The organism is Rhodoferax ferrireducens (genome assembly GCF_003347515.1).
Taxonomy (GTDB): domain Bacteria; phylum Pseudomonadota; class Gammaproteobacteria; order Burkholderiales; family Burkholderiaceae_C; genus Rhodoferax.
The window spans coordinates 111895-168071 of the sequence record NZ_QEII01000312.1 but is presented as its reverse complement, the minus strand read 5'-3'; the positions used below and the strand labels follow the sequence as shown (position 1 = coordinate 168071).

The following is a 56177-nucleotide window of genomic DNA, read 5'->3' as shown; positions in this document are numbered from 1 at the left end:
TCAGGCTCGTCGGTGGCGACCACTTTCGCCATCGGCACCATCCTGATTCCGGCCCTGATCAAGCACGGCTACCCGACCACTTGGGCGGCCGCGCTGCAGGCCACCAGTGCCGAACTCGGCGTCATCATTCCGCCCTCCATTCCGATGATTTTGTATGGCGTGAGTGCGGAAGTTTCGGTCGGTGAATTGTTCATCGCCGGCTTCGGTCCCGGCATTTTGATCGGACTGGCGCTGATGGCCTTCGTCTGGGTTTTCTGCCGCATCAAGGGCTGGGGCAAGAACGACGGCGACGGCCGCCTGTCGGTGGGCAAGGCCACCTGGAAAGCAGGCTGGGCGTTGCTGATGCCGGTGATTATTCTGGGCGGCATCTACGGTGGTGTGTTCACCCCGACCGAAGCCTCCGCCGTGGCGGTGTTTTATGCGCTGATCGTGGGTATCGTGGTGTACCGCGAGATCAAGCTGCCGGACCTCTACACCATCCTGCGCAAGTCGGTGCTGTCCTCGGCGGTGATCATGTTCATCATCGCCAACGCCGGGCTGTTTGCCTTCCTGATCACGCGTGCCGGTGTGCCGGATGCGATCGGCCACTGGTTGCAGGATGTGCTCAAGTCGCCCGCCTACTTCCTGCTCGGCGTGAATGCGGCGCTGTTCGTGATCGGCATGTTCATCGAGACCAGCGCCGCCATCATCGTGCTGGCGCCGATACTGGCGCCGGTGGCGATGCACTTCGGTATTGACCCGGTGCACTTCGGCATGATCATGGTGGTGAACCTGGCGCTGGGCATGATCACGCCGCCGTTCGGGGTGAATCTGTTTGCCGCTTGCACCGTGGCGCGTATCTCGCTGGACCGCATGATCAAGGACCTGATCCCCTTCGTGCTGGTGATCCTGGCCTGCCTGATGGTCATCACCTATGTGCCGAGTCTGTCACTGGGGCTGCGCGATCTGGTTTATGCGAAGTAAAGTTGTGGGCTAAATTCAAGGCCTCTCATGACAACTCCGTTCAAACCCATCACACCCGGCGCCTACCTTTCGGATCAGGTGGCGGATGTGCTGGCCGCCGAGATCCGGGCCGGCCGCTTGGCCGTGGGCGCCAAGCTGCCGACCGAGGCCGCGCTGGTCGATCAGTTCTCGGTGAGTCGCACGGTGGTGCGCGAAGCCGTCTCGCGGCTCAAGTCGCTGGGCCTGGTCGATTCACGCCAGGGCAGCGGCGTGTATGTCAAGGAACAGGGCTTTTCGCCGCTCAACTTTGATGCCAAGTCAGCGGTCTCGAAACAGGCGGTGATCCAGATGGTGGAGGTGCGCCGTGCATTGGAGGCCGAGGTCGCCGGCCTGGCCGCACAAAGGCGCACCCAGGCCGATCTCAAGCGCATCCGCAAGTCCATCACCTTGCTGGACAAGGCGGTGCAAGCCGGCGGCGACGGCGTGGACGAAGACGTGCAATACCACCGCGCCATTGCGGATGCGGCACGCAACCCCTTTCTCATCGGCACGCTGGACTACCTGGGCCAGTTCCTGCGCGGCGCCACCCGCGTCACGCGCGCCAATGAAGCGCGCCGCGCCGACTTTGCGCGCCAGGTGCGCGACGAGCATGAAATGATTGTGCGTGCGATTGAAGCGGGTGATGCCGCTGCCGCGCGCCAGGCCGCCGCGCAGCACATGGACAATGCCATCCTGCGCATCGAGCAGGCCGACCCCGCCTTCTGGCAGCAGGCGGGCGTGCAATTGGCACGGCCCCTGGTCACCGGGCTGCCGCCACGGCACTGACGGCGATGGCCGTTTTCAGCCTGATCCTGCGTGCGGTGCCGGGTCATTCCCAGTGTCAAATTCATGTTGAAGTTGTATGATAACCATATAAAATTAACGCTCGAAGAACGCGGCGACAGGAGAAGATGCGAAGCCATTTCCGAGCGAATGGTGCAGAATTGAACAGCCAGAAAGGAAGCAAAGTATGAGTTCAAACGTAGGCGTGATTGGTCTGGGGGCCATGGGCAGTGGCATGGCGCGTTCGCTGCGCCGCCATGGCAGTCAGGTGCATGTTTTTGACGTACGCAGCGAGGTCGCACAGGCCTTTGCGGCGGACGGTGGTGTGGCCTGCGCCTCGCCCGCCGAACTGGCGGCGCAGTGCAGCGTGATCGTGTCGGTGGTGGTCAATGCCGCGCAGACCGACAGCGTGCTGTTTGGCGAAGGCGGCTGCGCTTCGGCGATGGCGCCGGGCAGCGTCTTCGTGATGTGCTCCACCGTGGACCCCAACTGGTCGATCGCGCTGGAAGCCAGGCTGGCGGCGCTGGGCATTCTGTACCTCGACGCGCCCATCTCCGGCGGTGCCGCCAAGGCGGCCAGCGGCGAGATGACCATGATGACCTCCGGCACCCCCGCGGCCTATGCCGCGGTCGGGCCGCTGCTGGATGCGATGGCGGCCAAGGTCTACCGGCTGGGCGACCAGGCCGGCGCCGGCAGCAAAGTCAAGATCATCAACCAGTTGCTGGCCGGCGTGCACATCGCCGCGGCGGCCGAGGCCATGGCACTGGGCCTGCGCGAGGGCGTGGACCCGGCCGCGCTGTACGAGGTGATCACCCACAGCGCCGGCAACAGCTGGATGTTCGAGAACCGCATGGCCCATGTGTTGGCGGCGGACTACACGCCACTCTCGGCCGTCGATATTTTTGTCAAGGACCTGGGCCTGGTGCTGGACGTGGCGCGCGCCAGCAAGTTCCCGCTGCCGCTGTCCAGCACGGCGCATCAGATGTTTATGCAGGCCTCCACGGCAGGTTTTGCCCGCGAAGACGACAGCGCCGTGATCAAGATATTCCCCGGCATTGAATTGCCCAAGAAGTCATGAGCAGCGCAGCCATTGAGCCGGCAAGCGTGGGTGCCATGTTTTTGGGTTGCATTGCCGACGACTTCACCGGCGCCACCGATCTGGCCAACAACCTGGTGCGCGCCGGCATGCGCGTGGTGCAGGCCATGGGCGTGCCCACGCAGCCGCTGGACACCGATGCCGACGCCGTGGTGGTGGCGCTCAAGTCGCGCACCTTGCCGGTGAATGAGGCCATTGCCCAGTCGCTGGCCGCGCTGCGCTGGTTGCAGGCGCAGGGCGCGCAGCAGATCTACTTCAAATACTGCTCGACCTTTGACAGCACGGCGCAAGGCAATATCGGCCCGGTGACGGAGGCGCTGATGGACGCGCTGGCCGAGGTGCCGGGCAGCGACTTCACGATCGCGACACCCGCCTTCCCGGACAACCAGCGCACCGTGTTCAAGGGCCATTTGTTCGTCGGCGACGTGTTGCTCAACGAGAGCGGCATGCAAAACCACCCGCTCACGCCCATGAGCGACGCCAACCTGGTGCGCGTGCTGCAGGCGCAGTGCCGCCGAAAAGTGGGCCTGATCGATTACCAGGTCGTGGCGCAGGGCGAGGCGGCGATTCGCGCGCGCATCGGGCAGCTGCGCGCCCAGGGCGTGGGCCTGGCTATCGTGGACGCGATTTCCAACGACGATCTGCTGCGCCTGGGCCCGGCGCTCAAAGGCATGCCGCTGCTGACCGCCGGTTCGGGCGTGGCGATCGGCTTGCCCGCCAATTTCGGGATCGCGCCCTCCAGCACCGCCAGCGCCCTGCCTGCCGCTACCGGCTTGCAGGCGGTAGTGTCGGGCAGCTGCTCACTGGCGACGAATCGGCAGGTGCAGGCTTTCATCCAGGCGGGCGGTCCGGCACTGCGGCTGGACCCGGTGCAAATCGCCGCCCAAGAGGCGGCTGGCGTGGATGGGGTGGCCGAGGTTCTGGCCTGGGCCGAACCCTTGCTGCGCCAGGGACCGGTGCTGGTCTATTCGTCCGCCGACACGACGGCCGTCAAGTCGGTGCAGGGGCAGCTGGGAGTGGACGCGGCCGGTGCGCTGGTGGAGCGCACGCTGGCGGCGATCGCGCGCGGTCTGGTGACGCTTGGCGTGCGCCAACTGGTGGTGGCCGGTGGCGAGACCTCGGGCGCCTGCGTGCAGGCCCTGGCCATCACGCAAATGAAGATCGGTCCGCAAATCGACCCCGGTGTGCCCTGGTGCCACGCTCACACCGAGGCGGCGTCCGGTGAGGGCCTGCACCTGACGCTGAAGTCCGGCAATTTCGGCAGCGACGATTTCTTCACCAAAGCCTTCGCGAGGCTGGCATGACCGAACACGAAGCGCGCGAAGAAATCTGCCGCGTCGGGCGCAGCCTGTTCGAGCGCGGCTATGTGCACGCCAGCGCCGGCAATATCAGCGTGCGGCTGGACGAGTCGCAAGGCGGCGGCTTCCTGATCACGCCGACCGATGCCTGCCTGGGCTTTCTCGACCCCGCCCGGCTGGCCCGGCTGGATACGCAGGCGCAGCAGCTGAGTGGTGATGTTGCTAGTAAAACAATAGCGCTTCACGCACATATCTACGGGGCTGCAGCCCAATTTGATCAAAATACCCGGTGTGTGATCCACACCCACAGCACACACTGCGTGGCGCTGAGCTGGCAGCCCCTCGCTCAGGAAGGGCGGGGCACGCGTCAACCGTGGCGGGAACTGCTACCCGCCCTGACGCCGTACTTTGTGATGAAGGTCGGTCACGTGCCGGTGATGCCCTACCACCGCCCCGGCGCGCCCGAGGCGGCGCAGCAGGTGGCGCAGGCGATTGCCCACTATGGCCAGAAGGGCACGCCGATCCGCGCCGTGATGCTGGCGCGCCTGGGTCCCAATGTCTGGCACGACTCGCCCGCCGCCGCCATGGCCACGCTGGAAGAACTCGAAGAAACCGCCCGGCTGCTGAGTTTGAGCGCCATGGCGCCCGAGCCGCTGACCGAAATCCAAATCGACGAACTGCGCCGAACCTTTGGCGCCCGCTGGTAACACCCTATGCCCAAATTTGCCGCCAACCTCTCCATGCTCTACCCCGAGCTTGATTTTCTGGACCGTTTCGAGGCCGCCGCCCGGGATGGCTTCAAGGCGGTCGAGTACCTGTTCCCCTATGCCTTTGCGAGTCGCGACATTGCGGCGCGCCTCAAGGCCAACGGTTTGCAGCAAGTGCTGTTCAACGCCCCGCCCGGCAACTGGGACGGCGGCGAGCGCGGCCTGGCCTGCCTGCCCGGACGCGAAGCCGAGTTCCGCGCCGGCATGGGCCAGGCGCTCGACTATGCCGCCGCTCTGGACTGCCCACGCATCCATGTGATGGCCGGGCTGCTGCCCGCTGGCACTGAGCGCGAGACTTTGTACCCGACCTACCTCAGCAACCTGCGCTGGGCCGCAGCCGAGGCTGCCAAGCAGGGCGTGGAGGTACTGATCGAACCGATCAACACACGCGACATTCCGCGCTTTTTCCTGAACCGCCAGGACCACGCGCATGAGGTGGTCGCCGACGTGGGCGCCGCCAACCTCAAGGTGCAGATGGACCTGTACCACTGCCAGATCGTCGAAGGCGACTTGGCCATGAAACTGCGCCACTACCTGCCGACGGGGAATGTCGGCCACATCCAGATCGCCGGTGTGCCGCAACGGCACGAACCCGACTTGGGCGAGCTGAACTCCCCCTACCTGTTCGCTGTGCTGGACGAGCTGGGCTATGAGGGGTGGATCGGTTGCGAGTACCGGCCGCAAGCCGGGGCCCAAGCGGGCGGCACTTCAGCGGGACTGGGCTGGCTCCAACCCTACTTGTGAGAGACCCCCCGCAGCGCAGTGATCAGCCGCGCCGGCTCAGCAGCGCGGCGTCGCGCGCGCAATGATGGCTGCGGTGTCAATGCCGCGCGGCAGCGTGCCATAGTGGTGGTGGCCCCGCTGCTCCAGGCGCGACCGACAGAAGGCGTCGCTGATGGCGGCCGGGGCGTGGCAAACCAGCAGGGACGCCTGCAAGGCCAGCGCCATGCGGTCCACCAAATCACGCGCCCGGTACTCCAGATCCCACAGATCCTGCAGATCCGTCGCCAGATCGGCCACAAACGTGTCCAGTGCTGCATGGGCGCTTTCGGCCTTGGCCACTTCCGCAAAAAAGGCGTCCAGCACCGCCGGGGTTTTTGACAGGGCGCGCAGCACGTCCAGGCACTGCACATTGCCGCTGCCTTCCCAAATCGCGTTGACCGGTGCTTCCCGGTACAGGCGCGGCATCATGCTGTCTTCCATCACGCCGCTGCCGCCGATGCATTCCATGGCTTCATAGGCGTGGTTCGGCGTGCGCTTGCAAATCCAGTATTTGCCGACCGCCGTGACCAGGCGCACCAGCAGGTCTTCATGCTCGTCGGCACGGTGGTCCAGGGCGCGCGCGATGCGCAGGCTCAGGGTCAGGGCGGCTTCGCTTTCCAGTGCCAGATCGGCCAGCACGTTTTGCATCAGCGGCTGCTGGTTCAGCACCTGACCGAAGGCCGAGCGGTTGGCGCAGTGGTGCAGCGCCTGCGACGCCGCCATGCGCATGCCGGCGCTGGAGCCCACCATGCAGTCGAAGCGCGTCATGCTCACCATTTCAATGATGTTGCGCACGCCGCGCCCCTCTTCGCCCACCATCCACGCCAGCGCGCCGCGCAGCTCGGTCTCGCTGGAGGCATTGGACGCGTTGCCCATTTTTTTCTTGAGCCGCAGCAGCTGCATCGGGTTCTTCGTGCCGTCCGGCCGCCAGCGTGGCAGCAGAAAGCAGGAGAGGCCGCCGGGTGCCTGCGCCAGCACCAGGAAGGCATCGCACATGGGCGCCGACACGAAATACTTGTGCCCCACCAGTTCATAGGCCTGGCCCGGTCCGCCGGTGCCGAGGGCATACGCGCGGGTACTGTTGCTGCGCACATCCGAGCCGCCCTGTTTCTCGGTCATCGCCATGCCAATGGTCAGGCCCTGCTTTTGCGCTGCCGGCACGTTGCGCGGGTCGTACACGCGCGCCGTGACCTGGGGCTCCCAGATTTGGGCCAGCTCGGGCTGCAGGCGCAGCGTCGGCACGGCGGCAAAGGTCATGGTGATGGGGCAACCGTGGCCCGCTTCCACCTGGGTGTGTAGATAGGTCTTGGCGGCGCGGGCCACATGCGCGCCGGGGCCGGGCACGGTCCAGGGCGAGGCATGCAGGCCGTGCTCGATGCTGGTGGTCATCAGCTGGTGGTAGGCCGGATGGAACTTCACCAGGTCGATGCGGTGGCCGAAGCGATCGTGCGTCTCCAGCTCGGGGGGGAACTTGTTGGCCAGCTGGCCCAGTTCCAGGTAGGCCGCCGAGCCCGTCAGTTGCCCGAATTCAGTGAGCTCGCGCTCGGCCCACTGGCCGCCTTCGCGCTGCACCGCCTCGCGCAAGGCGGCGTCTTCGGTGTACATGTTGTAGTCGCACAGTTCGCGCGAGACATTGCTGACTTCATGCGTCTCGGCGAGGTAGCGGGCGTCGTGCGCCTTGGCAGTGTCGGTGTCGGTGTTCATGCTGCGCCTCCAGTTCAGCGCAAGCATGAATCGACGCGGGAGCCCTGTCAACGGCTACCGGCAAATCCCCCTTCAACTCCGCGCTGGATTTACCACTCCACCAGGCTCAGGCCGATGCTCAGGCCGGTGCGGCGGCGGTTGTAGTCCACCAGTGAATCGCCGTAGCCGGTGAACAGCTGGGTGTGAAAGCGCAGGCCGCTGCGGCTGCCGGGAATGCCGCCGTCGCCCACTTTGGTGAGCCACTCCAGCCGCATCGAGCCGCCCACATCCGCTTGCAGGGAGTGGCGCAAGGTCATCGCCACCGTGTTGTCCTTGTTGATGTCCCAGGTGCCGACCAATTCCGCGCGGCCGACTAGGTCGCTGATTTCGGGATTGTCGTCATCGCCTTCATTCAGGCGTTGCCATACCTTGCCCTGCAGCCTGAAGTTCTGTCCATTTTCCATGCCGGCCATCAGCACGGCGCGGTTCCAGCTGCGCGACAGCGGCAAAGGCTGGCCGTTGGATTGATGCACCAGACTCACCCCGCTGTACCGCAAACGCCAGCCGCCCAACAGTTGGGCATCGGTGGGGTAGATGTAGGTGACTTCGGGCTCATGGTCGGTGCTGCGAAACGGCCGCGAGAGCTCGCCGTTGAACAGTTGCCAGTAGGACTGCTGGGTATAGCCAAACCAGAGGGAGTCGCGCAGCAGGGATTGCGGGCCGTCCAGCAGCCCGGTCAGTAGTCCCTGGGCCATTTTGGTACGCACCGACAGCTGGATGCGGACTTCGCTGGTGCTGTAGGGCAGGGCGGTGGCCGCCGTGTGATCTGCCGTGGACGAGGACGGCTTGAGATTCACGCTGTCCGAGCCTATCCAGGACAGGCTGATGGGCCGGTAGCCGCGAATGCTGAAGGTGCCGCAGTCGGTGCCGGCTTCGAGCTCCCAATAGCGGGACAGGTCCGTGAACTGGGGGTTGCGGCAGTCGTGCACGGCTGGTGCCGTCATGGTGATCAGCACCGGGGCCACCGCCGGTGCTGGCACGCTGGCCGACAGCGGCGTGGTGCTGGCGGAGGCAGAATTGGCGCTGGCAGATACCGGTTTGTCCGCCGGGCCAGAGGCATCGGGGCTCGCTTGCTGCGCGGCCCAGCGGTCAAAACAGCCCAGCCGCGCCTCGCGGTCGCCCGTCAGATGGGCGCACTGTTGCCAGGCGGTTTCTGGCGCCTGCGGGGGCGTACTGACCCCCTGGGCCTGTGCGCGGCCGGCGTACAGCAGGGGCGCCAGGGCCGAGCCCAGGCTTATTGCCAGCCCGGCAGCTTGCGTAAGACGAAGGGGTGCGAAGCGGCGCCGTCCGGCGCCTGGTTGGAGGTGTTGTTCCATAGTCCTTTGATTTCCTTGCCGCAAGAGTTCTCCACCACCGTGCCCAGCCAGGTGGCGGAAATATGTTGACCGTCGAGTGATTCTTCCAGGGTCAATTCGCCCTGGTCCACGTCACCGGCGAGCAGCGCCTTGACGCCGTCGCGATTGACGGCGCCCCTGAAGCTGCCCGCCAGCTCGGGGTGTTTTTCAAACAAGAGCGTGGCGCCCTGGGAGAGGCTTTCAAACTCCGCGCGCCACAAGCCGTAGACGTGCAAGGGACTGATCTCCGTGGCAGCCGGGCAGTTGGCCGTGGACGAGGTTTTGAGATCATTTTGACCTCTAGCCCCCGTCGCTAGTGCGCAGGAAGCTATCAAAAAAATAGTAAGTAAAGGCTTCATGGGCGGCGGGCTGATGGGGCAGCCTCTCAGGCCGGACGCGCCAAGGCGAGGGCCGCGGCGTTTTCGGCTTTTTTGGCGAACTCGGCCCGCAGCGCCTTGAGCTTTTCGCGCGGGTCTTCGCGCACGGTGCTCTTGTCCAGCCCCATCTCGGCGATGAAGCGGCTGGGCACGGCGGCCACCATCTCGCGGCCCTTTTTGCGTTTGCGCGTCCAGCTCACCGCCAGGCTGCGCTGGGCGCGGGTGATGCCCACATACATCAGGCGGCGCTCTTCCTGCAAATGCGTCGCGGTGGCTTCATTGACCGCCTCGTGCGCGCGCTCCGAGCCGCCCAGCGAGGCCGCACCCGACTCGCCGCTGTCCTTGAGCTTGAACGGCAGCATGCCCTCGGTCACGCCGACCAGCATCACATGCGGCCACTCCAGGCCCTTGGAGGCGTGCAGGGTGGACAGCGTCACCACGTCCATGTCTTTCTCGCGCTCGCTGATGGTGGACAGCAGCGACACGGTCTGCGCCACCTCCAGCAGCGACTTGACTTCGTTGCTGCTGGAGACGCCGGCCGCATCGTCGAGCTGCCCGCCGCAGCGTGCCGACATCCAGTCGCAGAAATCCATCACATTGGTCCAGCGGGCGGCGGCGACTTTTTCGCTGTCTTCGCCGTCGTACAGATACTTCTCGTAGCCAATTTCCTTGAGCCATTCCAGCAAAAAGGCGCGCGCATCTTCGGCGCCCATGGTGCGGCGGGCGCGGAACTCCAGGTCGTTCACATAGCGGCCAAACTCGTGCAGGCTGCCGATCGCCTTGGCGCTCAGCAGGCTGCCCAGCGAGGAGGCAAACAAGGCCTCGAACAGGCTCACCTTGTATTGTTTGGAGAAAATGCCCAGCTGCGCCAACGTCTGGTGCCCGATACCGCGTTTCGGCGTGGTCACCGCGCGTAAAAAAGCCGGGTCGTCGTTGTTGTTGATCCAGAGCCGGAACCAGCCGCACAAATCCTTGATTTCAGCCCGGTCGAAGAAGCTCGTTCCGCCGGACACCTTGTACGGGATCGCCGCCTTGCGCAAGGCCTTCTCAAAAGTCTTGGCCTGGTGGTTGGCGCGGTACAGGATGGCAAAGTGCCGGAACTCCTGATGCTGCGGCCCACCGTGCGGCAAGCCGCTGGCGCGCAGGCTCTGGATGCGCGCCACGGTACGCTCCGCCTCGTGCTCCTCGCTGTCCGCGTCCACCACCCGCACCGGCTCGCCTTCACCCAGATCGCTCCACAGGTTCTTCGGGAACAGCTTGGGGTTGGGGCCGATCACATTGTTCGCGGCGCGCAGGATGGCCGAAGTCGACCGGTAGTTTTGCTCCAGCTTGATGACCTTGAGCGTGGGGAAATCCACCGGCAGCTTCTTCAAGTTGTCCAGCGTGGCTCCGCGCCAGCCGTAGATCGACTGGTCGTCATCGCCCACGGCGGTAAAGCGTGCGCCCGCTGCCGGGTTGCCGCCGACCAGCAGTTTCAGCACTTCGTATTGGGTGGCATTGGTGTCCTGGTACTCATCGACCAGCACATGGCCCATCTGCTGCTGCCACTTCTGCCGCACCTCTTCATGATTTTGTAACAGTTTGAGCGGCAGCGTGATCAGGTCGTCAAAGTCCACGCTCTGGTAGGCGCTCAGGCGCTCTTCGTAGTGCCCCATGACGCGGGCGATGATGCGTTCGTTGTCATCCTGGGCCAGCACCGCCGCTTGCGCCGCATTCAGGCCCTGGCCCTTCCAGCCGCTGATGACCCATTGCCAGGAACGCGCCGTGGCCGCGTCCACACTGCCGCCGGCGTCCTTCAGGATGCCGGTGATGTCGTCGGTGTCCAGAATCGAGAAAGTCGGTTTGAGCCCCAGCGCCTCGCCGTCCTGGCGCAGCATGCGCACGCCGAGTGCGTGAAACGTGCAAATCACCACATCCTTGGCCGGGCGGCCGATCAGCCCCTTGGCGCGCTCGCGCATCTCGGCGGCGGCCTTGTTGGTGAAGGTGATGGCGGCAATGCGTTTGGGCTCCATCCCGGCCTGGATCAGGCGGCCAATCTTGTGCGTGATCACCCGCGTCTTGCCGGAACCCGCCCCCGCCAGCACCAGACAGGGGCCGTGCATGAAGTTGACGGCCTCTTGTTGGGCCAGGTTCAGACCGTTGGACGCGTTGGGGGGGGGAGAGGACATTCAGATACTTTGGGCGAAGCGGGGAATCATACCGAGGCTTCAGTCTTGCCGCTCTTGAGGTCGCGCATCAGCAGCGAAGCGGCTTGCACCACGTCGCGCCGCTCCACCGACAACCGCGCTGCACTCCGCAGCTCTTCCACTGTGCTGGCCAGGTCACCCTTGGTAACAGTTCAAAGAAACCCTTACAAAGGGCGCACCGGCAGGCACAGCTGGCATTCAAACGTTCCGGTCTCGGGGTCTTTGCAGGCATCGCCGGGGTAGTACTCGAAGAAGGGGCGACCATCAGCCTGCATGCCGCTGGCGGGCAGCCAGTCGCGCAGTAGTTCCGTCCAGGCCAAGCCGATGTCGGAGCCGCATCCTTTGAACTGCGCCACCGCATAGCGCCCACCGGACAGGTTGGCGATGCTCGCCGGGCTCTTGGCCACAAAGCTGTCTGGCACTTCTACGCAGGCGTCGTAGCGGCATTTGGCGGGGGCGGTGATGCCGGGATCGTCGAGGCCTATGCCGTAGCAGGGCGCAGCATCGAGGCCGTGCGCCATTCGCCAGGGGAAGAAGGTTTCGCTCCAGAATCGGCTCACGTTTGCGCCATAGGGTCCGATGTGGCGCATATAGGCGACGCGGGCCGCAGGCAGGGTGACTATGTTTACTTTCATGTTGAACTTCAGGTTTGAGAAGTCCTGATCATTCCTGAAAGCCAGCCCTTGAACCTGATCCTGCTTGCGCAGGCCCTGATCCAGATTGCGGTCTGCATGCCGACGGCGTGTTGCTGCCAGCTCATCGGCCCAGCGCTGTGGTGTTGCGGCGCGCCAGGCGCTGGGGGTGTTGCCGAAGCGCAGCTTGAAGGCTCGCGCAAAGGCTTCGCCGGAACCAAAGCCCACTGCCAGCGCGATCTCCAGCACCGAAGCCTGTGGTCGGCCGGCGAGATGCACGGCACCCATGTCCAGCCTGCGACGACGCAGATAGTCGCCCAGCGTCTCGCCCATCCAGGCCGCAAAAACGCGGTGGAAGTGGAAGGACGAAAAGTGCGCGACAGCAGCCAGGGTGGATAGGTCCAGCGGGGCATCCAGATGGTGGTCGATGTGGTCGAGTACCTTGTTCATGCGCTGGGCATACGCCGCTACACCGGTGCGCGCAAGGGCTGCTTTATTCATAGGCTCGGCAGTTTAGCGGGTACTTGGCGCAAACCCCGCGTCGCTCGTCTCGCATCAACTCAAGAAGAGCGGGGACAATACCCACCGTGCTGCAAATTCTCCTTATCACCTTCCCCTTCTTCGCCCTGGTTCTTTGTGGCTACATCGCAGCACGTAAACGCATGCTGTCGCTCGATGCGATTCCCGGCCTGAACAGTTTCGTGTTGTTTTTTGCCCTGCCGTGCATGTTGTACCGCTTCGGCGCCAGCACGCCGCTGGCGCAGTTGCTCGACGCCGGCGTCTTTTTCACCTGGCTGCTGTGCGCTCTCGTCATGGTGGGATTTGCCGTCGCGGTCAGTCTGAATCGTCGCATTCGCTGGAATGACGCCTCGTTCGGCGCGCTTGTGGCGGCTTTTCCCAACACCGGCTTCATGGGCGTGCCGCTGCTGGTGGCTTTGCTCGGGGCGCAGGCGGCCGGACCCATCATCGTGACCATCGTGGTGGACATGGTGATCACGACCTCGCTGTGCATCGCGCTCTCGCGCCTGGATGGGGCGGACAAGCATGGCTTTGCCCATGCGGCGGAAAATGCGCTCAAGGGCATGCTGTTCAACCCCATGCCCTGGTCGATTCTGCTCGGTGGCGTGGCCTCTGCCGTCAGCCTGGCCCTGCCCAAACCGGTGACGCAAACCATTGGCCTGCTGGCCGATGCGGCGTCTCCCGTGGCGCTGTTCACCATCGGTGCCGTGCTGGCGCGTTCGCAGATGATGGCCGCCGCCAACAAGCATGCGCCCATCCCCCTGCGCGACTATGTACCGGTGGCGGCCATCAAGCTGCTGCTGCATCCCCTGCTGGTGTTGCTGGTCGGGGCGGCAGTCGTGGCCTTGGGCCTGCCTTTGGATAAGTTCGCACTCACCGTCATGGTGCTGGTGGCTGCGCTGCCGAGTGCCAGCAATGTGTCCCTGCTGGCCGAGCGCTTTGGTGCGGATAACGGGCGCATTGCCCGCATCATTCTGGTGTCCACGGCGGCGGCGTTCTTCACCTTCTCGCTGGCCGTGACCCTGCTGACCTGAGTCTTTTTAAGCACCGCATTGGGTGCATGCCTGCACTCAGGGGGTGCATTTCAGTCGCCTGATATCCGGGAAACTCCCTGTACTGGTGCGCAAATCTTGTATACCAGTGGCACGTTATCTGCTTGATAATTTGCATATGGCCACCGCTTCACACATCAGCAAACGAATTATTGAGGCCGTCATGGCTCAAAAACTGGCGCCCGGCGCCCGCCTGGGCGAGCAGCAACTGGCCATGCTGTTTGACTGCAGCCGCACCATCGTGCGCGAGGCGCTCACCGGCCTGGCCGCCCGCGGCATCGTTACCGTCAGCAGCCGGCGCGGCTGGTACGTGATCGAACCCTCGCTGGGCGAAGCGCGTGAAGCCTTTGAGGCGCGCCGCGTTATTGAGATGGGCTTGATCCGCTGCACCACCGAGGTCAGCAAGGGCGCCATCAAGCAACTCAAAAGCCACCTCAGCCGCGAAAAAGCCGCCGTCAAAGGCAGCGATGTCGGGCTGCGCAGCTTCTTGCTGGGGGATTTTCATGTGTGTCTGGCCGAGTGCCTGGGCAACAGCCTGTTGGCCGACACGCTGCGCGATTTCACGGCGCGCACCACGCTGATTGCCATGCTCTACCAGTCGTCGCATGACGCGGCCCAGTCCTGCGATGACCACGTCAAGATTGTGCAGGCGCTCGAAAAGGGCGACCTGATCCTGGCGGAAAAACTCATGCAAACCCATATCGGCAATGTGCAGGCCACGCTCAAGCTGCATGCCAGCAGCGGCGATCCGCTGGCGGAATTGCGCAGCGCCTTGAGCCCGGTCTCGTCCCCTCTGGTCAAAACCAAAGGCAAGAACTCGGCACAAGACTTGCATACAAGTTTATCGACGACACCCCCTGAAGAATCCTCTACTTACCTAGGAGCCTTGCTATGACCTTTAGCCGACTGAGCAAACGTAATTTCATCCTGAGCCTGGGCGCAGCCGCGCTGTTTGCCGCATCCAGCGTGCAGGCTCAATCCGCGCTCGACGACATCATGAAAGCCAAGCTGCTCAAAGTGGCCGTCCAGACCGACTCGGCGCCGTATGGCTACGTCAACACCGATCTCAAGCCCATTGGCCTGGACATCGACATGGCCAACTACATCGGCAAAAAAATGGGCGTGGCGGTGGAGCTGGTGCCTGTCGTCAGCGCCAGCCGCATTCCGGCACTGCAGACCCGCAAGGCGGACCTGGTCATCGCCACCCTCGGCAAGAACGCTGAGCGTGAGAAAGTTATCGACTTCACGGCCGCGTACTCGCCGTTCTACCAGGCGGTGTTTGGCCCGAAGGCGATCAGCGCCAAGAGCTTTGCCGATCTGGCTGGCAAGTCGGTGGGCGTGACCCGTGGTGCCATGGAAGACCAGGAGTTGTCCAAAGTTGCCCCCGCCAGCACGGACACCAAACGTTTTGAGGACAACAACGCCACCATTGCGGCGTTTGTGTCGGGGCAGGTGCAATTTGTCGCCCTGGGCGCCTCGGTCGCGGGCAACATGATGGCGAAAAACCCGCAACTGGCCAGTGAATACAAACTGCTGCTGAAGGAAAGCCCCAACTTCATCGGCGTCGGCAAAGGCGAAGACAAGCTCAAGGCCAAGGTGAACGAGATTCTGGCCGAGGCCAAGAAATCGGGCGATCTGGACACCATGGCGAAGAAGTGGCTCGGCCGCCCGGCTGGCGATTTGCCGCTCTAAGCGTCAATCCACAGGCCTGCTGCCATGAAAATCCAGCTCGACTTCCTCGCCGTCCTGTCCGAATGGCCGCTGCTGCTCACGGGCGCGGCCTGGACGCTGGCCCTGACCTTTGCCGCCGTGGTCGTCGGCACGGCGCTGGGTATTGCGTGTGCCTGGGTTCGCGCCCGCGGCTTTGGCGACACGCTGGCGCCGGTATGGCTGAAGGCCCTGGTTGGCGGCTATGTGGAGCTGATCCGCAACACGCCTTTCATCGTGCAGCTGTTCTTCATCTTTTTTGGCCTGCCGGCCGCCGGCTTCAGGTTGTCGGCGGAAACCGCGTCCTTCATTGCGATGGTGGTGAACCTCGGGGCCTATGCCGCCGAGATCATTCGCGCGGGCCTGGAAGCCACGCCCAAGGGGCAGATCGAAGCCGCCGTCAGCCTCGCGCTGGACCGCATGCAAACCTTTGTGCGCGTCGTGCTGCCGCCGGCGCTCAAGAAGGTCTGGCCCAGCCTGGTGAGCCAGATCGTGATTGTGATGCTGGGCTCGTCCGTGTGCGGGCAAATCTCAACCCAGGAGCTCAGCTACGCGGCCGACCTGATTCACAGCCGCAACTTCCGCGCGTTCGAAGCGTTCATGGTGGTGGGCCTGCTGTACCTGCTGCTGTCGATGGCCGTGCGCCACACGCTCAATTGGTTCGGCGCGAACTTTCTGTTCGGGAGAAAGTAAGCCATGGTTGATTTCACCCTCTGGGACATTCTGCGCAACCTGCTGTTGGCTGGCCGCTGGACCGTGGGGCTGTCGCTGATCGCCTTTGTCGGCGGCGGTGTCGTGGGCCTCTTGCTCTTGACGCTGCGCCTGAGCAAAGCCCCCGGCGCCGAGCCGCTCGTTGCTGCCTACGTGCAATTGTTCCAGGGCATTCCGCTGCTGGTGCTGCTGTTCCTCGTGTACTACGGCCTGGGGCTGTTTGGCGTCAACACCTCGCCCTGGGTGGCGGCGGGAGTCGGCCTCACGCTGTACGCCAGTGCCTTTCTGACGGAGATCTGGCGTGGTTGCGTGGCGGCGATTCCAGCCGGGCAGTGGGAGGCGTCGCAAAGTCTGGCCCTGAACTTTCGCGAGCAGTTGCGCTACATCATCCTGCCGCAGGCGGTGAAGATCGCCATTCCGCCCACGGTGGGCTTTTCGGTGCAGGTCATCAAGGGCACCGCGCTGGCTTCGGTCATCGGTTTCATGGAGCTCACCAAGGTGGGCAAAACCATTGCCAATGCCACCTTCAACCCGTTCCTGGTTTTCAGCTGCGTCGCGCTGATGTACTTTGTGTTGTGTTACCCGGTGAGCCTTTACGCCAAATCCCTGGAGAGGAAGATGCATGCTGGTCGTTGAAAAACCCATGGTTGAGATCACCGCGCTGCGCAAGTCGTATGGTGTCAATGAAGTTCTCAAAGGCATTGACCTGCGGGTCATGCCCGGCGAGGTTATCGCCATCATCGGCAAAAGTGGTTCCGGCAAAAGCACGCTGCTGCGCTGCATCAATGGGCTGGAAGTGTTTCAAAGCGGCCAGCTCACGGTAGACAGCAAACCGCTGCTGCACCACAACGCCGCCGCCATGCGCGAACTGCGCCAGCACGTCGGCATGATTTTTCAAAGTTTCAATTTATTCCCGCATCTCACGGTGGGCAAGAACATCATGCTGGCGCCCAGCCTGGTCAAGAAGAAGGATAGCGGCAGCGCCGAGGCACATGCCCGCAAGCTGCTGGAGCGGGTGGGTCTGGCGGAAAAGTTTGACGCCTACGCCGACCAGCTCTCCGGTGGTCAGCAGCAGCGCGTGGCGATTGCACGAGCCCTCGCCATGGAGCCGGCCGTGCTGTTATGCGACGAAATCACCAGTGCGCTGGACCCGGAACTGGTGGGGGAGGTGCTGCGCGTGGTCGAAAGCCTGGCCGAGGAAGGCATGACGCTGCTCATGGTGACGCACGAAATGAGCTTTGCGCGCCGGGTGTCGGACCGCGTGATCTTCATGCACCAGGGTCGCGTGCATGAGATGGGGACGCCGGCCGAGCTTTTCGGTAATCCGCAAACGCCGGAACTCAAACAGTTCCTGTCTTCATTGCATGACTGAGTGACTCAGGTGAGCCCCCCAGCCATGAGGTGACCCGGCTCAATTGTTGCCGTGGCCCTTGTTGTGCTTCCACTCCTTGTCGTGGCCCCGGCCCTTGTTGCCACGGTCGTCGTCACGGTGATCGCGGCGGTCGTCGCGGCGATCACCACGATCACCGCGCGGGCCATGGTTGGCACGGTAGGCGGGGGCATAGTCATTGCGGTACCAGCTATCCTGAACGAAGAAAACCGGCTGGCCGCAGGCGTTGTACTTGCGGCAATTCTTGTCCCAATGCTTCTCGTGACCCGGTGGCACGCGCAAATAAATGGGCTGGCGCTCATAGACGACAGTCGGTCGCTGAATGATCATCGGCTCCGCGTAGATCACCCGGGGTTGCGGCACATTGCCAATGTCGATGCGACCATAAAAACCCGGCTGGCCGATGTTCACCGAGACGCCGACGTCAGTCGCCAGGGCCGAGCCCATCAGTGTCGCCAATGCGGCGCCGAATAAAAAACGTTTCATAAGGTTGACTCCGATGCGAGCGCATGTCGCTCAAAACGCGGGCACTGCTTTGATGCCAGTGTGTCCCCGCAAAGACTGCTGATCGCTGTCAGGCGTTCAGTCACCCGCCCATTTTAAAGAGAGCGACTGTAGGCGCTTACCTACAGCGCTGGCTGCGCTTGTTTCGCCTGATGACGCCGACACCGCAACAGGTGCAGTTCAAGAACCCGGCCCGCTCGCCCGGGCGAGGCGTCAGACGCGGTCAAAGCCTGATCGGACGCCCCCGCCGTCGCCCGTCCAAGGGGCCGGTCGTCTGTCAAACTCGTCGATTTGCGTGCGATTTTGATGAATCCCCTTGAACAACTGCGCTGCGGGCAACTGGCCGGCAGCCAACGCGTGACCCTGGCCTGTGGGCTACAACAGTTTCCGCGCGAGATATTTGATCTCGCCGACAGCCTGGAAATCCTTGACCTGTCCAACAATGCGTTGACACAACTGCCGCCGGACCTGCCGCGCCTGCACAAGCTGCGCGTCCTGTTTTGCTCCGACAACCTCTTTGCCGAGTTGCCGGCGGTGCTTGGCCAATGCACCCAGCTCACAATGGTCGGCTTCAAGGCCAACCAGATCCGCAGCGTGCCAGGCCAGGCCCTGCCGCCGGCGCTGCGCTGGCTGATCCTGACCGACAACCAGATTGAGGAACTGCCCCCCGAGATCGGACGCTGCGGCCAGCTGCAAAAGCTCATGCTCGCCGGCAACCAGTTGCGCGCCTTGCCGCCGGAGCTGGCCGCCTGTTCCCGGCTGGAATTGCTGCGTGTCGCGGCGAACCGCCTGAGCGAATTCCCGTCCTTTCTGCTGACACTGCCGCGCCTGGCCTGGCTGGCTTACGCCGGCAATCCGTTTTGCGAGGACCGTGAGACGGTCGCTTTAGCACAGGCGCCCATCGCCAGCATCCCGTGGGATCGCCTGCAACTGCAGCAGCAATTAGGAGCCGGAGCCTCCGGCGTCATTCACCAGGCGCAATGGATAAACGGCGAGGACATTCAGCCCGTGGCCGTCAAACTCTTCAAGGGCACAGTCACCAGCGATGGCTTGCCGCAGTGCGAAATGACCGCCACGATGAGCGCCGGCGGACACGCCCATCTGATCCCGGTACTGGGCCAGGTGCTCGATCACCCGCAGGGCGTGCACGCCATGGTCTTGTCCCTGATTGACCCGGCCTGGCGCATCCTGGCTGGCCCGCCCAGCCTGGACTCCTGCACCCGCGACATCTACGGCGACGATACGTCTTTTGACATGACGGCCGCACTCGGCATCGCGCTGGCCGTGGCGTCAGCGGCCTGCCATCTGCACGCCCAAGGCCTGATGCATGGCGATTTGTACGCCCACAACATCCTGCACAGCGAACAAGGCGCGGCCCTGCTGACCGATTTCGGCGCCGCCTCGTTCATCGCCCCGGACGACCCACAACAAGCCCACGCCCTGCAACGCCTCGAAGTTCGCGCCTTCGCCTGCCTGCTGGAAGAACTGCTGGCACGCTGCACCCCGCAGACTGACTCTGCCGATGCCGCGAACGCGCTGGCCGAATTAAAGACAAACTGCATGCAAAAAGACCCGGGAGCCCGACCCCTGTTCGCCGAGATCGAGCAGGTGCTGCGCACTCTGGAACAGCAGATCCACGATCCCAGGTGTGATTCAGGCCGGGACGCACAAGGTCCGGACCAACGTTCATGAATTCAGGCCAACGCCCCGGATGATGAAAAAAACCTGAGGGTGGTGGTGCAGCGATAGAAGTCATGAAAGTTCGTTCTTTCACGTCAACCCGTTTGCACCGCCCACCTTCAACAACAAGGCCAAATATGGCTGTTAGCTCCCTCTTTCGCCCGGCGGGGCGAGAGAGGGCGGGGGTGTGAGTGGGGGTTGAAGCACTATTTATTTAATAGCTGCCAGCGCAGGAATGATAAGGGCTAGAGCCCGAAATGACCAATAAATTTATCAGATGGCTAGCGGATCCACATCCACCGCCCACCGAATCAAGCCCCTCCCTTCAGGCACTAGCCGCGTACTGTGCAGTACCGACTGCCACGCCGTCAAGAAACGCTGCAGCGCCGCCCGCGACGGGCTCTCAATCAACATCTGCGCCCGCTCGATATTGGCCACACGCTGCATGCTCATGGGCACCGCCGGATACAGCGTGATGTGGGCCAGCAGGTGCTCCGCATCCACCATCCCGACAGCCGCCGCACTGGCGACCGTTAAAAAGCCCTGCGCCACCTCCTGCGTGCGCGCCTCGGCCCGCACCAGCGCCTGAAAGCTGAACGGCGGCATGGCGGCCTGTGCGCGTTCCTTCAACTGGTCGGCCGCAAACGCCGGGTAGTCATGCCGCTTCAAAGCCTCGAACAAGGGGTGCGCCGGGTGAAAGGTCTGAATCCACATCTCGCTTTGGCCGCTGATGTCGGCATCGCGCCCGGCCCGTCCCGCCGCCTGCATCAACAGACTGAACAGGCGTTCAGGCGCCCGGAAGTCGCTGGAAAACAGCGCGTTGTCCGGGTTGATCGCCGCCACCAGCGTGATGCGGCGAAAGTCGTGCCCCTTGGCAATCATCTGCGTGCCGACCAGCACATCGACCTCGCCCGAGTGCACGCGCGCCAGCTGCGATTCGAGCTCGCCCTTGAGTTTGGTGGTGTCGGCGTCGATGCGGGCAATGCGCACCGGCTCGCCTTCGGGCCACTGCTCGGATACCGAGTTCGGGCGCCGCACGTTGGCCAGCAGTTCGGCCAGATGTTCCTCCAGCCGCTCGGTGCCGCGGCCCAGCGGCGCGATGTCCGGGTTGCCGCAGGCCGGGCAGGCGCGTGGCACGCGCTCGGTAAAACCGCAATGGTGGCAGCGCAAGGTGCGGTCGATCTTGTGAAAGACCCGAAAGGCGCTGCAATGCGGGCATTCGCTCTTCCAGTCGCAGTCGGCGCAGTGCAGCACCGGGGCATAGCCGCGCCGGTTCAGGAACACCATGCTTTGCTCGCCGCGCGCAATGCGTTCTTCGATGGCTTTGAGCAGCGGCGGGGCGAACACGCTTTTCTTCGGCTGGTGGTTCATGTCGACCCGGCGCACCAGCGGTAGGGCGGCATTGGCGCCGACGCGGCTGGGCATCTCCAGCCGCACGTAGCGCCCGCCCTCGGCGAGGGGGCGGCTGTGGTGCCAGCTCTCCAGCGAAGGCGTGGCCGAACCCAGCAGCACCTTGGCGCCCTCCAGCCGGCCCCGGTAGACCGCCAGGTCGCGCGCCGAGTAGCGCGCGCCTTCCTGCTGCTTGTAGCTGGGGTCGTGCTCCTCATCGACGATGATCAGTTTCAGATTCGGCAGCGAGGCAAACACCGCCATGCGGGTGCCGAGCACGATGCGGGCGACGCCGCTGTGCGCGGCCAGCCAGCTTTTCAGGCGCTGCGCCGGCGTCATGCCACTGTGCAGCGAAACCACGGCGTTCTCGCCGTAGCGCGGGCCGAAACGAGCCATGAAACGGGCTTCGAGCTGCGGCGTGAGGTTGATCTCGGGCACCATCACCATGGCCTGGGCCGTGGGGTCGCGTGCCAGCAGCTGCTGCACGCTGTGCAGATAGACCTCGGTCTTGCCGCTGCCGGTCGCGCCAAACAGAAGAAAGGGCCCGGCTTCAGCGTCAAATCGGGCTATAGCGCCCGTCTGCTCTGCGGTGAGTGCGCAATTAATTGCCAAGGCACCCGAATCGTCATCGTGCGGCTTCACTTCTTCGCTCTCCTTGACGGGTTTGGCGTGCTTTTTGAGGCGCCGCGCCAGCTGCAGGGTATTGAGGTCACGCAACTGGGGCGGCAAGGCCGCCAGCGCCACCTCGCCCAGGGAGCGCTGGTAATAGCTGGCGGCAAACGTCACCAGCTGGCGCCAGGCCGGCGTCAGCAGCGCAATGCCGTCCAAGGTGCCGGCCAGCGAGCGCAGTTTGTCGGGATCGAACGGGGCGGCGGCCGGGTCGGTTGGGGCATCCCACACCACGCCTAGCAACTCGCGTTTGCCCAAAGGCACGCGCACCAGCGTGCCGGCCGGGAGTGCCTGCTCACTCAAATAGGTCAGCGGCCCGGCCACCAGGCTGTGGACCGGCGTGTGCACCAAAACCGGAACCCGCTGGCTCATGCGAGAGCCCGAGTTGGGCCGTTAACTTGATGTGAACTTACGAAAGTCCGCTTAAGTCTTTGATTCATAAACGATTTGGCCAGCATCCAGAATTTCTGTGGATAACTTTGTTGATAGATTGCCTTGAAGGCCTGCAAAGCCTTGCCAATCAAGGCTTTTGTTGATTTGCCTACAAAACCGGCAAAATTAAATATCGTTATAAATCAATAACTTGCAGTCGCTATTGGTTTTGTAGCAACGGTCCCTAAACCGAAATTGTCGGGTGAGGTACATCAAGGTTTTTGTGCATAAGTCAAACTCTCATGGCGCCAGTTTGGCCAAAAAAAGTGCTAGGCGTTCCGGGATGAGCCGCGAAATCAAGCCCGCTGGGCGCGCGACTGCGCGTGCACCGCCTGCACCAAAAACGCGACATTGTCGGGCGGTGTGTGCTGGCTGATGCCATGTCCCAGATTGAAAATATGCGTGGGGCCGGTGTCCGTGCCGGTGTGTGGGGTGCCAAAACTGTTCAGCACTTTGAGCACTTCCGCCTCAATTTGCTGGGGCCCGGCAAACAGCACGTTGGGGTCGATGTTGCCTTGCAGGGCTTTGCTATGCCCCACCAGCGCGCGCGCCTTGGCCAGATTGACGGTCCAGTCCAGCCCCAGCACGTCGCAGTCCAGCTTGCCCATTTCTTTCAGCCACATGCCGCCGCCCTTGGTGAACACGATACTGGGGATGCGCACGCCGTTGTGCTCTTTTTTGACCTGCGCCAGTACCCGTTCCGTGTAGGCCATGCTGAATTCCTGGAACGCGCCGTCGGCCAGCACACCGCCCCAGCTGTCAAAAATCATCACCGCCTGGGCGCCGGCTTCAATCTGGGTGTTGAGGTACAGCGCCACGGCGTCGGCGTTGATCTGCAGCATCTTGTGCATCAAATCAGGTCGGCTGTACATCATGGTCTTGACCAGGCGGTAGTCATCGGAGCCGGCGCCTTCCACCATGTAGCAAGCCAGCGTCCACGGGCTGCCGGAGAAACCAATCAGCGGCACCCGGCCATTGAGGGCCTTGCGAATCGAGGTGACGGCGTCAAACACGTAACGCAGCTTGTCCATGTCGGGCACGGCCAGTTGGGCTACCGCCGCTTCATCGCGCACCGCGTGGGCGAACTTGGGGCCTTCGCCCAGCGCAAACGAGAGGCCCAGGCCCATGGCGTCGGGGATGGTGAGGATGTCGCTGAACAGAATGGCGGCGTCCAGCGGGTAACGCTCCAGCGGCTGCAGCGTGACCTCGGTGGCGTAGTCGGTGTTGGTCGCCAGGCCCATGAAGCTGCCAGCCTTGGCGCGGGTGGCGCGGTACTCGGGCAAATAGCGCCCGGCCTGGCGCATCAGCCAGACCGGGGTGTAGTCGGTGGCCTGGCGCAGGCAGGCGCGGATGAAAGTGTCGTTCTTGAGAGGCGCAAAGGCGCTGGGATGGGCTTGATCGTTCATGCTGTAATTGTCGCAGGATGAACTGCGGGTCGTCACCCCGCCGCGCGCGTCAGTCGGGTGCGCAGCGAAAAACGCTCGGCGGGATGGTGCGTCACGCTGATTTCGACGACCTCGCCGAGGGGGTTGCGGTAAACACGTGTCACGCGCAAACCGGCCGCTTGCGGCTCCACGCCGAGGCTGCGGGCCACGGCGGTGGGCAGGGGCACGGCGCACAGGTCTTGCACCACCTCCTCGATGCGCTGACCGTAATGGCTTTCCAGCAAGGTGCTCACCAGGGTGCGCGGGGATTCGCGCACCCGCGCCTCCAGCCCCTCGTAATCGGGCGCAACATAAACCTCGGTCCAGCCGATCGGTTTGCCATGGGGCTCTCCCGGCGGCTGCCCGGGTGCGCCCACCGGGTCTTCCAGGCGAAGACTGGCGATGCGCAGCCAGGGGGTGCCAGGCGCACAGTGCAGCAGACTGGCCAGCGCGGCATTGCTCACCACCCGCTCAATCTGCTGCACCACCCGCGAGTGGGTCGCGCCAAAGTGCACCAGGTCGTCGATCGAGGTCAATGAGGACTGAAAACCCACCGTCGGGGTGGCCGACTCGACCCGCGTGCCGGCATTCTTGCGGCGCGACACCAGGCCTTGTTGCTGCAATTCCTGCAAGGCGGCGCGAATGGTGTGGCGACTGGTCTGGTAGTGGGCGCACAGCTCCAGCTCGGTCGGCAGAACGCTGCCGACGGCGAAATGGCCGATGCCGATGGCCTCGCGCAGGTGGCGGGCGATGTCGGAGAAGCGGGGCTTGGACGTCATGGCATCAAGTGTAGGGCGCGGTTTGCGCGCGGCCCACGCGTCATGGACCGCAGGGACTACGGGTAACTACTGATTTCTTTTATGTTCGGACTTATTAATATTAATATGTCCGAACATATTGAGGCCAACCCTGTACCACCATGACAGCACCACATTCTTCCTTCGCCGCCAGCACTGTGATGGACTCCATCCTGTTCCGCGACGCCTTTGGCACCCAGGCCATGCGCAACATTTTTTCCGACCATGCACTGGTGCAGCGCTACATCGATGCCGAAGTCGCCCTGGCGCGGGCCGAGGCGCGCTGCGGCGTCATTCCGGCGGAGGCCGCCGAGGTGATTGCGCGCGAATCCCGCTTGGAGCACATCGACTTTGAGCACATGCGTGAAGAGACCGACATCGTGGGCTACCCCATCCTGCCCTTGGTGCATCAACTCGTGGCCATGTGTGGCGAATCGGGCCGCTACGTGCACTGGGGCGCCACCACGCAGGACATCATGGACACCGCCGTGGCGCTGCAGGTGCGCGATGCGCTGGACAGCATCGACGCCGACATCCGCGCCCTGCGCCAGATCCTGGCCGAGCTGGCGGCGAAACACCGCGACACGCCGATGGCCGGGCGGACCCATTTACAGCAGGCCCTGCCGATCACCTTTGGCTACAAGGTGGCGATCTGGCTGGCCATGTTTGACCGCCATCAGGAACGCCTGGCGCAACTGCGTCCGCGCGTCGCCGTGGTCGAGTTTGCCGGTGCCGCCGGCACGCTGGCGTCGCTGGGCGACAAGGGATTTGAGGTGCAGCAGGCCATGGCCGAAGAACTGGGCCTGGGCGTGCCGGCCTCCACCTGGCATGTGGCGCGCGATGGTTTCGCCGAAGCCGTCAACCTGCTGGCCTTGGTCACCGGCTCGCTGGGCAAGATCGCGCTGGACATCATGATCATGGCTTCGACCGAGTTTGCCGAGGTCTACGAGCCCTTCGTCAAGGGGCGTGGCGCCAGCAGCACCATGCCGCAAAAGCGCAACCCGATTTCCAGCGAATTGATGCTGGCCGCCAGCAAAGCGGTGCGCCAGCATGCCGGCCTGATGGTGGACGCCATGGTGCAGGACTTCGAGCGCGCCACCGGCCCCTGGCATGCCGAGTGGATTGCGATTCCGGAAAGCTTCATCCTCACCGCCGGCGCCCTGCACCAGGCCAAGTTTGCCTTGGGCGGCTTGATCGTGGACAGCGAGCGCATGCGCCACAACTTGGGGCTAACCCGCGGCCTGATCGTGGCCGAGGCCGTGATGATGGGGCTGGCGCCGCAGATGGGCCGCCAGCAGGCCCATGACGTGGTCTACGACGCCTGCCGCACCGTGAACGACACAGGTGGCACGTTGGCCGAGGCATTGGCGGCCTTGCCCGCCGTCACCCAGTACCTGGACCGCCGCGCCATCGACCGCCTGTGCGACCCCGCCCACTACCTGGGCCTGGCGCCGCAAATGGTGGACCGGGCGCTCGCGCTCTCGGCCCAGCTCGACGCCAGGGCATAGCCCGCGGTTGAGCCCCTTCCTCTTTTCTTGCATCCCCCACAGGAGACTTTCATGCACTTCATCCGCAACGCCCTCATCGCCCTCGCCACCGTCGCCAGCACGGCCCTGGCCTACGCCCAAAGCTATCCCAGCAAACCCATGAGTTGGGTGGTGCCCTTCGCCGCCGGCGGTCCGACCGACGCTTTGGCGCGCAACATTGCCGAGCGCGTCGCGCGCGAACTGGGCCAGCCCATCATCATTGAAAACACGCCCGGCGCCGGCGGCACCGTGGGCGCGGCGAAGGTAGCCAAGGCCGCCCCCGACGGCTACACCCTGCTGGTCGGCCACATGGGCTATATGGGCGCGGCGCCGGCGCTCTACAAAAAACTGAATTACGACCCGGTGAAGGACTTCGACGGCGTGTTCCGCTTTCCCGACACCCCCCTGGTGCTGATGGTGCGTGCCGACCACCCGGTCAAGGACATTGCCGGCCTGATCGACTTTGGTAAAAAGAACCCGGACAAGCTCTTCCTGAGCAACGCCGGCACCGGCTCCAGCTCGCACCTGATCGCGGCGCTCATGGCCAACAGCGCGGGCATCAAGATCACCTCAGTGCCTTACAAAGGCGCGGGTCCGGCGCTCACCGACGTGATCGGCGGCCAGGTCGACGGCATGTTCGACCAGACCAACACCGCCCTGCAGCAGATCACCTCGGGCAAGGTCCGCGCGCTGGCCGTCACCTCCCTGGTGCGCCTGCCGCAACTCAAGAATGTGCCGACGCTGAATGAGACCGTGCTGCCCGGCTTCGAGGCCAGCACCTGGTACGGCATCTACGCGCCCAAGGGCACACCCAAAGCCGTCGTCGAGAAGGTGCAAAACGCCTACCTGAAGGTGATGAAGGACACGGCCTTCACCGGCAGGATGGCCGAGCAAGCCATCCAGATGCTGCCGCCGGAAAAGTACAGCGGCGCGGCCCTTGCCAAACTGACCGAGACCGAAGTCGTGCGCTGGCGCGCGGTGGCCGCCAAATCCGGTCTGGCGCTGGATTGATACGGCGGGCCGTCCAGCGTCACCTAGCCCGAAAAACTCCGCAAGCCGCTCACCGGGTCGTCATGGCGATGCCGGCCTGCGACGCCGGCCGCGACCGGAATCGACGCACCGAAACGGGCAAACAAGGGCAGTGTGGACAGAGGCGCCGCGACCGTGTGCACCTGGCCGGCCTCGAAGCGTGCGCCGGTGTGGAAGTCAAACCACGCCTCGGGACCGTGGGGCAGGTAGACGCTGCGTGACGTGGCGCCAGCATGCACCACCGGGGCGACCAGCAGCGCGTCACCGAGCATGAAGTCGTCGCTGTCGGCGAAGCATTGCGCGTCGTCCGGAAAATCATAAAAGGTCGGGCGAATGATGGGTTGGTGCAGACTTTGGGCGCGTTCGAAGAGCGACCACAGATACGGCATCAGGGTGTAACGCAGCCGGATCGCTGCCGCCACATCCGCCGTCACCGCCGGGTGCAGCCAGGGCACGTTGACGGTGCCGTCCGCCTTCCAGGAGTTCATCACCATGCGCGGGTTCAGGCTGCACGCCTGCACCCAACGCAGAAACAGTTCGGGGTCGGGTACCGGGCCCGCGAAGCCGCCGACGTCATGGCCGATGTTGAACATGCCCGACAGGGACATTTGCAGACCGGTGCGGATGTTCCAGCGCATGGTTTCCCAACTGGTGGTGTTGTCGCCGGTCCAGGTTTGCGCGTAGCGCTGGATCCCCGGAGAGCCGCCGCGCGTGACCGTGAAGACCTCGGCGTCGGGGCGGTGCGCGGCTTGTGCCTCAAAGGTAGCCCGCGTCATCAGCAAGGGATGCAGGGGGCGCGCGCGGTGCATCGGCATGGCTTCGCCAAAACCATGGCACATGGCGCCATCGTCCATGATGGCGTATTCGTTGTTGTCGTTCCAGCCGGTATCGATGCCGTAGTCGAGCACCTGCGCCTGCAGGTTTTTTTGCCACCAGGCCACGGCTGCGGGATGGGTGAAGTCAAGGTGGGCTCCAACGCCGTCCCAGAATTGCTCCACCACGGGTTGCCCGTCTTGGACATCATGGATAAAGCCACCCTGCGCGCGCACTTCGCCATAGGCGGGGTGATCATCGAGCAGGCAGGGCTTGAGATTGGCCACCACATGCATGCCGGCCTCATGGAATCTTGCATTCAGCGACTTCGGATCCGGGAACTTGTCGGTATTCCAGGTGAACACATAACGGCGTTTTCCGCGTGACGAATAGCCGGAGCCATAGTGGAACGACGAGCACGCGATGCCCTCGGCTTCTATGCGCGTGATGAAAGCATCGAGTTGCTTTTGCGCGTCGCTCGCATCGGTCAGCCCCATCGCCGTTTGGGCAAACCCCAGCGACCAGCGCGGCGGCAAATGGGTGCCGCCGATCAGGCGCACAAACTGCGCGATCACCTCGCCGGGTGTGTCCCCCACCATGACGTAGTAGTCCAGGTCGCCGTCATCGATTTCGACATAGCGGAACGTGTCGTGGTAGTTGTCGTGTTCGCAGCCCAGGTCGAAGGTGCAGGCCGACAAGGTGTCGTAATAGATGCCCCACCACTGGCCACCGGGGGCACGCGTCAGCACAAAGGGCCAGTGTTTGTACAGCGGATCACCGACTTTCGGGTCGTAGCCCAAAGAGTCCAGCGCCAGCGTGCGCAAGCGCCTGCCATGCAGGTCGAGCGGCCCGGTCTTGTCACCCAAGCCGTAGTAGCGCTCGGCGCGGTCGCGCTGCAAATAGTGCCGAATGGCGCCAGTGCGCTGACTCGCGAAATACGAGGAGGTCGCCCGGTCGCTGAAGAGCACGTGTCCCTGGCTGTCTTGCCACGACAAGGTCAGCGGATCCTCCTTCAGCGTCACCGAGAGGGCGCTGGTGCGCAGCGTCACCTGTCCGGCCTGCTCGATCAGCTGTGCGCCTGGGCGACTGAATCCGCCGGTGTCGTCGCGCTGGCGTCCGGTCCAGGCGACGTCCTCGCCGGCGTGCGGCGCGATGGCCCAGGTGCGCGGCTCCCGGTAGCCGGATGCGGGTTGGTAGCGCACGCGAACCAGGGTGGATTCCAGCACTTGAATGCTAAAGCCAGCGCCGCCCTCAATCGACAGATCGACGCCGTGTTCGTGCGCCAGGGATACGCGGGCGCGTCCGAATGTCTTCATTGGTTTCTCCTCGTGAATAAATTTACCCAGGATTGGGCTTGCCGGCAGGGTTGGGCTTACAGGCCAGGCCGTTCTGGTCAAAGTAGTGCAGGTGCTCGGCCGGCGCAGTGACTTTGACGGTGTCGCCGCTTCGGATGGCCGTCTGGCCGCTCAGGATCAGCTCGAACGGTGCATCGGGCACGACCTTGCCGTGCAGGATGCTGGTGCTACCAAGCTGCTCGACCTGCGACACCACCAGTTGCAGCGGGCCATCGTCGGCCAGTTGCGCGTGTTCGGGCCGGATGCCCACGGTGTGGGTGCCGGGCGCAGCACGGGGGAATTGGGCCGCGGGCACAAAGTTCATGCGCGGGCTGCCGATGAAGCCGGCCACGAACTGGTTGCACGGCCGGTTGTACAGCTCCAGCGGTGAGCCCACCTGCTCGATGCGGCCGGCGCGCAGCACCACGATCTTGTCGGCCATGGTCATGGCCTCGACCTGGTCGTGGGTGACGTAAATCATGGTCGCACCCAGGCGGGCGTGCAGGTCGCGGATCTCGGCGCGCATCGACACGCGCAGCTCGGCGTCGAGGTTGCTGAGGGGCTCGTCGAACAGAAACAGCTTGGGTTCGCGCACGATGGAGCGGCCAATGGCCACGCGCTGGCGCTGCCCGCCCGAGAGCTGGGTGGGCTTGCGCTCCAGCAGCGGCGTCAGCTGCAACAGGGTGGCGGCGGCGTTGACCTTGGTGTCTATCAGCGCCTTGGCCACGCCCAGGTTTTCCAGGCCGAAAGCCATGTTGTTGTACACGCTCATGTGCGGGTACAGCGCATACGACTGGAACACCATGGAGCAGCCCCGGTGCGCGGCGGAGACCTCGTTGACGCGTTGGTCGTCGATGCGGATGTCGCCGCTGGTGGCGGGCTCCAGCCCCGAAATGATGCGCAGCAAGGTGGACTTGCCGCAGCCCGAGGGGCCGACAAACACCACGAATTCACCGTCAGATACGGCCAGGTCCACACCGTGGATGATGGTGGTCTTGTCAAAGCTTTTGACAACGTTGGAGAGTTGGAGAGTAGCCACGAAAAGTCCTATCGAGGGTTCAGGCAGTTACTTCACACCGGCGCTGGCGATGCCGGTGGCGATGTATTTCTGCAAAAAGGTGAAGACCAGGGTGATCGGGATCAGCGTGATGACGGTCATGGCCAGCAGGTAATGCCACTGTGTGTTGAGCTCGCCCTGGAAGGCGTTGAGCGCCAGCTGCAGCGTGAAGTGCTCCGACCTGGACAGCACGATCAGCGGCCAGAGGAAATCGTTCCAGCGCCACATGAAGGAGAAGATGGCCAGCACCGCCATCGCCGGCGCCGCCAGCGGCAGGATGATGCGCCAGTAGATGCGCCATTCGCTGGCGTTGTCCATGCGGGCGGCCTCCAGCAGCTCATCGGGGATGGTCAGCATGTACTGGCGCAGCAGGAACACGCCGGTGGGCGTGGCCACCGCAGGCAGAATCACGCCCCACAGGTTGTTCAGCAAGCCCATGCTGGAGATCACCAGGAAGGCCGGCACCAGGATGATGGTGGGCGGAATCATCAAGGTGGCGATGATCAGCACGAACACAGTCTTCTGGCCGGTGAACTGGTACTTGGACAGTGCGAACGCCGCCATGGAATTGAACAGCAGGGTGATGAGGGTGGCCACCACGGTGATGAACACGCTATTCCACAGGTAGGTGCCGAAGCTGAACTTGGCGAACAGCTCGGTGTAATTGCCGCTCGCAAACTTGAGTTCATTGACCGGCTGGCGGTCCTTGATGTTGACGCGGATCTCGGTCTGCGGCTGCAGCGGATCGACCATGGTGGCGACGATGCCGATGCGGCGCACCTGCGCCAGTTCGCGCGTCTGCCCCTGCTCGTCCTTGGCCCGGAACAGCGGCAAAGGCTTGTCATGGCCCGCGACCAGCACCTCCTTCTGGCTGTAGGGCAGGAAGCTGGGCGGGAACTGGCTCAGTGCGCTTTCGGTTTTGAACGACGACATGACCAGCCAGAGCACCGGCCCGAACATCACGACCAAGCCGGCCAGCAGGTAGGCGTAGGAAACCCAGTCGGTCCAGTGCAGGCTGGTCTTGCCATGGACGCGCCCGCGGGTACGGGTCAGGAAATTTGCCATCGCTCGGTCCTTATTTCTTTACTTTTCCAGCCTCGCCGGCTTTGGACAGCCGCAGCTGCGCCAGGGTCAGCGCCATGAGGCCAACGGCGAGGATCAATGACGCTGCAGCGGCCAGGCCATACAGATGGATCTGCTCGGCAAAACCCGTCAGGTAGATGTATTGCACGATGAAGGTGGTGGCCGAGCCCGGCCCCCCGCCGGTGAGCACGAACACCTCGTCAAAAGTCTGCACCGCGCGGATCATCACCAGCACCAGCACCACGATGAGGTTGGGCATGAGCAGCGGCAAGGTGATGCGCGACAGCACACGCCGGGGCGGTGCGGCGTCCATTTCGGCGGCCTCGTACACGTCTTTGGGAATGGCCTGCAGGCCGGCCAGCAGGATCAGGGTGTAGAAACCCATGTGCGCCCAGATGGACACCACCACCACCCAGAAGAAGGCCCAGTGCCGGTCCAGCAGCCAGTCCATCGGCTGCGAGCCCATCGCCACCAGCCCGGCGTTGAACACGCCCTGGCTTTGCAGCAGCCATTTCCAGATCAGCGCCACCACCACCGGCGACAGCAGCACCGGGTAGAAAAACACACCGCGCCAGAAACCGCGGCCGATGATCTTGCGGTTCAGCACCAGGGCCGTGACCAGCGAGAAGAACAGCATCAGCACCACCTGGATCAGGCTGAATTTGACGGTGTTGAAGATCGAGCGCAGGAAGATGTCGGTGCGGCAGCTCTGCAGGTCGGTGTAATCGCGGCATTCCAGCAGGGTGGCGAAGTTCTCCATCCCGGTGAAGGGCCGCTGCGTGGGCAGCAGATTGACGCCGCCCGTCACCGCGTAGACCAGGTTGATCACGATGGGCAGGAAGGTGAAGATGCCGATCACCACCAGATTTGGCCCAACAAAGAGCCAGCCAATGCGCGAGGCACCGAGCCATTTTTGGCCCAGCCGGAACACCGGCTCGAACAGGTTGAAGAAGAAGCCTAAGAAGGCTGAGAAGACTGACATACCGACTCCGATCTACTGTCCCGTGACGCCGCCAGCGCCGCTGCCTTATTCCAGAGATACCGCGGAACTGGCTCTGCCAGGCCGCTGGTATCGCCCCCTGCAAGGGGGGAGGAGCGACACGAAGTGCGCGATTTGGGGGGGTGCCTATTTCTCTGCCTGCTTGACCGCTTCGGCCATGTCGGTGCTGATCTTGGTCACGGCTTCGTCCACGCTGATCTCGCCCACGATGGCTTGGGTGACGCGGGTCACGGTGGGCAGCATGATGGCGCGGTTGTATTTGTAGCCCTGCAGCGCATAGGCGGGGGGCGCCAGCGTCGCGGTGCCGCTGGTGAAGACGCCGAGGGCCGCTTGGGCGGCAGGACCGGCGCTAGGGTAAGTCACGCCCTTTTTGGCCACACCCGCGTGGGCCGGGATGTTGTTGGTCCTGGAGGCAAACTCGGCCACGTTGGCCTCCTGGGCCATGAAGTCGAGGAACTGGCCAACTTCCTTCGGCGACTTGCTCGTCTTCAGCGCCGCCCAGGCCGCGCCGCCGGGCATGCCGGTGCAGGCGGCCGGGCCGCAGGGGTTGGGCACGGCGACCCAGTCGAACGCATTGCCGATTTCCTTTTGCATGCGGGCGATCTGCCAGGAGCCTGACAGCGCCATCACCAGGCGGCCATTCTTGAACTCGCCCACGGTATCGGCATAGCTGGAGCCGCCCGAACCGCCCCACACGTCCTTGAGAATGGTGCCGTCCTTGTGCCAAGCGACGAACTTGTGCACGGCTGTCTTGTAGCCGTCATCCAGCGCGAGGTTGCCCTTGGCGTCGAAGATCTTGGCGCCATAGCTGATGGCCGGACCGGCGAAGCGGTGGCCGGAGCGGTCCCAGGCCATGGCGGCCGGGGTCTGCGTGGCCTTGGCCACCTTGCGCGCCGCGTCGGCCCACTCATCCCAAGTGGCCTTGGGGCCGGGCATGGGGATCTTGGCCTGCTCAAACAGGGTCTTGTTGACGAACGGGCCGGTCATCGTCAACTGGGACATGAAGCCATAGATACCTTTGTCGCCCGCGCTGGGCCGCAGCCAGGGCAGGGTTGCACCGAAGTTCGCTTCCCAGTACTTGCGGTCTTTCAGGTAGGGGCTGATGTCCAGGTAGTATTTCGACAGCCCACCCAGGTCGGTGAGACGTGCGATATCCGGTCCCTGTCCCGCGGCCAGTTGCACCGGTAGCTGCTCAATGATCGTTTTGAACGGGACGACGTCAAGAATCACCTTGGCACCGGCGTTTTGCGCTTCGTAACGTTTGATGAGGTCGGCGGTCACGTCGCACTCGTTGGCGTCCTGATAACACATGACGCGGATTTCGGCGTGTACGGCGACAGGCAGCGCAACGGCGGCCAAGCCCAGCAGGCCCGCGCCCAAGGCTGTTTTGGTCAAACACGGCACGGAGGATAAAGATTGGAGTTTCATGGTCTTCTTTCGTGGTGGGGAGTGGAATGCGAAGGCGTGTTCAGCATGGGGCGGATAGGAAAGGGTGCGTTAAATCTGGATTTGTTATCGGTAACAATTTGATGTAAATATTAATGCCGAAAAGCATTTGAAAATATGGGGTTTACCCTTGTAGTATTGGCAATCACAGCCGGCAAGAAGGTCCATGCGATCACATTGAACCGGCTTTGGTATCCATAACAATGGTATTGCAGGATGGGTTTTTTGGTAGACAATCCCCCCATGTCGCAAGCCTTTACTATTCACGATGTCGCCCGGCTGGCGGGGGTGTCCGCCATGACCGTGTCACGTGCGCTGAACCACCCCGAACGGGTGTCGCCCGCGATGCATGCCAAAGTCCAGGAAGCGGTGCAGCGCACGGGTTTTGTTCCCAACGGCATGGCCGGCAGCCTGCGTTCATCGCGTGCGCGCTTGGTTGCCGCGGTACTGCCCACCCTGGTCGGTCCGGTGTTCCAGGAAACCATCCAGTCCCTCAACCAGGCGCTTGACGCCAAGGGCTACCAACTGATGATCGGCCAGAGCGGCTACGACGCCTTGCGGGAGGATGCGCTGCTCGACGCCATCATCCGCCGCCGACCCGACGGCATCGTGCTCACCGGCATCATGCATTCCCCGGCCGGTCGGCGTCAGTTGCTCGCCTCCGGCATCCCGGTGGTGGAAACCTGGGACCTGACACCCACGCCCATTGATATGCTGGTGGGATTCTCGAACGAGGGTATTGGTGCCTCGGTATGCGCCTACCTGCACCAGCGGGGTTACCGCCGGACGGCGCTACTGTGCGGCAGCGACGAGCGCGCGCGGCGTCGCAGCGATGGCTTTCGGCGCATGAGTCGCACCTTGGGCCTGGAGGCCGAGCTGCCGACCTACCTGGCCCCGCCCCCCACGACTCTGGGCTCCGGGCGGGCCGGGCTGGCGCAACTGCTGAACCATCCGGAGGGCATCGATTCGGTGTTCTGCAGCTCCGACATGCTGGCCCTGGGTGTGCTCATTGAGGCCCAGGCGCGTGGAATCGCGGTGCCCCAGCAGCTGGCCATCGTGGGCTTGGGCGACATGGAGTTTGCCGCCAGCCTGCAGCCGGCCTTGACGACGGTACGCATCGATGGCACCCGCATCGGTCAGACGGCCGCGCAGTACATCGTCGACCGAGCCGAAGGCCGCACCGTTGCGCAGCCCATTGTCGACATCGGCTTCTCTATCGTGGAACGGGGCACGGCCTGAAGACCCGCCCGCGTGGACGACTATGGATGCCAGGTGGCCGCACTGTCCGTCCGTGGTGCGGGCTTGCGGCTACCCGCCAGCGCGTAGGAAAGTTGATTGGCCGCCTGGATGACGGTTTGACTCAATTCCAGCAAGCGCGCTTCTGTCAAACGCGAGGTGGGGCCCGAAATGCAGACCGAGCCCAGCAGCCGCCACTGCATGCCGAACACCGGTGCTGACACGCTTGACACCTCGGGTTCACGTTCGCCGAGCGAGAGGTGGTAGCCCCGCTGGCGAATGGATTCATACGGTTCGCCGGGCTCCCCGGAAAACGCCAGAATCACACGCCCCGGTGCGCCCAGGTCCAGCGGCAGTCCGATACCCACGCGCACGTGATGGCGGATGGTGCGCGGGCCATCAACCCGGGCCAGGCAGGTGCGCTGGTTGCCCTCGCGTACATAGAACGAAGCGCTCTCGCCGGTCTGGACGGTGAGTTCACGCAGCACGGGTTCGACCACGTCATGCACGTCGAAGGTTGCCTGGTAGCACGCGCCCAGCCAGCCTGCGGCCCGGCCCAGTCGCCAACTGCCGTCGTCTTTTTGCACCAGATAGTGGTCGCTCGCCAATGTGCGTGCGATGCGCAAGGCCGTGGTTTTGTGCAGGCCGGTACGGCGGCTCAACTCGGCCAGCGTCAGGTGAGCATCGTTGACGCCAAAGGCTTCCAGCAGGCGTAATGCCCGTGTAACGGCAATCACGCCGCCGGTTTCTTCAATGCCTGTCAGGGTTTCTGCGGCAGATGTGAGTGACTTCATTCTGTGGTCTTTGTTGCGTCAGGTGCAACTGTATTGCGATGAATGAAACATGGCAAGAAAATTCGCATCGTCATTTCAATAACTCAGGAGACATCTCATGACATTGCTGCGTCGCGGCCTTCTGGCCACTTTATTCGCCAGTCTGGCCTTCCCCGTTTTTGCCCAGAATTACCCCAACAAGCCGATTCGCGTGATCGTGCCGTTCCCCGCCGGCGGCGGCACCGACATCATTGCGCGCGATGTCACCAACAAGCTCTCAAGCACGCTGGGTTGGAGTTTTGTGGTCGAAAACAAACCCGGTAGCGGCGGCAACCTCGGGGTCGACGCGGCCGCCAAGGCCGCTGGTGATGGTTACACCCTGGCGCTGGGCCAGACCAGCAACTTGGCCATCAACCCCACGCTGTACAGCAAGATGCCTTACGACTCGCTGAAGGACCTGGCGCCCGTGGGTCTGGTGGCCAGTGCCCCGCTCGTCTTGGTGGTGGCGGCCGATTCGCCCTACAAGACGCTGGCCGACATCGTCAACGCGAGCAAGGCCAAGCCCGCTTCCCTCAACTTTGCCTCGCCGGGCAACGGTACGGTGGCGCACCTGGCCAGCGAGCTGTTTCAGAAGACGGCTGGCGTCAAGTTCACGCATATTCCGTACAAGGGCGCAGCCCAGGCGAGCACCGACCTGATTGGCGGCCAGGTGCAGCTCTACATGTCGTCGGTGCCGACACTGCTCGGGCACATCAAAAATGGCAAGATGCGCGCGCTTGCCGTCACCTCGCTGAACCGCGTGGACGATCTGCCGCAGGTGCCCACGGTCGCTGAATCGGGCTACAAAGGCTTTGAAGCCGTCACCTGGTTCGGTTTTGTGGCGCCTACCGCGGTGCCCAAAGACATCGTGGTGCGCCTGAACACCGAGATCAACAAGGCGCTGCAAAGCGCTGACGTCAAGAAAAAGCTTGGAGAACAGGGTGCCGATGTACTGGGCGGTACACCCGAGCAGTTTTCGGCCCTGATCAAAAGCGACATCGCGCGCTGGGCACCCATCATCAAAGAGTCTGGCGCCAAACTGGATTGAACAGCCCCCGATTTTCGCCCCCCTCATCCAGGACCACTCCCATGAATCTTTCAGACATCATCAAAGACTTCCCCCGCGTGAGCGCCGACATCATCGCCCAAGCCGCGCAGTACCAGCCCGCCATATTCTCCGACGTGGCGGGCCGCCGCGGCGCGCTGCATGGCCGCATTGCGGCACTGCGACCGCGTATGAAAGTGGCGGGACCGGCCTTCACCGTGGAAGTGCGTCCCGGCGACAACCTCATGATCCACGCTGCCATGGCGCTGGCCAAACCCGGTGACGTGCTGGTGATCGACGGCAAGGGTGACCAGAGCGCGGCCTTGATGGGCACCATCATGATGACGGCCTGCAAGCAGCTTGGCCTGGCGGGTGTGGTGATGGATGGCGCCGTGCGCGACAGCCTGGAGATTGACGAGATGGACTATCCCGTGTTCTCGGTCGGCACCAATCCCAACGGCCCGACCAAGCAAGTTGGCGGGCGCATCGGCCACCCGGTATCGGTCGGCGGCGTGACGGTGAATCCCGGTGATTTCATCATTGGCGACGGCGATGGTGTCGTGGTGGTGGAGCGCGAGAAGATTGAATCCTTGCTGCCTTTGGCTGCGCATAAAGTCGTGGCCGAGGCCAAGCGCATTGCGGCCATCAAGGAAGGCAAGACCCGTGCCTCGTGGTTGACCGCTTCACTGGTGAGCGCCGGGGTGCTGAAAGAGGGAGAAAGCCTGTGAGCGCCATGCAGCAAGCCCTGAACCGCAAACCGGTGATCATCGTCACCGCGGCCGATCTGGCGCCGCAGGCGGTGGCGCTGCTCACGGACTATGAGCTGGTCTACGCCGGCAAGACGCCCCAGGTGCCCGACTTGATCGCCTTGGCCTGGCGCCACGATCCCGTGGCCTATATCGTGCGCTACAGCAGCATCACGGCGGAGCTGATGGATGCCTCGCCGTCGCTCAAGGTCATCTCCAAGCATGGTAGCGGCACTGACACCATCGACAAGGATGCGGCCAGAGCGCGTGGCATCGCCGTCACGGCGGCGGTCGGCGTCAACGCCGCAGCGGTGGCGGAGCAGGCGCTGGCCATGCTGCTGGCGTGTGCCAAGTCGGTGGTGCAGCTCAACGCGCGCATGCACGCCGGGCATTGGGACAAGGCGAGCCACAAGAGTCTGGAGCTGGGCGGCCGCACCATTGGCCTGATCGGCCTGGGGGCCATTGGCCAACGCTTTGCGAAGATGGCCGATGCCATGGGCATGCGCGTGATCGGCTTTGACCCATTCGCGAAAAATCTGCTGGCTTACATCCAGGCGGTTGATCTGGACACGCTATGGCGCGAGGCCGACGCAATTTCGCTGCATTGCCCCCTGACCGCCGAGAACAAGCAATTGCTCAATGCCGACACGCTGGCGCGGTGCAAAAAAGGCGTCATTGTGATCAACACGGCGCGCGGTGGCTTGATCGACGAACTCGCGCTGCTGGCGGCGGTGCGCGGCGGGCAGGTGGCCATGGCCGGGCTGGACAGCTTCGGCGTCGAACCGATGACCGTACCGCACATCTTTCATGACCAGCCTGGCTTCATCCTGAGCCCGCACATCGGTGGCGTCACCAGCGACGCCTATGTGAATATGGGGGTGGCCGCTGCCAAGAATACCCTGGCGGTCTTGCAAAGCCATGCGCCCGTCGCAGCCTGAAACCCAAACACAGCCATGCCCGCCTCAAATGGGCCCGCGTGATCAAGACGTCGGGCATCACACTGGATTGATGATTATTAATAGGAGACTGCCATGTTTTGTAAATCAACTCGCCGATCTGTCTTCGCTGGCTGTGCCTTGGCCGCACTGGGCTTAGCCACCAGCGCGGCACAGGCGCAACCGGCCTGGCCCAGCAAGCCCGTCAAGATCGTCGTGCCCTATGGCCCCGGCGGCGCCGTGGATCTGGTCACGCGAAAAATGGCGCAAAAACTCACCGAGCAGACGGGTCAGAGTTTTTTCATCGAGAACAAGGCGGGTGCCACCGGCACCATCGGCGCCGCGCAAGTGGCGCAATCACCGGCGGATGGTTACACCCTGATGGCCAACGACACCACGTTCTCGCTGTTGCCGCACATTTTCAAGAAACTGCCGTTTGACCCGGCGGTGGATCTGCTGCCAGTGGGCGCGTTTGTCTTCGCGCCCATGGCTTTGGCCGTGAATGCGCAGTCGCCCTTCATAACCCTGACCGATTTGCTGGCGGAGGCCAAACGCAAGCCCAATCAAGTGACGTATGGCACGGGCGGGCCAGGCACCACGCCGCATTTTGCGAGCGAGGCGCTGGGCATTGCCGCCGGTGTGAATTTCATGCACATCCCGTTCAAGGGCGCGGGCGAGGCAACGCAAGCGGTTTTGTCCAGCACCATTGATTTTCAGATCGCCTCCACGACGGGTCTGATGGGCAACGTCAAAGGCGTCAAGCTGCGTCTGCTGGCGGTCAGCGGCGACAAGCGGCTGTCGGCCTTGCCGGCGGTGCCAACCTTCACGGAGGCCGGCACCCAATGGCCCGGCATTGTCAACTGGACCGGTTTGTGGGCGCCCAAAGGCACACCGCCCGAGATCCTGGCCCGCCTGCAAAAAGAAATTGCCACGGCCATGGCGTCCAGCGACATGAAAACATTTGCCGAAGGCATGGGCGCCGAGCCGCGCCAGGTGGGCGCTGACGTGTTTGCGCGAATGCTCCGGGACAGCACCGACAACTGGGGCAAGGTGACGGCCAACGCCGCGTTTGAAAAACAATAAATCCCGGTTGACAAGCCGGCCAGGCGGTATACCTTTTGATCATTTCACCATGGGGCGATCGCTCGTGTTTCTCTTGAATCCACCTGAAGTCCGCACGCTGGAGACGTTCACCAGCTTGCCCCAACGCTATCGCCAGCCCCAGCGCAGCGTGTGGGGTGACGCCAACCAGGGCGGGCGTGAGAGTGACTCGTTCCTTGAAGGCCCGGTGTTTGACGATGCCGGCAACCTCTATGTGAGCGATATTCCATTCGGGCGCGTGTTTCGTATCGACCCCAAGGGTGAATGGGATCTGGTGGCGCAGTGGGATGGCGAACCTAACGGCATGAAGTTCATCAGCGCCGCCGAATTGCTGGTGACCGACTACCGCAACGGGCTGATGCTGGTCAACGTGCTCAGTGGCGAGTTGCGACCCTTCCTGACACGGCGCAACACCGAAAGCTTCAAGGGTGTCAACGATCTCATCCTTGATTCACAAGGCAATCTTTACTTCACCGATCAGGGGCAGACCGGACTGCATGACCCCACCGGGCGCGTCTACCGGCTGACACCTGCAGGTCGGCTGGATCTACTGCTGTCGAACATACCCAGTCCCAACGGGATTGTGTTGTCGCCCGACGAGCGCTTTCTGTTCGTGGCGGTGACCCGCGGCAACTGTGTCTGGCGCATGCCCGTGCTGGCCGATGGCAGTGTCTCCAAGGCCGGGCAGTTTTTCACTTCGTACGGTCCGAGTGGCCCGGATGGACTGGCCATGGACGAGTCGGGGAGTCTCCTGGTGGCGAATCCCGGACTGGCCTATATCTGGGTTCTCAACCCTCGAGCGGAACCGGTTCAGGTGCTGTGCGGTACGCCGGGGCATTCACTGACCAATCTGGCTTTCGGCGGCGCGGATCGCAAGACCCTGTACGCGACAGACGCCACGTCTGGGGACGTTTTACGCATCGCGATGGATATGCCCGGGATGAAGCTTCACCAGCGCCTTTGAACCCATGGCCCGTGGGGTACCTGGCCTATCGTTGCCGCGCGTGTTCCACCAGCAGGCACTTGTTCTGCACCACCCGCAGGCCGGCGGCTTCGGCTGCAGCGGCTGCCTCGGCATTTTCGATGCCCAGTTGCAGCCACAAAGCCTGGGCGCCAATGGCGATGGCCTGGGCCGCGACCGGCGGCACATCTTCGGATTTGCGGAACACGTCCACCAGCTCAATCTTTTCGTGCTGCGCCGCCTCCAGCAGCGTGGCATAGACTTTCTCGCCGAGGATGGGCGCGCCGCTGGCGGCGGCCACCGGGTTGACCGGGATGATGCGCCAGCCCTGTGTCTGCATGTAGTGCGCCACCTCGAAACTGGCGCGGTGCGGCTTGGGGCTCAAGCCCACCACGGCCACGGTTTTGTAGCTGACCAGGATGTGTTGGATGTTGTGTGTTTCGCTCATCCGCCCAGTGTACGCAAACCCCCGCCAGGCCGTCTTTTCCTCAGTCTTTGCTGGGGTCCAGTGCGAAGGCGTTCATCTGCGCCACCAGATGCTGATACTCCGCGTCAGTGAGCGCCACCAGCGGTGGGCGCACGCGCCGCCAGCCCGGGTCTTGGGTTAGGATCGCCATGATGCCCTTGAAGGCCGCCGTCACGCCGTAGCCGCCCAGAATGCCGATGAAATCCTTCACGCGTTGCAGATCGCGCGCGGCGTCCGGGCCGTCGAACTGTCCCACCAGCCGCTGCAGCAGGTGCGGCAGGACATTGGCCACGCCGCTGACCGCGCCGACGCTGCCGCGCGCGGCCATCACCTGCAGGTCCGGCTCGTTGCCGACCCAGACTTGCAGCGGCGGCATGAAAGCTTTGGCGAAGGCGAGTGAGCCTTCGCGCTGGCCGCTGCTGTCCTTGATGCCGATGATGGTCTTGGGGTAGAGCGTCTTCAGAGTTTCGATTACGTGGTGGCTTAAGGGCACGCCGGAGACCTGGGGAATGTGGTACAGCACGATGCGCAGGCGCGGGTCGGCCACCTGGTCGATGACCCAGCGGTAGGCATCGATCACGCCCTGGTCGGACACGCCCTTGAGGAAGAAGGGCGGTAGCAGCAGGCTGCCGAAGGCGCCCGCTTGCGTTGCGTGGCGCGTGAGTTCCACTGCATCGGGCAGGGCGGCGCAACTGGTCGAAACCAGGATGCGCCCGGCCGGCACGCCGCCGGCGATGAGCCCGTCCACCGCCGCGATGCGCTCGGCCACGCTGAACGAGGGCCCCTCGCCGGTGGTGCCAAAAGGCGTGACGCCGGTACAGCCGGCATCGATCAAGCTGCAGGCGTGGCGCGCGAACGAGGGAATGTCGATCGCCAGATCGGCAGTCAGCGGTGTCAACAGGGCGGGCCAGATGCCCTGGTAGGGAATTTGTGGAGTGTTCATAAAGGTTCTTTGTAGGAGGAATCAGGAAGCGCCGAACTCCTGGTCCAGGCGCTGGTGCTCGGCCAGGCCGACGACACGGGAAAAATCGGCGTAGCTCATGCCGGGGGTGCTGAGCCCGCGCGGCGTGCCGCTGGCATGCAGCTCGGCCAGCGCCTGCTCAACGGCGCGCGCCGCGCTGAACAGCGCGGTCACGGCGTAAAACACCAGGGCGAAACCCATGTCCTGCAGGTTGGTGGCGGTCAGCGCCGCGGCATCGGTGCCGTCGACGATGGACACGACCTTGGGGCCGGCCACCCGGCGCGCGACCGCCTCGACCTCGGCCACCGTCTTGATGCCGTCGACGAACACCAGATCGACGCCGGCGTCCTGGTAGCGCTTGGCGCGCGCGACCGCCTCGTCGATGCCCAGGGCGGGCAGGGCGTCGGTGCGGCCGATCACCAGCAGGGCGTCATCGCCGCGGGCCGCCAGCGCGCAGCGCAGCCGGCGCTCGTTTTCGCGTGTGTCCATCAGGCGGATGCCGGCCATCTGGCCGCAGCGTTTCGGGGCGATCTGGTCTTCCAGGTGGATCGCCGCCACGCCGGCCTGAATGTATTCGCGCACCGTGCGTTCGATGTTGGAGGGGCCGCCGTAGCCGGTGTCGGCGTCGGCGATCACGGGAATAGCCACGGCGCGCACCATGTCGCGTGCGTGGGTGGTCATCTCGGTCTGGGTCAAGAGCCCGATGTCGGGCTGGCCCAGGCGCGCGGCGGTGGCGCCGAAGCCGGTCATGTAGACGGCCGGGAAGCCGGCGCGCTCGACCAGGCGGGCCGACAGGGCGTCATAGGCGCCGGGCACCTGGACGAGGCCACCGGCGCGCAGGCGTTCCTGGAGTTGCAATGCGGGATGTTGGTGCATGGGGGCTCAGTTCATCATCAGGCCGCCGTCGATGTTGATCGACTGGCCGGTCATGTAATCGGAGGCGGGTGAGGCCAGGAACAGCGCCAGGTTGGCGACGTCCTCGGGCTGCTGCGGCCGGCCCATCGGGATGGTGGCCGTGCGCTGCTTCCAGGCTGCGCCCTCTTCAATGCCCTGCAACGCGGTCCAGTCGCGGTCCATCTGCTTCCACATGTCGGTTTCGACCAGGCCAGGACAGATGGCGTTGACCGTGATGTGCGGCGCAAAGGTGATGGCGGCCGACTGCGTGAGGCTGATCAGCGCCGCCTTGCTGGCGCGGTACGGTGCAATCAAGGCGGCAATCGGCCCGGCGCCGCTGCGCCCGGCGATCGAGGCCATGGTGATGATCTTGCCGCGTGGCCGGCCGGCGGCCAGCGGCGGCTGTTCCAGCATCTGCCGCGCCGCCGCCTGCAGCGTGAGAAAGCTGCCCTTGACGTTGACCGCCAGCATGCGGTCCCAGTCCTCGGCTTCGAGTTCGAGCAGCGGGCGCAGCTGCATGATGCCGGCGTTGCACACCATCACGTCGAGCCGGCCGAAGGCCTGCACGGTCTGCGCAACCAGGGCGGCGCAGTCGGCGGCCCGGGTCACGTCGGCCTGCAGCGCCAGGGCTTGGCCGCCCAGGCCGTGCACTTCGTCGGCCACCTTGGCGGCGGCTTGTTCGTTGATGTCGGACACGACCACTGCATGTGCGCCCTGGCGCGCGAACGCCAGGGCCAGCCCACGGCCGATACCTTGGCCCGCGCCGGTGATGGCGACCACCAGCGCGGGCGAAATGGAAGCCAATGTCATGCTCACTGGCCCCGGATGCGCTTCAATTCACCCGACACCAGGGTGATCGCCTCATCGCCGATTTCCTTGGCATGGCGCTCGTAAATCACCTTGGACTTGTCGCGGATGCGCTGCATCTCGGCCGGACTGATTTCGTTGACCAGCATGCCCTTGGACTTGAGGTTGGCCACGCTCTTGGCCGACAGTTCGCGGTTGACTTTGCGCTGCTCCTCGCGGCCCACGGCGGCGCATTCCTTGAGGGTGGCTTGCTCCTGCGGTGCCAGTGTGTCCCAGATTTTCTTGGAGAACAGCACCAGCGTCGGGCTGTAGGCGTGCTTGGTCAGCGTCAGGTACTTCTGCACCTCGTAGAACTTCATGTTCTCGATGTTGGTGAACGGGTTTTCCTGGCCGTCCACGGTCTTGGTTTCCAGCGCGGAGTAGACCTCGGAGAACGCCATGGGCACGGCATTACTCCCCAGCGTCTTGAAGGTGTCGATGAAGATGGTGTTTTGCATCACGCGCATCTTCACGCCGTCAAAGTCTTCGGCCTTGGTGATGGGGCGTTTGGAGTTGGTGGTGTGGCGAAAGCCGTTTTCCCACCAGGCCAGGTTGATCACGCCCACCGCCGGCAGCTTGGCCGCGAACCAGTCGCCGGCCTTGCCGTCGAGCACCGCATCCGCTTCTGTCTCGTTGCCGAACAGGAAGGGCAGATCGAACACGCCCAGCGAGGGCACGATGCCGACCAGCGGCGCGGTGGAGGTCAGCACCATGTCGAGCGAGCCGGTGCGCACGCTCTGGGTGGCGGTCAGGTCATTGCCCAGCGAGCCGTCCCAGTAGGGCTGGATCTTCATCTTGCCGCCCGATTTGGCCAGGGTGCAGGCGCCCATCTTGGCCAGGCCATTGCCCATCGGATGCTCCTTGCTGACGCCGTTGGAGACCTTGAAGCTGCGCTCCTGAAACTGCGCCTGGGCGCTGCCGGCGGCCAGTGCGATGGCCGTGAAGGCGAGGGCGCCGAAGCGCGTGCGGGAATTTTTGAACAATTTCATCTCACTGTCTCCTTTGAATAAAAAATCAGGTCAACCACTTCAGCGGCACCAGTACTAGCGACGGGAACAGCACCAGCAAAAACAACACCGCCAATTCAGCCCACAGGAAAGGCCACAGGCCTTTCATCAACTCGCTCATCGAAATCTTGGACACGCCGCACATGACGTTGAGCACGATGCCCACCGGCGGCGTGATCAGGCCGATGGCGTTGTTCATGATGAACAGCACGCCGAAGTACACCGGATCGATACCGGCTTCCTTCACCACCGGCATCAGCACCGGCGTGAGGATCATCAGCGTGGGCGCGAAGTCCAGCGCCGAGCCGACGATGACCACCAGCAGCATGATTACGAACATCAGCAGCGTTGGGTTGCCGGTGAAAGGTGCGAGCAGGGCCGCCACCTGTTGCGGCACCTCCGAGGTGGTGATCAGCCAGGCCGACACCAGCGCGGCGGCGATCAGGAACACGATCACCGCCGTGCTCTTGGCGGCCGACACCAGCAGGCCGTAGACTTGGCGCAGGGCCAGTTCGCGGTAGATGAAGGCGCCGACCACGAAGGCGTAGACACAGGCCGCGACACCGGCCTCGGTCGGCGTGAAGATGCCGAACTTCATGCCGCCAATGATGCCCAGGGGCATCAGAAGCGCCCACACGCCATCGACACCGGCGCGCGTGCGTGCCGCCATATTCTGCTTGGGCAGCACGGCCACCTGGTCCTTGCGCGCCACCCACAACCAGGTCACGAGCAGGGCCAGACCCATCATCAGGCCGGGGACAATGCCGGCCATGAACAGCTTGCCAATCGATACATTGGCGATGACGCCGAACACGATCAGGCCGATCGAGGGTGGAATGACCGGCGCAATCACCCCGCCGGCGGCGATCAGGCCGGAGGCGCGTGGAATGTTGTAGCCGGCCCGGCGCATCATCGGGATCAGCAGGGCGCCGATGGCTGCCGTGTCGGCGGCGGCGCTGCCCGAAATGGCGGCCATCACGACACAGGCAAAAATCGCCACGATGCCCAGACCGCCCCGGAAATGGCCGACCCAGGCCAGCGCGAAATTGACGATGCGCTTGGAAATGCCGCCGGCGTTCATCAACTCGCCGGCCAGCATGAAGAAGGGAATCGCCAGCAGCGGAAAGCTGTCGGCGCCTTCGAGCAATTTTTGCGACAGGATGGTGGTGTCGATCTGGCCTTGCGTGACCATCAACACTGCACCGCAGATCAGCAACGCAAAGGCAATTGGCAGTCCGACCGCCATGGCGCCGAACAGGGAAATGGCGAAAATGGCGACCGTCATGTTTTGCTTTCCGTGGCCGCAACCGCGGGGGCATGCGGCATGTCTTCGCTTTCGCTGATCTCGATCAGCTCATCGTCGCGAATCTGCCCACTGGCGATGCGCCAAAACTTGTGCAGGGCGTGCACGGCGATGGCGGCGCTGGTGAGGTAACCCACGCCAAACACCCAGATCATGGACATGCCCGTCACCGGCGCCATGTTGGTGGCATTGATTTCATGCTGGCGCCAGGTGCCCCAGAACAGCATGGCGCAGCACAGCAGGATCAGGCCCTGGCTGATAGTCAGGCAGACCAGCTTGCCGCGCCGCGAGAGCTTGCTGACCACGTTGTCCATGCCCAGGTGGGTGCCGTCGCGCATCGCGACGATGGCACCGATGAAGGTGAGCCAGACGAAGAAGAAGCGCGACAACTCTTCCGACATCACGATGCCGGAATTGAAGGCATAGCGCAGCACCACGTTGCCGAACACCATCAGCACCATGCCCAGCAGCAGCCCGGCCAGCACGGCCTCAATCGCCTTGAACAGCCAGTCCAGCAGGCGCTGCAGGCCGCTTTGCGGGGACACAGTCACCTCACACCACCTTGCCGGGGTTGAGCAGGCCTTGCGGGTCGAGCGCCCGCTTGATGGTTTTCATCAAGGCGATTTCTTCCGGGCTGCGGGCATGGCCGAGCCATTTTTTCTTGACCGTGCCGATGCCGTGTTCCGCCGACACCGTGCCGTTGAATTCGCGCACCAGGCCGTAGATCACCTCGTCCATGGCTTCCTTGGGCTGCTGCGCCACGCTGAGGCCGTCCACCCAGGCCACCAGGTGCAGGTTGCCATCGCCGACGTGGCCGTAATAGACACTCTCGCAGCCGGGAATCGCGGCGGCCAGCGCCGCCTTGCAGGCCACGGCGTAGGCGTTCATCGACTTCACGGCCAGGCCGACGTCGTAGGAAATATGCGGGCCCAAGGTGGGAAAGAACTCGGCGCAGGCATCGCGCAGCGCCCAGAACGATTGGGTGTCGGCGACGGACTGGGCCAGCGCGGCGTCGGCCAAGGCGCCTTCGTCAAGCAAGTTTTCGAGCCAGCGCTGAAAGCGCGGGCCGTCCACCGTGTCGTCCGTGCCCTGGGCCTCGACCAGCACATAAAAGCCGTACCCGTCGGCCACCGGGGCACGCACGCCGACCCGTTTGGTCACCACATCCCAGTAGTCCGGCCACATCACCTCGAACGCCGACAGCAGCGGCCCCAACCCACTGCGCGCGGCGCCGAGCAGGCGCACCACGGCCGCGTAATCGGGCAGGGCGCACAGCGCCGACAGCGTACATTGCGGTTGCGGATGCAGGCGCAGCACGATGCGCGTGATGACGCCCAGCGTGCCTTCGCTGCCGATGAACAGGTGCTTCAGGTCGTAGCCAGCATTGTTCTTGATCATCTTGTTCAGGCTGGTGACGATGGTGCCGTCGGGCAAGACCACTTCCAGCCCGAGCACCAGTTCGCGCGCCATGCCGTAACGGATCACCCGGTTGCCGCCGGCGTTGGTCGACAGGTTGCCGCCGATGGCGCAGGAGCCGCGCGCGCCCAGATCCAGCGCGAAGTAAAAACCGGCCTCGCTGGCGGCGCGCTGCACCGCTTCCAGCGGCGTGCCGGCCCAGACCGTCATGGTGGAACTGGCGCCATCGATTTCTTCCACGCCGACCATGCGTTCCAGTGACAGGGCGACCCAGCCCGGCTCGGGCCGCGCGCCGCCGCACAAACCGGTGAGACCGCCCTGCGGCACCACGGACAGGCCGGCGGCGCGGCAGGCCTTGAACGCCGCTGAGACGCCGGCGGCGTCGACAGGCCGCACGACGGCGATCGGTGTCTGGGGCGGCTGGGTGCTCCAGTCGTTGCAGTTGCGCGCGGGCACGTCGGCGCCGATCAGCACGGCGGCCGGGCCCAACAGCTCGCGCAGCCGGGCCAGCGCCGCGAGCGGTTCTTCGGTGGTGAATGCAGGGGTGTTTGAGTTCATGGTTATGATTGTCTTGTATGTAAGGTACTAAGGTATATAGGTGAAATCCCTGAGTGAACCCATTGCGCGCGCCGCAGGGAGCACGTGTTCCAATTGCCCGTAGGAGAAACGCGCTTTGCCCGCACTTAATTTCAAAATCGAAACGCCGAAGTCGCTCGCCACCATCGTGGCGCAGCGATTGCGCGAAGCCATCATTGATGGCCAGTTCGCGCTGGGCGCGATGATTCCGGAGGAAACGCTGGCCGCGTCCTTCGGCGTCAGCCGCACGCCGGTGCGCGAGGCCCTGAACCAGCTGCAGTCACTGGGCTTGGTCAATGTGCGGCCGCAGCGCGGCAGCTATGTCTTTGACGCCAGCGAGGCCGACATCGCGGCGCTGTGCGAATTTCGTTGCGTGATCGAGCCGCGTTCGGCCGAGCTGGCCTGGCGACACGACCGCGCGGCCACCCTCGCGACCATGGCGTCAGCAATCGCCGACATGGAAGTCGCCTGCCAGGAGAAGGACGCCGTGCGCTACAGCCGTGCCGACACGCGCCTGCACGAGGCCTTTGTCGACCACTGCGGCAACCCCTATATGCAGGCCGCTTATGCGACGGCCGGGGCCAAGATTGCGGCCCTGCGCACGCACCTGTCGGCGCCGGCCGATGTGCTGCATCCGCGCGGTCTGGAGCAGCACAAGCGCCTGCTGGCGCTGTTTGACGCCGGTGACTTTGCCGCCTTCGATGTCCTCATGCGTGAACACGTGATCGGCACGCGCGACAACTATGTGAACAACCTGAAGGCGCGCAACCGAGTCGCAGCCGTCATTCAGCCCTGACGACGACAAGGTCCCCAGGGACTCCTGGGGGTTGGGGTGCTAGAGACTGGCGATGGCCGAGCGCACTTCCTGCACGCTCAGGATTTCAGACAGCACCACCGGTGCGCTGCCGGCCTTGTACAGCACATACACCGGCACGCCGTTGCGCCCCAGTGCGCCAAGCGCCGCGGTGATGGCCGGGTCGCGCCGGGTCCAGTCGGCACGCAGCAGGGTGACTTTCTTGGCATCCAGATCGGCCAGCACCGCCGCATCGGCGAGCGTGGTTTTCTTGTTGTACTGGCAGGTCACGCACCAAGCGGCGGTGAAGTCGACGAACACCGGCGCACCGGTGGCCAGCACGCTTTCGACCCGGCCCGGCGCCCAGGCTTGCCAGCGCTGATCACTGGCCGCCGCTGTCCTGATCTCCATGAGTTTGAAGATATTTTGGCCGATAGCCCCCGTCAACAGGGCGAACACAGCTATTGAAACAGTAGCAATGATGAGCCGGCTGCGGCCCTTGAGGGTGAGCGCCCAGATCACGCCACTCAGGGCCACCAGCAGCGCCAGCAGGGCGCCGGCGCCGTCGATGCCGCTTTGCTGGCCCAACACCCACACCAGCCAGACGACGGTGGCAAACATCGGAAACGCCATGGCGCGGCGGAAAGTGTCCATCCACGCGCCGGGACGCGGCAATAGCCGGGCCACGGCCGGGATCAGGCTGGCCGCCAGATAGGGCAGGGCCATGCCAGCGCCAATGCTGGCAAAAATCAGCAGAGCCTGTAGCGCCGGCAGACCCAGCGCCAGCCCGAGCGAGGCGCCCATGAACGGCGCGGTGCAGGGCGAGGCAATTGCGACCGCCAGCACGCCCGACAAAAACGCGTTGACGGACGGGCTCTTGGCCTGGTGCGCGGCCATGCGACTCGGCAAAAACCGGCCAAATTCAAACAGGCCGGCCAGGTTCAGCCCCAACACCGTGAACAACACCGCCAGCGCCGCCACCACGGCCGGCGACTGCAGCTGGAAACCCCAGCCCAGCTGCTCGCCGGCGCTGCGCAGGCCCAGCATCAGCGCACCGAGCGCCAGAAAGGACAGCACCACGCCCGTGGCATAGGCCAGGCCGCTGATGCGGTGGCCGCGCCGGTCCCGCGCATGCTGGGCAAAGCCCATGACCTTGATGGCCAGCACCGGGAACACGCAGGGCATAAGGTTGAGCAGGAGGCCGCCCAGCAGGGCGCCGAGCACGGCCGCCCACAAACCCAGCGAGGCGGCGGGGCTGACGGGGGGCGCCCCTGTGCCGATATTGGCCTGGAGCGCCGCCGCCAGTTCGGGCGACACACCCTGGGCGGTGGCCATTGGCGGCCAGTTGCCCACGACCTTGGCCTGGGCCACAAAGCCCTGGTGCAGGCCGTTGACATCCGCCGCCAGCACCACCGGCATCAGCGCGGGGCTTTGACTGCGGTGATCGGACAAGGGCACGTTGGCGGTCCACACCGCGCCCTGCCAGTTTTGTGTCCATGGGGCCGCCGTCTCGATCACTTCCGGCGTTTCCGGGAAGAACTCCAGTGTCTTGCCCTGCAGCGCCGACGGCAACCCGGCTACCGAGACCTTGAGCGTTTTGCCCTCGACTGCCACCTGGCTGTCGCCAGCCAGTGGTGTGGGCTGTGCCTTGAAGCTCTTGTCAAAGTCGGCGCCGTTGAGCGCGGTGGAGCCGCGCACTGGCAGACGCAGGGCAAATTCACCATCCTCGGGAATGCATTCTTTTCGGCACACCAGCCAGCTGGCTTTGAGCTTGATCTCGATGTCGCTGTTCAGCAGCGAGGGCTTGAAGTCCTTGCCTATGGTCAGCGGCACCGGCAGCAGCACCGTGCCCTCGTAGCCATAGTTGGCCAGATTGCCGATTGGGATCTTTTTCGGCAGCGGCCAGGCAATCTCGCCCGCCGTCACGCCGGGTGGCAGCGTCCACTGCAGCGTGGTGGGCAGGCCGGAATCGCCCGAATTCTTCCAGTAGGTGTGCCATTCGGGCTGGTGCGTGAGCTGCAGACCGACCCACACAGTCTTGCCCGGGTCGGCGCCGTCCGGCGCGTGCGCCAGCAGCTCGGCGCGCACCTGGGGCGTGGTCACCATGGGTTTAGAGCTGTTCTGGGCTCTAGCCCCCGTCGCTAGTGCGCAAGCAGCTATAAAAACAGTAGTGAAAAAAAGGCGGAGGGGGAATTTGGCGGAAGTCATCGCAATGTGGGAGTGGGGCTGCTGAGCAAAGTTCCTCGGTCGAGGGGCGTGCTGTCAGTTCTCATCCGGCAAGAGGGAGGCCTGGGCAAACACGGCGGGCAGTTTTTTGGGCGACTTGATGCGCAGCTGCTTGTTCACGTTCTCGCGTCCGAACACCACCTCGATGTCGGCCACGGACACGCCAAACTGCGGCGCCAGAAAGCGCAGCATGTGGTCGGTCGCCTTGCCGGCCACTGGTGCGGCGGTTACGCTGACCTTGAGTTGCGTGCCCTTGGGCTTGCCAATCGCGTCCTTGGCGGCGCTGGGCTTGCCCAGGATGTTGACCACCAGCACGTCGCCCTCCCAGACAAAGAAGGCGTCGCCGGTGGCGTTTCTGACCTGGCCGCGGCTCATGGCGCAAAACCCAGCACCACGCGGCGGGTGCTGGCGGATTTCTTTTCGATCTTGGTGACGACGACCGGGCCGATCTCTGCGGTGTTGGCCACATGCGTGCCGCCGCAAGGCTGGAAGTCGATCATCACTTCCGTGCCAATCCGAATCGTGCGAATCTGGCCGCTGCCGCGCGGCGGTTGTACCGACATGCTTTTCACCAGCGCCGGGTTTGCGTCCAGTTCCTGGTCGGAAATCGCGCCGACCGAGATGGGATGGGCCGCGGCCACGAGCCGGGCCAGGCCAGCGTTGAGCAACTCCTTGTCCAGCGCATCGGTCATGTTGAAGTCAAGGCGCGCATAGTCGGGTGTGATCGAGCAGCCGTTCACCAGCTGCGGCACCAGGTGGCACAACAGATGCGTGGCGGTGTGAAAACGCATCAGGCGATGCCGGCGGGCCCAGTCGATGCGGGCCGTCACGGTGTCGCCTACCGCCAGCCTGATAGCGTCTGTTTGCTCTTTATTTAGTAGCTGGTTGAGCAATTCCGACGGGGGCAAGTGGGCTATTTCATCATTGGATTGGCCATCTTCGGTCTTGCCCTTGCGGGTGTCCACGATTGCAATCTCGCCGCCGTCGGCCAGCACCAGCACGCCCGCGTCACCGGCCTGGCCGCCGCCCAGCGGATAAAACACGGTGCGGTCCAGCACAATGCCCTGCGGCGTGATAGCGGTGATCGTGGCGGAGCACTCAAGCAGATAAGCGTCGGCGCGAAAGATGTCTTGTGTCATGCCGCCCATTTTCGCCCCTGCGCGGTAGGGTCCAGTACTTTGAGGATTTTGACCACCTTGCCCAACATGAAGCTGTCTGCTGGAATTATGAGAGGGCAAGGAGGGTAAAGATGAGTCAGAGCTGTGAGCTGGCCGATTTGTGGCGGCAGGTTGCTCAGTTGGTTTTCGGATAGGTCAAGCATCTTGAGCGTCGTGAGTTCAACGATCTGCGGCGGCAAGCGTGTCAAACCAAGTCCCTTCAAGTCGAGATATGCACTCTGCGGGACACGATAGGTTTCGATTCTCTCCAATGCCGTGTCATACGCCTGTTGTTGCTCTGGGGTCATGGTGGAGTCTGACGTGGGCATGTTTTTATATTGGGGGGAGAGTTGGTGCAGCGAAGTAATTCACTGTAAATGAAGGCTGGATGACGTCGCTCAAAGTGTGGCCGCGTCGGCCTCAGCCTCCGGCCACAGTCGCGGAAATAGAAAGCGCAAGGCATGCTGAGGTAGCCCAAACCGAACCTTGCCCTGCGGCGAATCGGACTTGAGCAAGCCGCGCTTGACCAGCGCCCCCAAGGCGTCGGTGGCACCGCGGTCGCTCACGCCCAGCATGGATTTGAAATCGCCCCGGGCCATGTCCTCGCCGCTGAGAAAAAGGTAATGCAGCCCACGCAGCGACTCCTGACGCACACCCTGCTTAACCACCGTGGCCTCAAATACGAGGCAGGCCTCAATGCGCGCCTTCATGGTCTCAAAGTCCAGCATGCCCGACATGAACGTGACCTGATCCAGGCAGATGTCCAGCACATAGTCGATCCAGGCAATGAGCGCCTGTTCGCTCAAATTGCCTCGCCCATCCAGATCGCCCCGGCGCAGGCTATCGGCATCGGCCAACAGCGCGTAGTAGCGCTCCGTGCTTCGCGCGAATCCGCGCAGCGGCGACCATAGCCCGCCGGTGTAGCCCAGGGCGCTGAGCAGCGTGTGGGTATGCAGGCGCATGACCCGCCCGTTGCCGTCAATGAAGGGGTGAATCCAGCCCATGCGCTGGTGCGCTGCGGCCATGGCCACCAGCGCCGCCTCGCCGCGTCGCACATTGCCATAGAAGCTGGCCCAGCGCGCCAGGAATTGGGGCACGCTGGCACAGGCTGGCGCCACGTGCTGACCCACCTTGACCTCCCGTGTGCGCAACTGACCCGGCGCGATGGGTTCGTTTTCTGACGTGAGCAAGTCTGCCGGGGGCAAGCGGCCAAACAGTTCCTGGTGCATGTCCTGCACGGCCTCAACGGTGTACAGGGCGCGCGCGCCGTCGGGTCCGCTGTAGCGCTGCTCCAGCGCTTGCTCGGCTTCGATATGTGCCACGGCCAATCGCTGTTTGGCGGCCAGCATGGCGTCTTTGGAGAAGTCTTGCCGTAAGGCCTGGTCGATTTCATGCGGCCGGGTGTGCTGGCCTTCAATGCGGTTGGTGTAATACGAGTTCATGCTGCGCAGCAGGCTGCGCAGTTCAGGCGGCACGCGGGTGCCTGCCAATGTCGTGGCGAATCTTGAAAGGTCATGTGCCTTGGCTAACAGCGGCTCGATGCGCGCATCGGAGGGCATCAGGGGCTCAAACTGGTGGGCGTGCGTGTACATGCAAGTATTTTGCCAACATTTTTACGCTTGTAAATAGTTGATTTGATTATTGTTTTGTCGAATTTTGCCAACTTGTTTGCCAACTTGTTAGGTGTTTATCTTGCCTGAATGTTGATAATGCCGGCATGGCTTCCCTTCAAGTTCTCAACTCCCCCTCGATCCTCCTGGCCACGCTCAACGCCAAATACATCCACGCCTCCCTGGGTCTGCGCTACCTGCTGGCGAATATGGGCGACTTGAAGCCGCAAACCGCCTTGCGCGAGTTCACGATTGCGCGCAAGGCGCAGGACGTGGTGGACGAGTTGCTGCTGACGCTGGGCGAGCCGGCACCCGGCGCGGTGCAAATCATCGGCTTCGGCGTGTACATCTGGAACGTCACGCAGACCTGCGAGGTGCTGCGTTTGCTGAAAACCCAACGACCCGGAATCAAAGTCGTGCTGGGCGGCCCCGAAGTCAGTCATGAGGTGGACGAGCAAGACATCGTGCGATTGGCCGACCACGTCATCACCGGCTGGGGCGATGTGAGTTTTCCCAAACTGTGTCGCGCCTTGCTGCACGGGCCGCAGCCGCTGATGAAAGTCATCGCCGGTGAGCAGCCGCCTCTTAGCGAGATTGCGCTACCCTACGCCGAATACACCGATGCCGATCTGGCGCACCGCCTGCTCTATGTCGAGGCCTCGCGCGGCTGCCCGTTCAAGTGTGAGTTTTGCCTGAGTTCGCTGGACAAAACCGCCTGGGCGTTTGAGCTGGACGCCTTCCTCGCCGAGATGCAGGGCCTGTACCAGCGCGGCGCGCGCAACTTCAAGTTCGTGGACCGCACCTTCAATTTGAAGATCGACGCCTCGGTGCGCATCCTGCAGTTTTTCCTGGACCGGCTGCCAGCGCCAGACAGTGCCGAACCTGCTGGCGACCTGTTCGTGCATTTTGAAGTCATCCCCGATCAGTTGCCCGACCGCCTCAAACACATGATTGCGCAGTTCCCCCCGGGCGTGCTGCAGTTTGAGGTCGGCATCCAGAGCTTCAATGTCGAGGTGCAGCAGCGCATCTCGCGCAAACAGGACAACGAGCGGACCGTGGCCAACTTGCGCTGGCTTGTTCAAGAGTCGAACGCCCACTTGCACACCGACCTCATTTTTGGCCTGCCTGGCGAAACGCTGGAAAGCTTTGCCGCTGGCTTCGACCGCCTGCACGCCTTGCAGCCGCACGAAATCCAGCTCGGCATTTTGAAGCGTTTGCGCGGCACGCCAATTGCGCGCCATACGGTCGCATACGGCATGGTGTACGACCCCGCGCCGCCCTATACCGTGCGGCAGACCGGCGTGGTGGACGCGGCGACGATGCAGCGTTTTACCCGCTTCTCGCGCTATTGGGACATGGTGGCCAACTCGGGTCGCTTTACGCACACCCTGCTGCTGCTGCTGCTGGGCACACATCGCCGCACAGAGACGGGCGCTCAAGCCGGTCTCGCCGCTGCCAGCGGACTGGCAATGTCGCCGTTTTATGCCTTTCTCGGTTTTGCCGACGGGTTGTGGCAAAGCACTGGCAAAACCAGCGGCCTGTCGCCCGAGGCGCTGGTGGATGCGCTGTTTGACTACCTGTGCGTTGGTTGTGGCTTGCCTGCCGCGACCGTTCAAGCGACCCTGCTGGCCGACTACATCGCCAGCGGCGCCCGAGCCAGTCCGCACGCCCTCAAAGGCCTGTTGCCCAGACAGGCGGCGCCGCAAAGCCATGTTGCCAAGACCCTGGCGCAGCGCCAGGAACGCCACCTTGCGGTGCGACAAACGGTGGATTGAAACGATTTCCTATACTTGCCGCCTTGTTCAAACCGTACTAGTGCGCCTGTCGTGCCAGCCTGCGGCCAACCCTCCTATTAGAAAAGTCAGCCATGTCCAACATCCCCGCCTGCCCACAATGCACTCTCGAAAACACCTATCTGGACGGCGACAACTACGTTTGCCCCGACTGCGCGCATGAGTGGCCGGCGCAAGCGGTCGCTGAAGACAGCGAGGAGGGCGATGGCGTCATCAAGGATTCCAACGGCAACCCGCTGGCCGATGGCGATGCGGTCATCCTGATCAAGGACTTGAAAGTCAAGGGCTCATCCACCGTGTTGAAAAAAGGCACCAAGGTCAAGAGCATTCGTCTGGTTGATGGCGACCATGAGGTCGATTGCAAGATGGACGCGGGCAGCTTCATGCTGAAAGCCTGCTTTTTGAAGAAGGCATAGGGGCAAAGAAGACAGCGGACCCGATAACCCGCTACAAAATCGTCTGATGCATCTGGGGCATTGGCGATGACGGGCCATTGAGGGCGAAGCAGGCGGGCTGCTGGATGAAATCATGGGAGAGCAAATGAGCAGGAATAATGTCGCAGCCAATGCGGCGGTCGAAGCAGCCTTCGCCGAAGTGGTGAAGCTGATCCATGTGTCACGCCAGCGAGCGATGTCGGCCGTGAACACGGAACTGATCGACCTTTACTGGCGCGTCGGTGAATACCTTCACTACAAAATCGAGGCCGACGGTTGAGCCAAGGGAACGGTCGTGCAACTGGCCGGCTACATTGCGCAGCGCGAACCAGGCTTGC

Annotated in this window: 54 protein-coding genes (2 of these 54 only partly in view); 26 read left to right on the top strand and 28 right to left on the bottom strand. The window is 63.7% G+C overall.

From position 1 onward, the window contains the following. The 6 genes from C5P05_RS25690 to otnI all read left to right on the top strand — a co-directional run. Positions 1-963 carry the 3' portion of a TRAP transporter large permease gene (locus C5P05_RS25690; protein WP_114972695.1) on the top strand. It extends 315 nt beyond the left edge of the window, so only the last 963 of its 1278 coding nucleotides appear in the window; its start codon lies beyond the left edge, outside the window; the stop codon is at positions 961-963. Positions 964-990: 27 nt separating this feature from the next. Continuing rightward, on the top strand, positions 991-1767 hold the full coding sequence (locus C5P05_RS25685; protein ID WP_114972694.1) for a FadR/GntR family transcriptional regulator: 777 nt from the start codon (positions 991-993) through the stop codon (positions 1765-1767). 157 nt (positions 1768-1924) lie between these two features. Beyond that, a complete protein-coding gene (gene ltnD / locus C5P05_RS25680) occupies positions 1925-2842 on the top strand; it encodes an L-threonate dehydrogenase (protein ID WP_269813968.1) in 918 nt (305 codons plus the stop codon). Next, a complete protein-coding gene (gene otnK / locus C5P05_RS25675; RefSeq protein WP_420130774.1) occupies positions 2839-4164 on the top strand; it encodes a 3-oxo-tetronate kinase in 1326 nt (441 codons plus the stop codon). Before ltnD ends, otnK begins: the two co-directional genes overlap by 4 nt. Then, the gene (locus C5P05_RS25670; protein WP_114972692.1) at positions 4161-4865 is read left to right on the top strand and encodes an aldolase; all 705 of its coding nucleotides are present in this window, start codon (positions 4161-4163) and stop codon (positions 4863-4865) included. The genes otnK and C5P05_RS25670 overlap by 4 nt, the downstream gene beginning before the upstream one ends. A 6-nt stretch (positions 4866-4871) precedes the next feature. Next, positions 4872-5669, top strand: a complete 798-nt coding sequence (gene otnI, locus C5P05_RS25665; protein ID WP_114972691.1) for a 2-oxo-tetronate isomerase — start codon at positions 4872-4874, stop codon at positions 5667-5669. Between the two features lie 36 nt (positions 5670-5705). Here otnI and C5P05_RS25660 read toward each other — a convergent pair whose 3' ends face one another. The 5 genes from C5P05_RS25660 to C5P05_RS25640 form a co-directional block, all read right to left on the bottom strand. Next, a complete protein-coding gene (locus C5P05_RS25660; protein ID WP_114972713.1) occupies positions 5706-7391 on the bottom strand; it encodes an isovaleryl-CoA dehydrogenase in 1686 nt (561 codons plus the stop codon). Between the two features lie 89 nt (positions 7392-7480). After that, positions 7481-8746, bottom strand: a complete 1266-nt coding sequence (locus C5P05_RS25655) for a phospholipase A (RefSeq protein ID WP_114972690.1) — start codon at positions 8744-8746, stop codon at positions 7481-7483. Then, a complete protein-coding gene (locus C5P05_RS25650; protein WP_157979457.1) occupies positions 8665-9123 on the bottom strand; it encodes a hypothetical protein in 459 nt (152 codons plus the stop codon). The genes C5P05_RS25655 and C5P05_RS25650 overlap by 82 nt, the downstream gene beginning before the upstream one ends. Positions 9124-9149: 26 nt before the next feature. Next, positions 9150-11309 carry an ATP-dependent helicase gene (locus tag C5P05_RS25645; RefSeq protein WP_114972688.1) on the bottom strand — a complete coding sequence of 720 codons (2160 nt, stop codon included), beginning with the start codon at positions 11307-11309 and terminating at the stop codon, positions 9150-9152. Between the two features lie 182 nt (positions 11310-11491). After that, positions 11492-12460: an AraC family transcriptional regulator gene (locus C5P05_RS25640; protein WP_198674863.1), complete on the bottom strand. Its 969-nt coding sequence runs from the start codon at positions 12458-12460 to the stop codon at positions 11492-11494. Positions 12461-12546: 86 nt separating this feature from the next. Here C5P05_RS25640 and C5P05_RS25635 point away from each other — a divergent pair, with 86 nt between their 5' ends. The 6 genes from C5P05_RS25635 to C5P05_RS25610 all read left to right on the top strand — a co-directional run bounded on the left by C5P05_RS25635 (position 12547) and on the right by C5P05_RS25610 (position 17320). Next, complete coding sequence (locus C5P05_RS25635) at positions 12547-13512, top strand: AEC family transporter (RefSeq protein ID WP_114972687.1); 966 nt, start codon at positions 12547-12549, stop codon at positions 13510-13512. A 136-nt stretch (positions 13513-13648) separates the two neighbouring features. Next, on the top strand, positions 13649-14425 hold the full coding sequence (locus C5P05_RS25630) for a GntR family transcriptional regulator (protein ID WP_114972686.1): 777 nt from the start codon (positions 13649-13651) through the stop codon (positions 14423-14425). Next, positions 14422-15222: a transporter substrate-binding domain-containing protein gene (locus tag C5P05_RS25625; RefSeq protein ID WP_114972685.1), complete on the top strand. Its 801-nt coding sequence runs from the start codon at positions 14422-14424 to the stop codon at positions 15220-15222. Before C5P05_RS25630 ends, C5P05_RS25625 begins: the two co-directional genes overlap by 4 nt. 24 nt (positions 15223-15246) lie before the next feature. Then, on the top strand, positions 15247-15930 hold the full coding sequence (locus tag C5P05_RS25620) for an amino acid ABC transporter permease (RefSeq protein ID WP_114972684.1): 684 nt from the start codon (positions 15247-15249) through the stop codon (positions 15928-15930). Between the two features lie 3 nt (positions 15931-15933). Further along, positions 15934-16584, top strand: coding sequence for an amino acid ABC transporter permease (locus C5P05_RS25615; protein ID WP_114972683.1), 651 nt, complete (start codon positions 15934-15936; stop codon positions 16582-16584). Then, complete coding sequence (locus C5P05_RS25610; RefSeq protein ID WP_114972682.1) at positions 16571-17320, top strand: amino acid ABC transporter ATP-binding protein; 750 nt, start codon at positions 16571-16573, stop codon at positions 17318-17320. Before C5P05_RS25615 ends, C5P05_RS25610 begins: the two co-directional genes overlap by 14 nt. 39 nt (positions 17321-17359) lie before the next feature. Here the strand turns inward: C5P05_RS25610 and C5P05_RS25605 are convergent, their stop codons facing one another. Beyond that, positions 17360-17824, bottom strand: coding sequence for a hypothetical protein (locus C5P05_RS25605; RefSeq protein ID WP_114972681.1), 465 nt, complete (start codon positions 17822-17824; stop codon positions 17360-17362). A 324-nt stretch (positions 17825-18148) separates the two neighbouring features. On the opposite strand from C5P05_RS25605, the gene C5P05_RS25600 reads away from it, so the two are divergent. Continuing rightward, complete coding sequence (locus tag C5P05_RS25600; protein ID WP_420130773.1) at positions 18149-19534, top strand: leucine-rich repeat-containing protein kinase family protein; 1386 nt, start codon at positions 18149-18151, stop codon at positions 19532-19534. 261 nt (positions 19535-19795) lie between these two features. On the opposite strand, the gene priA is transcribed toward C5P05_RS25600, so the two are convergent. The 3 genes from priA to C5P05_RS25585 form a co-directional block, all read right to left on the bottom strand. Next, a complete protein-coding gene (gene priA, locus C5P05_RS25595; RefSeq protein ID WP_114972680.1) occupies positions 19796-21952 on the bottom strand; it encodes a replication restart helicase PriA in 2157 nt (718 codons plus the stop codon). Between the two features lie 356 nt (positions 21953-22308). Continuing rightward, complete coding sequence (gene hemE, locus C5P05_RS25590) at positions 22309-23418, bottom strand: uroporphyrinogen decarboxylase (RefSeq protein ID WP_114972679.1); 1110 nt, start codon at positions 23416-23418, stop codon at positions 22309-22311. Between the two features lie 32 nt (positions 23419-23450). Beyond that, positions 23451-24215, bottom strand: coding sequence for a GntR family transcriptional regulator (locus C5P05_RS25585; protein WP_114972678.1), 765 nt, complete (start codon positions 24213-24215; stop codon positions 23451-23453). Between the two features lie 140 nt (positions 24216-24355). Here C5P05_RS25585 and pcaB point away from each other — a divergent pair, with 140 nt between their 5' ends. Together pcaB and C5P05_RS25575 are read left to right on the top strand one after the other, a co-directional pair. Further along, on the top strand, positions 24356-25741 hold the full coding sequence (gene pcaB, locus C5P05_RS25580) for a 3-carboxy-cis,cis-muconate cycloisomerase (protein ID WP_114972677.1): 1386 nt from the start codon (positions 24356-24358) through the stop codon (positions 25739-25741). Between the two features lie 51 nt (positions 25742-25792). Next, positions 25793-26770: a tripartite tricarboxylate transporter substrate-binding protein gene (locus C5P05_RS25575; RefSeq protein ID WP_114972676.1), complete on the top strand. Its 978-nt coding sequence runs from the start codon at positions 25793-25795 to the stop codon at positions 26768-26770. 23 nt (positions 26771-26793) lie between these two features. Here C5P05_RS25575 and C5P05_RS25570 read toward each other — a convergent pair whose 3' ends face one another. The 5 genes from C5P05_RS25570 to C5P05_RS25550 all read right to left on the bottom strand — a co-directional run bounded on the left by C5P05_RS25570 (position 26794) and on the right by C5P05_RS25550 (position 33503). Continuing rightward, positions 26794-28917 carry a TIM-barrel domain-containing protein gene (locus C5P05_RS25570; protein WP_114972675.1) on the bottom strand — a complete coding sequence of 708 codons (2124 nt, stop codon included), beginning with the start codon at positions 28915-28917 and terminating at the stop codon, positions 26794-26796. Positions 28918-28939: 22 nt separating this feature from the next. Then, the gene (locus C5P05_RS25565; protein ID WP_114972674.1) at positions 28940-29974 is read right to left on the bottom strand and encodes an ABC transporter ATP-binding protein; all 1035 of its coding nucleotides are present in this window, start codon (positions 29972-29974) and stop codon (positions 28940-28942) included. Between the two features lie 27 nt (positions 29975-30001). Next, a complete protein-coding gene (locus C5P05_RS25560) occupies positions 30002-31057 on the bottom strand; it encodes a carbohydrate ABC transporter permease (RefSeq protein WP_114972673.1) in 1056 nt (351 codons plus the stop codon). 10 nt (positions 31058-31067) lie between these two features. After that, complete coding sequence (locus C5P05_RS25555) at positions 31068-32057, bottom strand: carbohydrate ABC transporter permease (protein ID WP_114972672.1); 990 nt, start codon at positions 32055-32057, stop codon at positions 31068-31070. Between the two features lie 144 nt (positions 32058-32201). Then, positions 32202-33503, bottom strand: coding sequence for an ABC transporter substrate-binding protein (locus C5P05_RS25550; protein ID WP_198674862.1), 1302 nt, complete (start codon positions 33501-33503; stop codon positions 32202-32204). Between the two features lie 261 nt (positions 33504-33764). Here C5P05_RS25550 and C5P05_RS25545 point away from each other — a divergent pair, with 261 nt between their 5' ends. Then, entirely contained in the window at positions 33765-34760 is a 996-nt protein-coding gene (locus tag C5P05_RS25545; protein ID WP_114972709.1) for a LacI family DNA-binding transcriptional regulator, read from the top strand. 20 nt (positions 34761-34780) lie between these two features. Here the strand turns inward: C5P05_RS25545 and C5P05_RS25540 are convergent, their stop codons facing one another. Then, the gene (locus C5P05_RS25540) at positions 34781-35551 is read right to left on the bottom strand and encodes an IclR family transcriptional regulator (RefSeq protein ID WP_114972671.1); all 771 of its coding nucleotides are present in this window, start codon (positions 35549-35551) and stop codon (positions 34781-34783) included. A gap of 97 nt (positions 35552-35648) precedes the next feature. Between C5P05_RS25540 and C5P05_RS25535 the strand changes: the two genes are divergently transcribed. The 5 genes from C5P05_RS25535 to C5P05_RS25515 all read left to right on the top strand — a co-directional run bounded on the left by C5P05_RS25535 (position 35649) and on the right by C5P05_RS25515 (position 40360). Continuing rightward, positions 35649-36617 carry a Bug family tripartite tricarboxylate transporter substrate binding protein gene (locus C5P05_RS25535; RefSeq protein ID WP_114972670.1) on the top strand — a complete coding sequence of 323 codons (969 nt, stop codon included), beginning with the start codon at positions 35649-35651 and terminating at the stop codon, positions 36615-36617. 41 nt (positions 36618-36658) lie between these two features. Continuing rightward, positions 36659-37342 (top strand): RraA family protein, encoded by a 684-nt coding sequence (locus C5P05_RS25530; protein WP_114972669.1) that lies wholly within the window; start codon positions 36659-36661, stop codon positions 37340-37342. Positions 37343-37347: 5 nt separating this feature from the next. Further along, on the top strand, positions 37348-38298 hold the full coding sequence (locus C5P05_RS25525) for an NAD(P)-dependent oxidoreductase (protein WP_114972668.1): 951 nt from the start codon (positions 37348-37350) through the stop codon (positions 38296-38298). Positions 38299-38391: 93 nt separating this feature from the next. Continuing rightward, positions 38392-39378 (top strand): Bug family tripartite tricarboxylate transporter substrate binding protein, encoded by a 987-nt coding sequence (locus C5P05_RS25520; RefSeq protein WP_114972667.1) that lies wholly within the window; start codon positions 38392-38394, stop codon positions 39376-39378. A 64-nt stretch (positions 39379-39442) separates the two neighbouring features. Then, the gene (locus C5P05_RS25515; protein WP_114972708.1) at positions 39443-40360 is read left to right on the top strand and encodes an SMP-30/gluconolactonase/LRE family protein; all 918 of its coding nucleotides are present in this window, start codon (positions 39443-39445) and stop codon (positions 40358-40360) included. A gap of 25 nt (positions 40361-40385) precedes the next feature. Here C5P05_RS25515 and C5P05_RS25510 read toward each other — a convergent pair whose 3' ends face one another. The 8 genes from C5P05_RS25510 to C5P05_RS25475 are packed head-to-tail and all read right to left on the bottom strand — an operon-like array spanning position 40386 to position 47808. Continuing rightward, entirely contained in the window at positions 40386-40805 is a 420-nt protein-coding gene (locus C5P05_RS25510; RefSeq protein ID WP_114972666.1) for a CoA-binding protein, read from the bottom strand. A gap of 40 nt (positions 40806-40845) precedes the next feature. Next, positions 40846-41766: a dihydrodipicolinate synthase family protein gene (locus C5P05_RS25505; protein ID WP_114972665.1), complete on the bottom strand. Its 921-nt coding sequence runs from the start codon at positions 41764-41766 to the stop codon at positions 40846-40848. A 21-nt stretch (positions 41767-41787) separates the two neighbouring features. Further along, on the bottom strand, positions 41788-42660 hold the full coding sequence (locus C5P05_RS25500; RefSeq protein ID WP_114972664.1) for an isocitrate lyase/PEP mutase family protein: 873 nt from the start codon (positions 42658-42660) through the stop codon (positions 41788-41790). 6 nt (positions 42661-42666) lie between these two features. Next, a complete protein-coding gene (locus C5P05_RS25495) occupies positions 42667-43488 on the bottom strand; it encodes an SDR family NAD(P)-dependent oxidoreductase (RefSeq protein ID WP_114972663.1) in 822 nt (273 codons plus the stop codon). A 2-nt stretch (positions 43489-43490) separates the two neighbouring features. Beyond that, positions 43491-44513, bottom strand: coding sequence for a TRAP transporter substrate-binding protein (locus C5P05_RS25490; RefSeq protein ID WP_114972662.1), 1023 nt, complete (start codon positions 44511-44513; stop codon positions 43491-43493). A 25-nt stretch (positions 44514-44538) separates the two neighbouring features. Further along, positions 44539-45816: a TRAP transporter large permease gene (locus C5P05_RS25485; RefSeq protein WP_114972661.1), complete on the bottom strand. Its 1278-nt coding sequence runs from the start codon at positions 45814-45816 to the stop codon at positions 44539-44541. Then, complete coding sequence (locus C5P05_RS25480; RefSeq protein WP_232834663.1) at positions 45813-46385, bottom strand: TRAP transporter small permease; 573 nt, start codon at positions 46383-46385, stop codon at positions 45813-45815. Before C5P05_RS25480 ends, C5P05_RS25485 begins: the two co-directional genes overlap by 4 nt. A gap of 1 nt (position 46386) precedes the next feature. After that, positions 46387-47808 carry an FAD-binding oxidoreductase gene (locus tag C5P05_RS25475; RefSeq protein WP_114972660.1) on the bottom strand — a complete coding sequence of 474 codons (1422 nt, stop codon included), beginning with the start codon at positions 47806-47808 and terminating at the stop codon, positions 46387-46389. 115 nt (positions 47809-47923) lie between these two features. Between C5P05_RS25475 and C5P05_RS25470 the strand changes: the two genes are divergently transcribed. Then, entirely contained in the window at positions 47924-48622 is a 699-nt protein-coding gene (locus C5P05_RS25470) for a GntR family transcriptional regulator (protein ID WP_114972659.1), read from the top strand. A gap of 39 nt (positions 48623-48661) precedes the next feature. Here the strand turns inward: C5P05_RS25470 and C5P05_RS25465 are convergent, their stop codons facing one another. From C5P05_RS25465 to C5P05_RS25445, 5 genes are all read right to left on the bottom strand, one after another. Continuing rightward, the gene (locus C5P05_RS25465; RefSeq protein WP_232834662.1) at positions 48662-50725 is read right to left on the bottom strand and encodes a protein-disulfide reductase DsbD family protein; all 2064 of its coding nucleotides are present in this window, start codon (positions 50723-50725) and stop codon (positions 48662-48664) included. A gap of 156 nt (positions 50726-50881) precedes the next feature. Further along, complete coding sequence (locus C5P05_RS25460) at positions 50882-51220, bottom strand: DUF167 domain-containing protein (RefSeq protein WP_114972657.1); 339 nt, start codon at positions 51218-51220, stop codon at positions 50882-50884. Beyond that, entirely contained in the window at positions 51217-51984 is a 768-nt protein-coding gene (locus C5P05_RS25455) for an alanyl-tRNA editing protein (RefSeq protein WP_114972706.1), read from the bottom strand. The genes C5P05_RS25460 and C5P05_RS25455 overlap by 4 nt, the downstream gene beginning before the upstream one ends. Beyond that, positions 51981-52310, bottom strand: coding sequence for a leucine-rich repeat domain-containing protein (locus C5P05_RS25450; protein WP_114972656.1), 330 nt, complete (start codon positions 52308-52310; stop codon positions 51981-51983). Before C5P05_RS25450 ends, C5P05_RS25455 begins: the two co-directional genes overlap by 4 nt. 90 nt (positions 52311-52400) lie before the next feature. Then, the gene (locus C5P05_RS25445; protein ID WP_114972655.1) at positions 52401-53594 is read right to left on the bottom strand and encodes a Fic family protein; all 1194 of its coding nucleotides are present in this window, start codon (positions 53592-53594) and stop codon (positions 52401-52403) included. A gap of 125 nt (positions 53595-53719) precedes the next feature. On the opposite strand from C5P05_RS25445, the gene C5P05_RS25440 reads away from it, so the two are divergent. The 4 genes from C5P05_RS25440 to C5P05_RS25430 all read left to right on the top strand — a co-directional run. After that, on the top strand, positions 53720-55387 hold the full coding sequence (locus C5P05_RS25440) for a B12-binding domain-containing radical SAM protein (RefSeq protein ID WP_114972654.1): 1668 nt from the start codon (positions 53720-53722) through the stop codon (positions 55385-55387). A gap of 92 nt (positions 55388-55479) precedes the next feature. Further along, a complete protein-coding gene (locus C5P05_RS25435; RefSeq protein WP_114972653.1) occupies positions 55480-55821 on the top strand; it encodes a zinc ribbon domain-containing protein YjdM in 342 nt (113 codons plus the stop codon). Positions 55822-55945: 124 nt separating this feature from the next. Beyond that, entirely contained in the window at positions 55946-56119 is a 174-nt protein-coding gene (locus C5P05_RS34080) for a hypothetical protein (protein ID WP_198674860.1), read from the top strand. After that, on the top strand, positions 56116-56177 hold the 5' end (the start) of the coding sequence (locus C5P05_RS25430) for a PDDEXK nuclease domain-containing protein (protein ID WP_198674859.1). 799 nt of this gene lie beyond the right edge of the window; the window shows 62 of its 861 coding nt (coding positions 1-62); its start codon is at positions 56116-56118; its stop codon lies beyond the right edge, outside the window. Before C5P05_RS34080 ends, C5P05_RS25430 begins: the two co-directional genes overlap by 4 nt.

Excerpts from the sequence above, each read along its gene's own strand:
- C5P05_RS25525 (WP_114972668.1), top strand. The coding sequence starts at position 37,348 with ATGCAGCAAGCCCTGAACCGCAAACCGGTGATCATCGTCACCGCGGCC.
- C5P05_RS25630 (WP_114972686.1), top strand. The coding sequence starts at position 13,649 with ATGGCCACCGCTTCACACATCAGCAAACGAATTATTGAGGCCGTCATG.
- C5P05_RS25650 (WP_157979457.1), bottom strand. The coding sequence starts at position 9,123 with ATGAAGCCTTTACTTACTATTTTTTTGATAGCTTCCTGCGCACTAGCG.
- pcaB (WP_114972677.1), top strand. The coding sequence starts at position 24,356 with ATGACAGCACCACATTCTTCCTTCGCCGCCAGCACTGTGATGGACTCC.
- C5P05_RS25645 (WP_114972688.1), bottom strand. The coding sequence starts at position 11,309 with ATGTCCTCTCCCCCCCCCAACGCGTCCAACGGTCTGAACCTGGCCCAA.
- C5P05_RS25670 (WP_114972692.1), top strand. The coding sequence starts at position 4,161 with ATGACCGAACACGAAGCGCGCGAAGAAATCTGCCGCGTCGGGCGCAGC.
- C5P05_RS25615 (WP_114972683.1), top strand. The coding sequence starts at position 15,934 with ATGGTTGATTTCACCCTCTGGGACATTCTGCGCAACCTGCTGTTGGCT.
- C5P05_RS34080 (WP_198674860.1), top strand. The coding sequence starts at position 55,946 with ATGAGCAGGAATAATGTCGCAGCCAATGCGGCGGTCGAAGCAGCCTTC.
- C5P05_RS25510 (WP_114972666.1), bottom strand. The coding sequence starts at position 40,805 with ATGAGCGAAACACACAACATCCAACACATCCTGGTCAGCTACAAAACC.
- C5P05_RS25685 (WP_114972694.1), top strand. The coding sequence starts at position 991 with ATGACAACTCCGTTCAAACCCATCACACCCGGCGCCTACCTTTCGGAT.
- C5P05_RS25450 (WP_114972656.1), bottom strand. The coding sequence starts at position 52,310 with ATGACCCCAGAGCAACAACAGGCGTATGACACGGCATTGGAGAGAATC.
- C5P05_RS25475 (WP_114972660.1), bottom strand. The coding sequence starts at position 47,808 with ATGAACTCAAACACCCCTGCATTCACCACCGAAGAACCGCTCGCGGCG.
- C5P05_RS25605 (WP_114972681.1), bottom strand. The coding sequence starts at position 17,824 with ATGAAACGTTTTTTATTCGGCGCCGCATTGGCGACACTGATGGGCTCG.
- C5P05_RS25585 (WP_114972678.1), bottom strand. The coding sequence starts at position 24,215 with ATGACGTCCAAGCCCCGCTTCTCCGACATCGCCCGCCACCTGCGCGAG.
- otnK (WP_420130774.1), top strand. The coding sequence starts at position 2,839 with ATGAGCAGCGCAGCCATTGAGCCGGCAAGCGTGGGTGCCATGTTTTTG.
- C5P05_RS25660 (WP_114972713.1), bottom strand. The coding sequence starts at position 7,391 with ATGAACACCGACACCGACACTGCCAAGGCGCACGACGCCCGCTACCTC.
- C5P05_RS25535 (WP_114972670.1), top strand. The coding sequence starts at position 35,649 with ATGACATTGCTGCGTCGCGGCCTTCTGGCCACTTTATTCGCCAGTCTG.
- hemE (WP_114972679.1), bottom strand. The coding sequence starts at position 23,418 with ATGAACGATCAAGCCCATCCCAGCGCCTTTGCGCCTCTCAAGAACGAC.
- C5P05_RS25520 (WP_114972667.1), top strand. The coding sequence starts at position 38,392 with ATGTTTTGTAAATCAACTCGCCGATCTGTCTTCGCTGGCTGTGCCTTG.
- C5P05_RS25490 (WP_114972662.1), bottom strand. The coding sequence starts at position 44,513 with ATGAAATTGTTCAAAAATTCCCGCACGCGCTTCGGCGCCCTCGCCTTC.
- C5P05_RS25445 (WP_114972655.1), bottom strand. The coding sequence starts at position 53,594 with ATGTACACGCACGCCCACCAGTTTGAGCCCCTGATGCCCTCCGATGCG.
- C5P05_RS25640 (WP_198674863.1), bottom strand. The coding sequence starts at position 12,460 with ATGAATAAAGCAGCCCTTGCGCGCACCGGTGTAGCGGCGTATGCCCAG.
- otnI (WP_114972691.1), top strand. The coding sequence starts at position 4,872 with ATGCCCAAATTTGCCGCCAACCTCTCCATGCTCTACCCCGAGCTTGAT.
- C5P05_RS25545 (WP_114972709.1), top strand. The coding sequence starts at position 33,765 with ATGTCGCAAGCCTTTACTATTCACGATGTCGCCCGGCTGGCGGGGGTG.
- C5P05_RS25655 (WP_114972690.1), bottom strand. The coding sequence starts at position 8,746 with ATGGAACAACACCTCCAACCAGGCGCCGGACGGCGCCGCTTCGCACCC.
- C5P05_RS25560 (WP_114972673.1), bottom strand. The coding sequence starts at position 31,057 with ATGGCAAATTTCCTGACCCGTACCCGCGGGCGCGTCCATGGCAAGACC.
- C5P05_RS25610 (WP_114972682.1), top strand. The coding sequence starts at position 16,571 with ATGCTGGTCGTTGAAAAACCCATGGTTGAGATCACCGCGCTGCGCAAG.
- C5P05_RS25495 (WP_114972663.1), bottom strand. The coding sequence starts at position 43,488 with ATGACATTGGCTTCCATTTCGCCCGCGCTGGTGGTCGCCATCACCGGC.
- C5P05_RS25600 (WP_420130773.1), top strand. The coding sequence starts at position 18,149 with ATGAATCCCCTTGAACAACTGCGCTGCGGGCAACTGGCCGGCAGCCAA.
- C5P05_RS25570 (WP_114972675.1), bottom strand. The coding sequence starts at position 28,917 with ATGAAGACATTCGGACGCGCCCGCGTATCCCTGGCGCACGAACACGGC.
- C5P05_RS25555 (WP_114972672.1), bottom strand. The coding sequence starts at position 32,057 with ATGTCAGTCTTCTCAGCCTTCTTAGGCTTCTTCTTCAACCTGTTCGAG.
- C5P05_RS25455 (WP_114972706.1), bottom strand. The coding sequence starts at position 51,984 with ATGACACAAGACATCTTTCGCGCCGACGCTTATCTGCTTGAGTGCTCC.
- C5P05_RS25625 (WP_114972685.1), top strand. The coding sequence starts at position 14,422 with ATGACCTTTAGCCGACTGAGCAAACGTAATTTCATCCTGAGCCTGGGC.
- C5P05_RS25540 (WP_114972671.1), bottom strand. The coding sequence starts at position 35,551 with ATGAAGTCACTCACATCTGCCGCAGAAACCCTGACAGGCATTGAAGAA.
- C5P05_RS25460 (WP_114972657.1), bottom strand. The coding sequence starts at position 51,220 with ATGAGCCGCGGCCAGGTCAGAAACGCCACCGGCGACGCCTTCTTTGTC.
- C5P05_RS25505 (WP_114972665.1), bottom strand. The coding sequence starts at position 41,766 with ATGAACACTCCACAAATTCCCTACCAGGGCATCTGGCCCGCCCTGTTG.
- C5P05_RS25465 (WP_232834662.1), bottom strand. The coding sequence starts at position 50,725 with ATGGTGACCACGCCCCAGGTGCGCGCCGAGCTGCTGGCGCACGCGCCG.
- C5P05_RS25500 (WP_114972664.1), bottom strand. The coding sequence starts at position 42,660 with ATGCACCAACATCCCGCATTGCAACTCCAGGAACGCCTGCGCGCCGGT.
- C5P05_RS25485 (WP_114972661.1), bottom strand. The coding sequence starts at position 45,816 with ATGACGGTCGCCATTTTCGCCATTTCCCTGTTCGGCGCCATGGCGGTC.
- C5P05_RS25530 (WP_114972669.1), top strand. The coding sequence starts at position 36,659 with ATGAATCTTTCAGACATCATCAAAGACTTCCCCCGCGTGAGCGCCGAC.
- C5P05_RS25575 (WP_114972676.1), top strand. The coding sequence starts at position 25,793 with ATGCACTTCATCCGCAACGCCCTCATCGCCCTCGCCACCGTCGCCAGC.
- C5P05_RS25550 (WP_198674862.1), bottom strand. The coding sequence starts at position 33,503 with ATGAAACTCCAATCTTTATCCTCCGTGCCGTGTTTGACCAAAACAGCC.
- C5P05_RS25435 (WP_114972653.1), top strand. The coding sequence starts at position 55,480 with ATGTCCAACATCCCCGCCTGCCCACAATGCACTCTCGAAAACACCTAT.
- C5P05_RS25620 (WP_114972684.1), top strand. The coding sequence starts at position 15,247 with ATGAAAATCCAGCTCGACTTCCTCGCCGTCCTGTCCGAATGGCCGCTG.
- C5P05_RS25440 (WP_114972654.1), top strand. The coding sequence starts at position 53,720 with ATGGCTTCCCTTCAAGTTCTCAACTCCCCCTCGATCCTCCTGGCCACG.
- priA (WP_114972680.1), bottom strand. The coding sequence starts at position 21,952 with ATGAGCCAGCGGGTTCCGGTTTTGGTGCACACGCCGGTCCACAGCCTG.